The 53476-nt window shown below is 70.0% G+C and carries 54 protein-coding genes (2 of these 54 cut by a window edge); 21 read left to right on the top strand and 33 right to left on the bottom strand.

What is annotated here, in order from left to right; all coding sequences use genetic code 11:
- Positions 1–1010: the 5' portion of an ABC transporter transmembrane domain-containing protein gene (locus ACSQ2F_RS12790; RefSeq protein ID WP_436023329.1), read on the bottom strand. Its footprint begins 808 nt before the window's first position; only the first 1010 of its 1818 coding nucleotides appear in the window; its start codon is at positions 1008–1010; the stop codon falls past the left edge of the window.
- A 95-nt stretch (positions 1011–1105) separates the two neighbouring features.
- Here ACSQ2F_RS12790 and ACSQ2F_RS12785 point away from each other — a divergent pair, with 95 nt between their 5' ends.
- From ACSQ2F_RS12785 to ACSQ2F_RS12770, 4 genes are all read left to right on the top strand, one after another.
- A complete protein-coding gene (locus ACSQ2F_RS12785) occupies positions 1106–1597 on the top strand; it encodes a MarR family winged helix-turn-helix transcriptional regulator (RefSeq protein ID WP_436023327.1) in 492 nt (163 codons plus the stop codon).
- Between the two features lie 81 nt (positions 1598–1678).
- Entirely contained in the window at positions 1679–3139 is a 1461-nt protein-coding gene (locus tag ACSQ2F_RS12780; protein ID WP_436023325.1) for an efflux transporter outer membrane subunit, read from the top strand.
- 45 nt (positions 3140–3184) lie between these two features.
- Entirely contained in the window at positions 3185–4474 is a 1290-nt protein-coding gene (locus tag ACSQ2F_RS12775) for an HlyD family secretion protein (RefSeq protein ID WP_436023323.1), read from the top strand.
- Positions 4475–4492: 18 nt separating this feature from the next.
- On the top strand, positions 4493–6055 hold the full coding sequence (locus tag ACSQ2F_RS12770) for a DHA2 family efflux MFS transporter permease subunit (RefSeq protein ID WP_436023321.1): 1563 nt from the start codon (positions 4493–4495) through the stop codon (positions 6053–6055).
- Positions 6056–6088: 33 nt separating this feature from the next.
- Here the strand turns inward: ACSQ2F_RS12770 and ACSQ2F_RS12765 are convergent, their stop codons facing one another.
- The gene (locus ACSQ2F_RS12765) at positions 6089–6388 is read right to left on the bottom strand and encodes a DUF2917 domain-containing protein (RefSeq protein WP_436023319.1); all 300 of its coding nucleotides are present in this window, start codon (positions 6386–6388) and stop codon (positions 6089–6091) included.
- A gap of 153 nt (positions 6389–6541) precedes the next feature.
- On the opposite strand from ACSQ2F_RS12765, the gene ACSQ2F_RS12760 reads away from it, so the two are divergent.
- Entirely contained in the window at positions 6542–8032 is a 1491-nt protein-coding gene (locus ACSQ2F_RS12760; RefSeq protein ID WP_436023317.1) for a PLP-dependent aminotransferase family protein, read from the top strand.
- Between the two features lie 12 nt (positions 8033–8044).
- Here ACSQ2F_RS12760 and ACSQ2F_RS12755 read toward each other — a convergent pair whose 3' ends face one another.
- From ACSQ2F_RS12755 to ACSQ2F_RS12745, 3 genes are all read right to left on the bottom strand, one after another.
- Positions 8045–8656: an exopolysaccharide biosynthesis protein gene (locus ACSQ2F_RS12755; RefSeq protein ID WP_436023315.1), complete on the bottom strand. Its 612-nt coding sequence runs from the start codon at positions 8654–8656 to the stop codon at positions 8045–8047.
- 65 nt (positions 8657–8721) lie between these two features.
- Positions 8722–9408 (bottom strand): Bax inhibitor-1 family protein, encoded by a 687-nt coding sequence (locus ACSQ2F_RS12750; protein ID WP_436023313.1) that lies wholly within the window; start codon positions 9406–9408, stop codon positions 8722–8724.
- Positions 9409–9512: 104 nt separating this feature from the next.
- Positions 9513–10259 carry a TerC family protein gene (locus ACSQ2F_RS12745; protein WP_436023311.1) on the bottom strand — a complete coding sequence of 249 codons (747 nt, stop codon included), beginning with the start codon at positions 10257–10259 and terminating at the stop codon, positions 9513–9515.
- Positions 10260–10370: 111 nt separating this feature from the next.
- Between ACSQ2F_RS12745 and nhaR the strand changes: the two genes are divergently transcribed.
- The gene (nhaR, locus tag ACSQ2F_RS12740) at positions 10371–11267 is read left to right on the top strand and encodes a transcriptional activator NhaR (protein WP_436023309.1); all 897 of its coding nucleotides are present in this window, start codon (positions 10371–10373) and stop codon (positions 11265–11267) included.
- A 43-nt stretch (positions 11268–11310) separates the two neighbouring features.
- Here nhaR and ACSQ2F_RS12735 read toward each other — a convergent pair whose 3' ends face one another.
- Both ACSQ2F_RS12735 and ACSQ2F_RS12730 read right to left on the bottom strand, forming a co-directional pair.
- Positions 11311–13077 carry a diguanylate cyclase domain-containing protein gene (locus tag ACSQ2F_RS12735; protein ID WP_436023307.1) on the bottom strand — a complete coding sequence of 589 codons (1767 nt, stop codon included), beginning with the start codon at positions 13075–13077 and terminating at the stop codon, positions 11311–11313.
- Between the two features lie 97 nt (positions 13078–13174).
- Positions 13175–14287 (bottom strand): lipocalin-like domain-containing protein, encoded by a 1113-nt coding sequence (locus tag ACSQ2F_RS12730; RefSeq protein WP_436023305.1) that lies wholly within the window; start codon positions 14285–14287, stop codon positions 13175–13177.
- A gap of 6 nt (positions 14288–14293) precedes the next feature.
- Between ACSQ2F_RS12730 and ACSQ2F_RS12725 the strand changes: the two genes are divergently transcribed.
- Complete coding sequence (locus ACSQ2F_RS12725; RefSeq protein ID WP_436023303.1) at positions 14294–17128, top strand: DEAD/DEAH box helicase; 2835 nt, start codon at positions 14294–14296, stop codon at positions 17126–17128.
- An 80-nt stretch (positions 17129–17208) separates the two neighbouring features.
- Here ACSQ2F_RS12725 and ACSQ2F_RS12720 read toward each other — a convergent pair whose 3' ends face one another.
- Entirely contained in the window at positions 17209–18210 is a 1002-nt protein-coding gene (locus ACSQ2F_RS12720) for a hypothetical protein (protein WP_436023301.1), read from the bottom strand.
- Between the two features lie 116 nt (positions 18211–18326).
- On the opposite strand from ACSQ2F_RS12720, the gene ACSQ2F_RS12715 reads away from it, so the two are divergent.
- Positions 18327–19442: an HPP family protein gene (locus ACSQ2F_RS12715; protein WP_436023299.1), complete on the top strand. Its 1116-nt coding sequence runs from the start codon at positions 18327–18329 to the stop codon at positions 19440–19442.
- Positions 19443–19611: 169 nt separating this feature from the next.
- Here ACSQ2F_RS12715 and ACSQ2F_RS12710 read toward each other — a convergent pair whose 3' ends face one another.
- From ACSQ2F_RS12710 to ACSQ2F_RS12695, 4 genes are all read right to left on the bottom strand, one after another.
- On the bottom strand, positions 19612–20160 hold the full coding sequence (locus tag ACSQ2F_RS12710) for a DUF3617 family protein (RefSeq protein ID WP_436023297.1): 549 nt from the start codon (positions 20158–20160) through the stop codon (positions 19612–19614).
- Positions 20161–20303: 143 nt separating this feature from the next.
- The gene (locus tag ACSQ2F_RS12705) at positions 20304–21302 is read right to left on the bottom strand and encodes an extracellular catalytic domain type 1 short-chain-length polyhydroxyalkanoate depolymerase (RefSeq protein ID WP_436023295.1); all 999 of its coding nucleotides are present in this window, start codon (positions 21300–21302) and stop codon (positions 20304–20306) included.
- A gap of 94 nt (positions 21303–21396) precedes the next feature.
- Positions 21397–21858, bottom strand: coding sequence for a CHRD domain-containing protein (locus ACSQ2F_RS12700; protein ID WP_436023293.1), 462 nt, complete (start codon positions 21856–21858; stop codon positions 21397–21399).
- Between the two features lie 330 nt (positions 21859–22188).
- The gene (locus tag ACSQ2F_RS12695) at positions 22189–22374 is read right to left on the bottom strand and encodes a CsbD family protein (RefSeq protein ID WP_436023291.1); all 186 of its coding nucleotides are present in this window, start codon (positions 22372–22374) and stop codon (positions 22189–22191) included.
- Between the two features lie 138 nt (positions 22375–22512).
- Between ACSQ2F_RS12695 and ACSQ2F_RS12690 the strand changes: the two genes are divergently transcribed.
- Positions 22513–22929, top strand: a complete 417-nt coding sequence (locus ACSQ2F_RS12690; RefSeq protein ID WP_436023289.1) for an SH3 domain-containing protein — start codon at positions 22513–22515, stop codon at positions 22927–22929.
- 25 nt (positions 22930–22954) lie between these two features.
- Here ACSQ2F_RS12690 and ACSQ2F_RS12685 read toward each other — a convergent pair whose 3' ends face one another.
- From ACSQ2F_RS12685 to ACSQ2F_RS12675, 3 genes are read right to left on the bottom strand one after another with little or no spacing between them, the layout of a single operon-like run.
- Entirely contained in the window at positions 22955–23566 is a 612-nt protein-coding gene (locus ACSQ2F_RS12685) for a DUF1415 domain-containing protein (protein WP_436023286.1), read from the bottom strand.
- A gap of 9 nt (positions 23567–23575) precedes the next feature.
- Positions 23576–24100 carry a DUF1993 domain-containing protein gene (locus tag ACSQ2F_RS12680; RefSeq protein WP_436023284.1) on the bottom strand — a complete coding sequence of 175 codons (525 nt, stop codon included), beginning with the start codon at positions 24098–24100 and terminating at the stop codon, positions 23576–23578.
- Positions 24101–24102: 2 nt separating this feature from the next.
- A complete protein-coding gene (locus ACSQ2F_RS12675) occupies positions 24103–24741 on the bottom strand; it encodes a LysE family translocator (protein ID WP_436023282.1) in 639 nt (212 codons plus the stop codon).
- Between the two features lie 112 nt (positions 24742–24853).
- Here ACSQ2F_RS12675 and ACSQ2F_RS12670 point away from each other — a divergent pair, with 112 nt between their 5' ends.
- Positions 24854–25351: a YgjP-like metallopeptidase domain-containing protein gene (locus tag ACSQ2F_RS12670; RefSeq protein WP_436026810.1), complete on the top strand. Its 498-nt coding sequence runs from the start codon at positions 24854–24856 to the stop codon at positions 25349–25351.
- A 42-nt stretch (positions 25352–25393) separates the two neighbouring features.
- Here ACSQ2F_RS12670 and ACSQ2F_RS12665 read toward each other — a convergent pair whose 3' ends face one another.
- The 7 genes from ACSQ2F_RS12665 to ACSQ2F_RS12635 form a co-directional block, all read right to left on the bottom strand.
- Positions 25394–26710 carry a type II toxin-antitoxin system HipA family toxin gene (locus ACSQ2F_RS12665; RefSeq protein WP_436023280.1) on the bottom strand — a complete coding sequence of 439 codons (1317 nt, stop codon included), beginning with the start codon at positions 26708–26710 and terminating at the stop codon, positions 25394–25396.
- Position 26711: 1 nt separating this feature from the next.
- A complete protein-coding gene (locus tag ACSQ2F_RS12660) occupies positions 26712–27104 on the bottom strand; it encodes an XRE family transcriptional regulator (RefSeq protein WP_436023278.1) in 393 nt (130 codons plus the stop codon).
- A gap of 149 nt (positions 27105–27253) precedes the next feature.
- A complete protein-coding gene (locus tag ACSQ2F_RS12655) occupies positions 27254–27877 on the bottom strand; it encodes an HD domain-containing protein (protein ID WP_436023276.1) in 624 nt (207 codons plus the stop codon).
- A complete protein-coding gene (locus ACSQ2F_RS12650; RefSeq protein WP_436023272.1) occupies positions 27874–30360 on the bottom strand; it encodes an ABC transporter permease in 2487 nt (828 codons plus the stop codon). The genes ACSQ2F_RS12655 and ACSQ2F_RS12650 overlap by 4 nt, the downstream gene beginning before the upstream one ends.
- Before the next feature lie 3 nt (positions 30361–30363).
- The gene (locus ACSQ2F_RS12645) at positions 30364–31026 is read right to left on the bottom strand and encodes an ABC transporter ATP-binding protein (protein WP_436023269.1); all 663 of its coding nucleotides are present in this window, start codon (positions 31024–31026) and stop codon (positions 30364–30366) included.
- On the bottom strand, positions 31023–31979 hold the full coding sequence (gene miaA / locus ACSQ2F_RS12640; protein ID WP_436023268.1) for a tRNA (adenosine(37)-N6)-dimethylallyltransferase MiaA: 957 nt from the start codon (positions 31977–31979) through the stop codon (positions 31023–31025). Before miaA ends, ACSQ2F_RS12645 begins: the two co-directional genes overlap by 4 nt.
- 93 nt (positions 31980–32072) lie before the next feature.
- Positions 32073–32252 carry a hypothetical protein gene (locus tag ACSQ2F_RS12635; RefSeq protein ID WP_436023267.1) on the bottom strand — a complete coding sequence of 60 codons (180 nt, stop codon included), beginning with the start codon at positions 32250–32252 and terminating at the stop codon, positions 32073–32075.
- Between the two features lie 184 nt (positions 32253–32436).
- Here ACSQ2F_RS12635 and phnC point away from each other — a divergent pair, with 184 nt between their 5' ends.
- From phnC to ACSQ2F_RS12610, 5 genes are all read left to right on the top strand, one after another.
- Positions 32437–33294: a phosphonate ABC transporter ATP-binding protein gene (gene phnC / locus ACSQ2F_RS12630; RefSeq protein ID WP_436023266.1), complete on the top strand. Its 858-nt coding sequence runs from the start codon at positions 32437–32439 to the stop codon at positions 33292–33294.
- Between the two features lie 141 nt (positions 33295–33435).
- On the top strand, positions 33436–34419 hold the full coding sequence (gene phnD, locus ACSQ2F_RS12625) for a phosphonate ABC transporter substrate-binding protein (RefSeq protein WP_436023265.1): 984 nt from the start codon (positions 33436–33438) through the stop codon (positions 34417–34419).
- 54 nt (positions 34420–34473) lie between these two features.
- Positions 34474–35295 carry a phosphonate ABC transporter, permease protein PhnE gene (phnE, locus tag ACSQ2F_RS12620; RefSeq protein WP_436023264.1) on the top strand — a complete coding sequence of 274 codons (822 nt, stop codon included), beginning with the start codon at positions 34474–34476 and terminating at the stop codon, positions 35293–35295.
- Between the two features lie 112 nt (positions 35296–35407).
- A complete protein-coding gene (locus tag ACSQ2F_RS12615) occupies positions 35408–36046 on the top strand; it encodes a hypothetical protein (RefSeq protein ID WP_436023263.1) in 639 nt (212 codons plus the stop codon).
- 215 nt (positions 36047–36261) lie between these two features.
- Positions 36262–36753 (top strand): N-acetyltransferase family protein, encoded by a 492-nt coding sequence (locus ACSQ2F_RS12610; RefSeq protein ID WP_436023262.1) that lies wholly within the window; start codon positions 36262–36264, stop codon positions 36751–36753.
- Positions 36754–36917: 164 nt separating this feature from the next.
- On the opposite strand, the gene ACSQ2F_RS12605 is transcribed toward ACSQ2F_RS12610, so the two are convergent.
- The 8 genes from ACSQ2F_RS12605 to phnG are packed head-to-tail and all read right to left on the bottom strand — an operon-like array spanning position 36918 to position 43177.
- Complete coding sequence (locus ACSQ2F_RS12605; protein WP_436023261.1) at positions 36918–38069, bottom strand: alpha-D-ribose 1-methylphosphonate 5-triphosphate diphosphatase; 1152 nt, start codon at positions 38067–38069, stop codon at positions 36918–36920.
- Entirely contained in the window at positions 38066–38806 is a 741-nt protein-coding gene (gene phnL / locus ACSQ2F_RS12600; RefSeq protein ID WP_436023260.1) for a phosphonate C-P lyase system protein PhnL, read from the bottom strand. The genes ACSQ2F_RS12605 and phnL overlap by 4 nt, the downstream gene beginning before the upstream one ends.
- On the bottom strand, positions 38803–39597 hold the full coding sequence (gene phnK, locus ACSQ2F_RS12595) for a phosphonate C-P lyase system protein PhnK (RefSeq protein ID WP_436023259.1): 795 nt from the start codon (positions 39595–39597) through the stop codon (positions 38803–38805). The genes phnL and phnK overlap by 4 nt, the downstream gene beginning before the upstream one ends.
- Positions 39594–40058 (bottom strand): N-acetyltransferase family protein, encoded by a 465-nt coding sequence (locus ACSQ2F_RS12590; protein WP_436023258.1) that lies wholly within the window; start codon positions 40056–40058, stop codon positions 39594–39596. The genes phnK and ACSQ2F_RS12590 overlap by 4 nt, the downstream gene beginning before the upstream one ends.
- Positions 40055–40930, bottom strand: a complete 876-nt coding sequence (locus tag ACSQ2F_RS12585) for an alpha-D-ribose 1-methylphosphonate 5-phosphate C-P-lyase PhnJ (protein ID WP_436023257.1) — start codon at positions 40928–40930, stop codon at positions 40055–40057. Before ACSQ2F_RS12585 ends, ACSQ2F_RS12590 begins: the two co-directional genes overlap by 4 nt.
- Positions 40927–42057 (bottom strand): carbon-phosphorus lyase complex subunit PhnI, encoded by a 1131-nt coding sequence (locus ACSQ2F_RS12580; RefSeq protein WP_436023256.1) that lies wholly within the window; start codon positions 42055–42057, stop codon positions 40927–40929. The genes ACSQ2F_RS12585 and ACSQ2F_RS12580 overlap by 4 nt, the downstream gene beginning before the upstream one ends.
- Positions 42058–42059: 2 nt before the next feature.
- Positions 42060–42692 (bottom strand): phosphonate C-P lyase system protein PhnH, encoded by a 633-nt coding sequence (gene phnH / locus ACSQ2F_RS12575; RefSeq protein ID WP_436023255.1) that lies wholly within the window; start codon positions 42690–42692, stop codon positions 42060–42062.
- Positions 42689–43177, bottom strand: a complete 489-nt coding sequence (gene phnG, locus ACSQ2F_RS12570; RefSeq protein ID WP_436023254.1) for a phosphonate C-P lyase system protein PhnG — start codon at positions 43175–43177, stop codon at positions 42689–42691. The genes phnH and phnG overlap by 4 nt, the downstream gene beginning before the upstream one ends.
- Before the next feature lie 67 nt (positions 43178–43244).
- Between phnG and phnF the strand changes: the two genes are divergently transcribed.
- From phnF to ACSQ2F_RS12555, 3 genes are all read left to right on the top strand, one after another.
- Complete coding sequence (phnF, locus tag ACSQ2F_RS12565; protein WP_436023253.1) at positions 43245–44006, top strand: phosphonate metabolism transcriptional regulator PhnF; 762 nt, start codon at positions 43245–43247, stop codon at positions 44004–44006.
- On the top strand, positions 44003–45241 hold the full coding sequence (gene phnN, locus ACSQ2F_RS12560; protein ID WP_436023251.1) for a phosphonate metabolism protein/1,5-bisphosphokinase (PRPP-forming) PhnN: 1239 nt from the start codon (positions 44003–44005) through the stop codon (positions 45239–45241). Before phnF ends, phnN begins: the two co-directional genes overlap by 4 nt.
- A gap of 82 nt (positions 45242–45323) precedes the next feature.
- Entirely contained in the window at positions 45324–45686 is a 363-nt protein-coding gene (locus ACSQ2F_RS12555) for a 5-carboxymethyl-2-hydroxymuconate Delta-isomerase (RefSeq protein ID WP_436023249.1), read from the top strand.
- Positions 45687–45696: 10 nt separating this feature from the next.
- Here the strand turns inward: ACSQ2F_RS12555 and ACSQ2F_RS12550 are convergent, their stop codons facing one another.
- The gene (locus ACSQ2F_RS12550) at positions 45697–46341 is read right to left on the bottom strand and encodes a YbhB/YbcL family Raf kinase inhibitor-like protein (protein ID WP_436023247.1); all 645 of its coding nucleotides are present in this window, start codon (positions 46339–46341) and stop codon (positions 45697–45699) included.
- A 97-nt stretch (positions 46342–46438) separates the two neighbouring features.
- Between ACSQ2F_RS12550 and ACSQ2F_RS12545 the strand changes: the two genes are divergently transcribed.
- The 3 genes from ACSQ2F_RS12545 (at position 46439) to ACSQ2F_RS12535 (ending at position 51264) form a co-directional block, all read left to right on the top strand.
- Positions 46439–47659 (top strand): saccharopine dehydrogenase family protein, encoded by a 1221-nt coding sequence (locus tag ACSQ2F_RS12545; RefSeq protein ID WP_436023245.1) that lies wholly within the window; start codon positions 46439–46441, stop codon positions 47657–47659.
- 522 nt (positions 47660–48181) lie between these two features.
- Positions 48182–49759: a DUF1800 domain-containing protein gene (locus ACSQ2F_RS12540; protein ID WP_436023243.1), complete on the top strand. Its 1578-nt coding sequence runs from the start codon at positions 48182–48184 to the stop codon at positions 49757–49759.
- A 5-nt stretch (positions 49760–49764) separates the two neighbouring features.
- Complete coding sequence (locus ACSQ2F_RS12535; RefSeq protein ID WP_436023241.1) at positions 49765–51264, top strand: DUF1501 domain-containing protein; 1500 nt, start codon at positions 49765–49767, stop codon at positions 51262–51264.
- A 57-nt stretch (positions 51265–51321) separates the two neighbouring features.
- Here ACSQ2F_RS12535 and ACSQ2F_RS12530 read toward each other — a convergent pair whose 3' ends face one another.
- Positions 51322–52908, bottom strand: coding sequence for a pseudouridine synthase (locus ACSQ2F_RS12530; protein ID WP_436023239.1), 1587 nt, complete (start codon positions 52906–52908; stop codon positions 51322–51324).
- A gap of 33 nt (positions 52909–52941) precedes the next feature.
- Positions 52942–53476, bottom strand: partial view of a site-specific tyrosine recombinase XerD gene (gene xerD, locus ACSQ2F_RS12525; RefSeq protein WP_436023237.1) — the 3' portion only. 374 nt of this gene lie beyond the right edge of the window; the window shows 535 of its 909 coding nt (coding positions 375–909); its start codon lies off the right edge, out of view; its stop codon occupies positions 52942–52944.

Genomic DNA, 53476 nt, shown 5'->3' with positions numbered 1-53476 from the left:
AGGCGTTCGGTCGCCCCCGCGGCGCGCAGCAGGTCCCCGTACACCTCGGCCAGCACAGCCACCGAGCTCACCAGGATGACGACATACACGACCGTCTGTCCCAGGTGGCCGGCGGAGATCTCACCGGCGATCACCGCCTGGGTGCCCTGGTACAGGCCCCAGAGCAGCGCGCCGAAGGTGGCGGTGATGATGAAGGCGACGAGGCCCGAGCGGACCCGCGTGCGGCGAACCGCGGTGGCGAAGCCGCTCTCGGTGGATGCGGTGAACCGCTCGGATTCGCGGGATTCCGCGGTGTAGCTCTGGATCACCGGAATGGCATTGAGCACCTCGGCCGCGATGGCGCTGGCGTCGGCCACGCGGTCCTGGCTCGCGCGGGACAGCTTGCGCACACGCCGGCCGAAGTACAGGGACGGCAACACCACGAGCACAAGAATGGCGAGCACCTGCGTCATCACCACCGGGTTGGTGATGACGAGCATCACCATGGCGCCGATGCCCATGACGGAGTTGCGCAACCCCATGCTGAGGCTCGAGCCCACGACGGTCTGCACGAGTGTTGTGTCGGTCGTCAGGCGCGACAGCACCTCGCCGGTCTGCGTGGTCTCGAAGAACTCGGGGCTCTGGCGGATGACGTGGCTGTAGACCGCATTGCGAAGGTCGGCCGTCACCCGCTCACCCAGCCAAGTCACCATGTAGAAGCGCGCGGCCGAGAACAGACCGAGGGCGGCGCCCACGGCGAACAGCGCGAGGAAGTGCCCGCGCAGGGCAAGGACGCGCGCGCCGGGATCGGCCGACACCAGGCCCTGGTCGATCAGGGATTTGAGCGCGATCGGAAACACCAGCGTGGTGACCGCCGCCATGACCAGGAAGAACGCGGCCAGGGCGATGCGGCCCCGGTAGGGCCTCAGGAACGGTCCGAGGCCGGAGAGCGACTTGACATTGCGTGCGGGCTTCGGGTCGGTGGCCGTGACGGGAGGGTCGCGCAGGTCGGTGGCGGGGAGGGCAGGCATGCCGCAGTGTAGCCATGGGGAACGGATCGCACGACCCCAAGGCGGCCGGAGTCCACTGCCTTGACAATGTATGCCTAGGCATGTAAATTCGACACATGGTCAAACCTGCCGCGCCTGCCGACTTCTATCGTGCCGAGAACTACACGGCCGAGGCAAGCGTCGGCTACCTGATGCGGCGCGTGCTGCTGAGTCTCACCCAGCACACCGGGCGGCGCCTTGAGCCCGTCGGGCTCACCCATGCGCAGTGGGCGCCTCTCTTCAAGCTGAAGATGGGCAGCGCGTCCACCGTGGCCGAGCTCGCCCGCGAGCTGCACATGGACCCGGGTGCCACGACGCGCCTGCTTGACCGGCTCGAGGCGAAGGGCCTGTGCCGCCGCATCCGCTCGGCCACCGATCGCCGGGTCGTCAACGTCGAGCTCACTCCCCACGGGGAGACAGTCGCCCAATCGATTCCCGAGGCGCTGTCCGAGGTCATGAATGCCCATCTGGCCGGGTTCTCCAAGTCGGAATGGCAGGCCCTGAAGGGGTATCTGCTGCGCATGCTGGAGAACGGCGAGTCGCTGCGCGACCCTCCTGAGCAGGGCTGACGCAACGCTTGCCCCGTTTTTTTAAACCATTAGATGCCTAGGCAACTAAAGCCCTGTCAACCTTTTCGCGAACCGTCCGTCATGCATTGCCCTTCATCGCCCCCGCCACCGGCCCTCGCCGCATGGCTCACTGGCACCGCCCTGCTGGCGGCGCTGGCTTCCGCTGCACTGCTTGTGCTGGCGGGTTGCGCCAGTCCGGCCGGCATTGCGCCGCAGAGCCGCGAACTCGACCCGGCATCGCTGGGTTTGCGCGGGGAGTCGCCCCCGTCCCCTCCTGCGTCGATCGACCATGACTGGTGGCGCGGGTTCGGTGACCCGGCGCTCGACGGCCTGATGGCGCGTGCGCTGGAGGGCAGCCCCACACTCGACGCCGCCGTGGCTCGCCTCGGCCGGGCGCATGCCGGCGTCGAGGGCGCCGATGCGGCAACGGGCCTGCAGGCGAGTGCCAGCGGCGAGGCGATGCGGCAGCGTTACACGGCCAACGGCATGGTGCCCAAGCCCCTGGCAGGATCGACGGCGTCGAGCGGCACCCTGCAACTGACGCTCTCCCATGAGTTCGACTTCTTCGGTCGCCAGCAATCGCAGCTGGAAGCCGCCGTGGGCCTGCGCCAGGCAGCCGAGGCCGACGTTGCGGCCACACGTCTTCTGCTGGCCCACCAGGTGACCCAGGCGTACATGCAGCTCGCGCGTCTCGTCGCGCAGCGTGACGTCAACGTCAGGGCCCTTGCCCAGCGCGAAGAGATGCTCGCGCTCATCCGGCAACGGGTCCGGGCCGGCCTGGACACCCAGGTGGAACTGCGCCAGGGTGAGGGTTCGATCCCGGAGACGCGTCAGCAGGTCGAGGCCGTCGATGAACAGATCGCGCGGGTTCGGCATGCGCTCGCTGCCTTGACCCGGCAAGCGCCCGACGCCCTTGACGCCTTGTCGCCGCGACTGTCTGGCCTGAAGCCGCTCGTGCTGCCAGGCACCTTGCCGGCCGACCTGCTGGCCCGACGAGCAGACGTCACTGCCGCCCGCTGGCGTGCACAGGCAGCGATCGACGACAGCGACGCGGTGCGCGCAGCGTTCTACCCCAATGTGAACCTGCAGGCCTTCGTCGGACTGTCCAGCATCGGGCTCGATCGCCTGCTCGAAGGCGGCAGCCGGCAGTACGGAGCCGGCGCGGCGCTGCACCTTCCGCTGTTCGACCAGGCGCGGCTGCGCGCCAGCCTGCGCGGCAAGACCGCCGACGTCGATGCCGCGGTGGCCGCCTACAACGGCGCGGTGCTGGACGCCGTGCGGGACGTGGCCGACCAGCTCAGCTCCCTGCGCTCCATCGAGCGCCAGCAGCAGCTGCAGGGCGAGGCAGGTGCTGCGGCCGAAGCGGCCTACGACCTGGCCACTCAGCGCTATCGCGCGGGGCTGGGCAGCCACCTCACCGTGCTGCAAGCCGAGTCCTCCCTGCTCGCTCAGCGCCGTTCGGCCGCCGATCTGAAGGCCCGCGTCCTCGACACGCAGGCCGCCCTGGCTCGTTCGGTCGGTGGCGGGTTCACCGCCCCCTGAGCCACCCGACCTCGCGACCAGCGACAACTTCTTCCAGGAAATCCCATGACGACCCCAGCCCAACCCAGCTCCGATCTCCGCTCCAAGCGTCGCCTTGCCCTCACTGCCGTCGCTGCGGCGGTCGTGCTGGCCGGCGTGGCGTACGGGGCCTACTACGCCTTGGTCCTCAGCCACTTCGAACACACCGACAACGCCTACGTGCAGGCGCACGTCGTGCAAGTGACTCCGCAGCTGAGCGGCACCGTCGTCGCCATCGAGGCCGACGACACGGACTTCGTCAAGGCCGGCCAGTCCCTGGTCATGCTCGATCCCGCCGACGCTCGCGTGGCGCTGGATCAGGCCGAAGCGCAGCTCGCCCAGACGGTGCGCGAAGTGCGCACCCTGTTCGCGAACAACGCCGCGCTCAAGGCGCAGGTCGCCCTGCGGGAGGCAGAGCAGTCACGCGTGAAGAGCGAGCTGGCCCGAGCCGAGGACGATGTGCGTCGCCGTGCGCCGCTGGTGACCACCGGTGCCGTCGGCAAGGAAGAGTTCGATCATGCCAATGCCCAGCTCGCAGCCGCTCGCAGTGCGGTCGCTGCCGCGAACTCGGCGGTGCTCGCGGCCCGCGAACAGCTGGCCTCCAACCAGTCCCTGACCGACAACACGTCCGTGGCGGAGCACCCGAACGTGCTCCGTGCGGCGGCCCGTGTGCGTGAGGCGCACCTGGCCCTCGAACGTGTCGCGCTGGTCTCGCCGGTCAACGGCCATGTCGCCCGTCGCAACGTTCAGGTGGGTCAACGCGTGCAGGCCGGCACGCCGTTGCTGTCGGTCATCGCGCTCGACCACGTCTGGGTGGACGCCAACTTCAAGGAAAGCCAGTTGAAGGACCTGCGCATCGGACAACCGGTGACGATGCAGGCCGACCTCTACGGCAAGCAGGTGCAGTACCACGGCCACGTCGAAGGGCTGGGGGCGGGCACCGGTGCGGCCTTCGCGCTGCTGCCAGCCCAGAACGCCACGGGGAACTGGATCAAGGTGGTGCAGCGCGTGCCGGTGCGGGTGTCGCTCGACCCTCGCGAGCTGGCGGCGCATCCCTTGCGGGTGGGTTTGTCGATCGAGGCGCGCGTCGACGTGAGCGACACCTCCGGCAAGATGCTGGCCGACGTCCCGCGCGCCACGATCGGCGCGGCGCCCGCGGCCTCGGCAGCCGTCGACACCGCGGCGGACCAAGCGGTACAGGACATCATCGCGGCCAACCTCGGCCGCCGCCCGGCCCCGGGTGCGAGCGGGTCGGTCGACGGCCGGACGATGGCTCATGCCGCTTCGTCGTCACCCGCATTGGCCCGTGCCCACTGATCCTTCGAAGGCCACACCATGTCATCGCCTTCCGCTGCCGCTCCGGCCGAACTTGCGCCGTTGACCGGCAGCCAACTGGTGCTGGGCACGATCGCCCTGTCGCTCGCGACGTTCATGAACGTGCTCGACAGCTCGATCGCGAACGTCTCCATTCCGGCCATCGCGGGCGACATGGGCGTGAGCCCGGGGCAGGGCACCTGGGTCATCACGTCCTTCGGGGTCGCCAACGCCATCTCGGTGCCGTTGACCGGCTGGCTCACGCAGCGCTTCGGCCAGGTGCGGCTCTTCATTGCGAGCATCCTGCTGTTCGTGCTGGCGTCGTGGCTGTGCGGCCTGGCGCCGAACATCGGCATGCTGATCGCGTTCCGGGTGCTCCAGGGCCTGGTGGCCGGACCCATGATTCCGCTTTCGCAGACCTTGCTGCTGTCGAGCTATCCGCGCGCCAAGGCCGGCACCGCGATGGCGATGTGGGCGATGACCGTGCTCGTGGCCCCGGTAGTGGGTCCGCTGCTCGGGGGGTGGATCACCGACAACATCGCCTGGCCCTGGATCTTCTACATCAACGTGCCGGTGGGCCTGCTCGCGGCCGCGGCTGCCTGGTCCATCTACCGCAAGCGGGATCCGGGACCGCGCCGGGTGCCACTCGACTGGGTGGGCCTGGCATTGCTGGTGCTGTGGGTCGGTGCCCTGCAGATCATGATCGACAAGGGCAAGGAACTCGACTGGTTCGAGTCGGGCGAGATCATCGCGCTGGCGGTGGTGGCCGCGGTGGGCTTCCTCTTCTTCCTGGCATGGGAGCTCACCGAGGAGAACCCGATCGTGGACCTGCGGCTCTTCACCCGGCGCAACTTCACGCTGGCCACCGTGTCGCTGGCCGTGGCTTACGGGCTCTTCTTCGGCAATGTGGTGCTCATGCCGTTGTGGCTGCAGCAGTACATGGGGTACACCGCCACGTGGGCCGGCCTGGCGCTGGCGCCGGTCGGTCTGCTGGCCATCGTGCTCTCACCGTGGGTCGGCAAGAACGTCGGGCGCATCGACCCGCGGCGCCTGGCCACGGTTGCCTTCGTCGGCTTCGCGCTCGTGCTGTGGATGCGATCCCACTTCACCGTGCAGGCCGACTTCGCCACCGTCCTGCTGCCCACGGTACTGCAAGGCGCCGCGATGGCCTTCTTCTTCATCCCGCTGCAGGCCATCGTGTTCTCGGGCTTGACACCCGACCGCATGCCTGCGGCCGCCGGACTGAGCAACTTCGTGCGCATCACGGCCGGCGCGATGGGCACGTCGATCTTCACGACCGCCTGGGAGAATCGAGCGGTGATGCACCACGCTCACCTTGCCGAGGCCGTCAATCCGTCGAACGACGCGGCAACGAGGGCGCTGGGCGGTCTCGGTGCTGCCGGTCACACGCCCGACCAGGCGCTGGCCGTCCTCAACCGCCTGGTGGACCAGCAGGCGTACACGATGGCCGCGACGGACATCTTCTACGTGTCCGCCGTGCTCTTCCTGCTGCTGATCGGCATGGTGTGGACCACGCGGCCGCGTGCGGGCGGCGGCACGGCCGACGCCGGCGGCGCCCACTGACGGACCTCGGGGCCCGGGGCGGCCCCGTTCGGCTCAGCGGTCGGGGACGATGCGCAGCAGGGCGGGGGTCGGCCCCAGGCTTTCCATCACCACCGCCGCGATCCGGCCCATCGAGTGCCGTCCGCCCGGTCCGACGATGTGGTCCTGGGCATCGCCCTCGGCGGTGATCCACAAACGCCCCTCGATCACCTCCACACGCATGTCGCGACCCTGACGCAGCGTCAGCACGGCACCCGGGGCGATCCGGAAGGGCGCGATGGCCGCGCGTGCCGCCGGTGTATCGGGGGTCCGGAGGGCGGCGCAAGCCGGGGAGGGGGCTGTGAGGGTGTTCATGGTGCCTACGTTAGGGCTGCCCGAGCCCTCCCGCCAGACACAGGGCCTGACCAGATCAGTGCACACAGTTGGCGCCCGCGCGGGACCTGTGTCGGTCGCAGTGGTGCGCATCTGTACTGGTCCGCTCCCGATGTGGCAGTACAGAATGGAATCATGTCTTCCGATGGTGCGCTCTACCTCCAGCTGGCCGAGACGATCGCCCGGGCGATCCGGAGCGGCACGCTCGCCGCCGGCGAGCGGGTGCCGTCGGTGCGCGAAATGGCGCGACAGAAGGGCGTCTCGCTGTCGACGGTGATCCAGGCGTACCGCTCGCTGGAGGACGCCCGATTGATCGAGGCCCGCCCGCGCTCCGGCTACTTCGTCGCCACGCGCGGACCGACGCTGCCGCAGCCCGAGACCTCTCACCCGCCCGTCGACAGCCGGGAGGTCGACGTCAGTTCGCTCACCGTGCAGGTGATGCGCCTGGCCAACGATCCGGACTACCTCTCCTTCGGCGCCGCCTGCCCGAGCGCTGAACTGTTCAGCCAGGACCGGGTGCGCCGTGCGGTCACCCGGGCAGCGCAACGGCATCGCCGCAGCCTGTGCCACTACCCGATCGGCGGGGGCGAGGAATCCCTGCGGCGGGCCATCTCGCGGCACGCCCTGCGCATGGGCTGCGAGCTCGACAGCCGCGACATCGTCATCACCAACGGCTGCATCGAGGCGATCACCTTGTGCCTGAGGGCGGTGACGCAGCCCGGGGACATCGTCGCGCTGGAGTCGCCGACCTATTTCGGTTTCCTCACGATCCTCGAGAACCTGCACCTGCGGGCGCTCGAGATCCCGACGCACCCGCAGCACGGGATGTCGCTCGACGCACTCCAGCTGGCGCTCGACACGCAGCCGGTGAAGGCCGTGCTCGTCGTGCCGACCCTGTCGAACCCGATCGGGTCCACCCTGTCGCTCGACGACCGCGCCCGGCTGGCGCGCATGGTGTCGCGACACGACGTGCCGCTCATCGAGGACGTGCTCTACAACGATCTCGCCGAGCACGACCACATGCGGTGCGCCGTGAAGTCCTTCGACACCACCGGCCACGTGATGATGTGCGGCTCGTTCTCCAAGACCGTGGCTCCGGGCATTCGCCTGGGCTGGGTGGAGGCCGGACGATGGCAGGCGAAGGTGGAGGGCCTGAAGGCGGCCACGAGCGGCGCCCAGACGGCCATCCTTGAACTGGCCATGGCCGACCTGCTCACCCAACCGGGCACCGAGGCGGGATTCCGGCAGTTGCGGGCCACCGTGGGCGCACGCGTCGACGAGGCACGCGGCATCATCGCCACGACGTTTCCGACCGGCACGCGGGTGACGGATCCCCCGGGCGGCTTCATCCTCTGGGTGGAGCTGCCCCCGGCCATCGACTCGCTGGCGCTCTTTCGCGCCTGCCGGACCGAGCACATCGTGCTGGCGCCCGGCACCATGTTCAGCGCCACCGACCGCTATCGACATTGCATCCGCCTCGGCGTGGGCGGGCGATGGGACGACGCCTACCGCGCGGGGCTCAAGCGCATTGGCGAGATTGCCTGCCAGATGGTGGCCACCGCCACGGTCGGCGCCCGGCGCCGCCCGCGTGACGACATGTCGGTCGAGCCGGTCCTGGCCGACTGACCCGACACACGCCTAGAACCAGGCGGCGATCAGGAACATCGCCGCCTTCGCCATGCCCGCCAGCACGCCCGCCACGAGCGCCGTGCCGGCGGCCGCGGTGATGAGGCCGGCGATCACCCACAGGCCATCGCGCTCGAGCACGCCCAGCGCCAGCAGACTGATCGCCGCCGCGGGCAACATGTTGCCGAAGGGAATCGGCAGCACGAGTACCACGGCCAGGAACAGGCAGACCGCGCCGATCAGGCGTTCGCCCACGGCGCAGGTGAGCCACAGCAGGCGCGGGCGCAGGAGGCGCTCGGCACGCGCGAGCCACGGCGCCAGCCGCGCCACCACGGCCGAGAAATCGGACCGCGAGACGGAGCGGTTGGCGATGAAGCGCGGCAACCAGGGCGACAGGCCGAGCGTCAGCTGAGCGGTGAGGAAGACGAGGGGGGTGCCCAGCACGGACGAGGTGCCCGGGGGCATGGGAATGGCGTTGGGGAGCGCGAAGATGAGGAGCAGCGCAGCGAGGGCGCGGTCGTCCAGGGCCTGCAGCAGCTCGCCAATGGAGATGCGGGGGCGTGTCGTGTCGGCGGCGATGTCGAACAGGACGTCCGACAGCGCCGCCCCGGAGCGAGGGTGCATGGGGCGACGTTCTCCTGCGCAAAAACAAACGGGGCCCGAAGGCCCCGAGGTCGGTCAGGAAGCGGTTACTCGTCGCGGCCGCCAGCCAGTCCGAACAGCATCAGCAACGACTGGAAGACGTTGTAGAGGCTGAGGTACACACCCAAGGTGGCGCTAATGTAGTTCGTTTCAAGGCCGTCTTGCACTCGCTTGAGGTCGTGCAGGATGAAGGCCGAGAAGATGCCGATCGCCAGCACGGCAATCGTGATCATCAGTGCGCTCGACTGCAGGAAGATGTTCGCGACACCGGCCACCAGCAGCATGATGGCGCCGATGAAGAGCCACTTGCCCATGGCGGTCAGGTCACGCTTGATCACCGACGACAGCGCGGCCATGCCGAAGAAGATGGCGCCCGTGCCGGCAAAGGCCATCATGATCAGGCCGGCGCCGTTGGCCATGCCGAGCACCATGCCGACCATGCGCGACAGCATCAGGCCCATGAAGAACGTGAATGCCAGCAGCACCGGCACGCCGGCGGCCGAGTTCTTCGTGCGCTCGATGGCGAACATGAAGGCGAACGCGCCGCCCAGGAAGACGATGGCGCCGATGCCGCCCGAGAGACCCGAGACGAGACCGGTGGCCAGGCCGATCCAGGCGCCGAGCACCGTCGGCACCATGGACAGCGCGAGCAACCAATAGGTGTTGCGCAGGACGCGGTTGCGGGCTTCGGTGGAAGTGCCGAAACCGTAAGCGGTTTGCAGAGACTGGTTCATGAAGATCCTTTCAGTGAAGGGAAGCGATGAAGCATTCTGAGGCTTCTCAACACTTCGTGTAAATGCGAATTTCCGGTAGCGTCACTTCGAGAAAAGGTGATGTTTCACGCCTTCGCCATCCGCTTGGCACGCGCGCGGATGTTAAGCGACTCCACCGCCAGCGAGAACGCCATCGCCGCGTAGATGTAGCCCTTGGGCATGTGCACCTCGAACGCCTCGGCCGTCAGCGCCATGCCGACCATCACCAGGAAGGCGAGTGCGAGCACCTTGACCGACGGGTGGCGGTCGACGAACTCGCCGATCGGCTTGGCCGCGAACAGCATGACGCCCACGGAGGTGACGACGGCGGCCACCATCACCTCGATCTGGTCGACCATGCCGACGGCGGTGATCACGGAGTCGAGCGAGAACACGATGTCGATGATGGCGATCTGGCCGACGATGCCCCAGAGGAGGCCGCGCTTGGCGCCTTCGCTCACGATGGTGCCGGACTTCGCGTCCGCGTTGTCCTGCTCGCGGGCTTCGACTTCCACGAAGATCTCGTGCGAGGCCTTGTAGAGCAGGAACAGGCCGCCGAGCAGGAGCACGAGGTCACGCCCGCTGATGCCCTGACCCGCGATGCTGAAGAGGTCGTTGGTGAGGCTCATCACCCAGCTGAGCGAGAACAGCAGGCCCAGGCGGGAAAGCATGGCGAAGCCCAGGCCGAGGCGCCGCGCCAGGTCACGTTGTTCGGCAGGCAGGCGCCCGACCAGGATCGAGATGAAGATGATGTTGTCCACGCCGAGAACGATCTCCAGCGCGGTCAGCATTCCGAAGGCGATCCAGACGTTGGGGTCGAGGAGGAAGTCCATGGCAGTTCGAAATCTTGGAAAACCGCGACTGTAGGGGCGGCACACGTTTCGCGTAAATTCGTTCTTTCCGATCGTATAGTCCGAAAAAGCCGAAGCGTCCGAGGCCTGCCGATGAATTTCAAACACCTTCAGTACTTCTGGGCGACCGCCAAGGCGGGAGGCATCGTGCGGGCGGGCGAACAGCTTCACATCAGCCCGCAAACCCTCTCAGGGCAAATCAAGCTCCTGGAGGATCGCCTCGGTTGCAAGCTCTTCCGCAAGAGTGGGCGGCGGCTGGAACTGACGGAGCAAGGGCGGGTCGCGCTCGGCTATGCGGACCAGATCTTTGCCTTGGCCGCCGAAATGGAAACCGCCATCGGCGTGGCTTCCAGCGAGCAGCATGTGGTGGAGTTCCGGGTGGGGATTGCCGATTCGGTGCCCAAGTCCATTGCCTACCGGCTGCTCGAACCCGCGCTTGGCTTGCCCGAGACCGTGCGCCTCATCTGCACCGAGGGCAAGTTCCAGGACCTGCTCGCCCAGATTTCAGTGCACCGGATCGACATCGTGATCGCCGACGAGCCGATGAGCCGCCAACTGAGCGTGAAAGCCTTCAATCACGCACTGGGCACGACGGCGATGAGCTTCTTCGCGGCGCCGGGCCTGATGCGCACGCTCAAGGGCAAATTCCCGGCCAACCTCAACGGCGCGCCGATGCTCATCCAGGGCGCCTCATCCGCCATGCGGCAGCGCCTGGAGCTGTGGCTGACGCAGCATCAGGTGCATCCGCGGGCCATCGGCGAGTTCGACGACGCTGCGCTGATGAAGGCTTTCGGCCGGGAAGGGCGCGGCGTCTTCATGTCGCCGCGGGTGCTGGAGGAGGAAACCTGCGAGCAATACGGCGTGGAGGTGGTGGGGCGCACCGAGGAGCTCGTGGAGGAGTTCTTCGCTATCTCGGTCGAGCGACGCATCACCCACCCCTGCGTCGTTGCGATCACCGAGGCCGCGCGGGGGCGGTTCCTGCGGCTCTGAACGGCGGCCCACGCCGCAGCCAGGCACGCCCACCGGGGGCGTCTCAGGCGCGCAGCCGCGACGCCGCCGATTCGGTGGTGGTCTCGGTCGATGCTGCCGGATCGGTCGGCGCCGGCATGATGCCGGCGTGGTGGCGGAACAAGCCCGGCCCGCTGCGACGGGCCGCCTGCAGCGCCTCGTCGGCGCGCGCCAAGGCGTCGTCGGCCGGCCCCAGCGACGGGCGCCACACGGCGCCGCCCACGCTGGCCGTGACGCGCAGGTTGGTGAGGGTGCGGTAGCTCATGGGGCGCTGGAGCTCATGGAGCACGCGACGGGCGATGTTCCGGGCCAGCGTCGCGCCTTCGCCTTCAGGGCAGCGCAGCATCACGAGGAAGTGGTCACCTTCGAGGCGGAAGACCCAGTCTTCCTCGCGTCCCACGTGGCGCAGGCGGCGTCCCACCTGGGCGAGGACCTGGTCGGCGGCCGCATGGCCGTAGCGTTCATTGACGACCTTGAACTGGTCGAGGTCGATGCTCAGCAGGCAGTATTCCTCGGGTGACGCGGCGGCCGGGGACGGCGTCGTGGCCGTCTCGTCCGGGTCATCGCCGTTTCGTTCATCTTCGATGCCGGGCGACGCCAGGCGCTCGAGCAGTTCGGCGAGCATGGTGCGGTCCCAGAGCCCGGTGAGCGCATCGCGCTGAGCGCTCAGCACCGCAGGGATGGTGCTCGAACCGTCGCGTGGCGGCGCGAAGGTGCGGGCCCGGCCGGTTCCGGAAGGTTGGCTGTCGCTGCGGCGCTGGTGGCGCAGGCCGGTCGAGTGGTTCGTGCCGTCGCCGGGACGGCGCGGCCCCGCAGGCGGTGCCGGCACCAGGTGGCCGGCGGCCCAGCAGACCAGGAGCGCGAACGCCGCACCCGCCCCCAGGGCGATTCCATAAGCCAGGGGCCGGGCCGCCTGCACCGACGTGCTGGCGGCAGCCTGCACATCGCGCGCGACCACGCGCCAGCCGAAGCCGGGGAAGTCGCCGGACGCCCGGCTCCGGGCCACGCTCGTCAACGCCTCTCGGCCATCGTTCCACGTTTCGACGGACCAACGTCCGTCCAGGGCCTCCACGGTCGATGCGGGCAGGCCGGTCGACTCGACGCCCTTCTCGGGTGGCAACAGCAGTTCACCGCGCGCATCCACGACCATGAGCTGCAGGGCACGCGGCGCACCGCGCGGGCGCAGCACCGACTGCCGCAGCAGGTCCGCCCACTGCCAGCTCAAGTGCAAGGCGAGCACGCCCTGCGGCTGGCCGTCCGGCCCGCGGACCGGCGCGGCCACATCGACGAACTTGACGGGCTCGTCGGACGCATGAGGCACCAGACTGGCCAGCAGCTTGGCCTCGTGAACGTCCCCGACCCAGACGGCCTTGATGCCGTTCTGGAACACGGGACGGCTGGCGATCGACTTCCCGACCAGGATGTCATCCGTGGCTGCCACCACCGTGCCCGAGCTGTCCGTGAGTCCGAACCAGGCGAAGACGGGCATGGCTCGGCGGGCGTTCTCGAGCGTGGCTCGAATGTCGTCGGGCGCGTCCATCGCGCGCAATCCGTCGAGCTCCGACAGGGCTTTGACGTCACGCACGCGGTCGGCCATCTCGAGCGACAGGCGCTGGGCCAACTGGCTGACCGTGCCCTGGAGCGCTTCGCCCGCGCTGGCGCGGTCCGTCGCCGAGTGCTGCCGTGCGAGGTATTCGCCGCCTGCCAGCGCGGCCATCGCGATGAGCACGCAGGCTGTCACCCGCACGCGCGTGCGGGCGGGCCACTGGCGGGGGTCACGGGTTGCGCTCATGGTGATTTCAGGCGTATCCCACATTGTGGACTTCGGCCCGGCGAACGGCCCGCGGATAAACGCGGTTTGCCGTGGCCAATTCAACGGAAAGGGCCGCTCACAGCACCAGTCGGCTTGCGTAGCCGGTCATCTCCAGGTAGCCGAGGCCGAGCCGGCGGCCCTGTGCATCGTTCAACTGGCTCAGGCCTTCCCAATACCATGCGCCCGTGCTGCCGCGGCTGTCGAGTTCCTGTGCATCAAGCAGGGTGGCAACATGGAATTGCCCGGCCGGGGTGTCGATCGTCCATTCCACCGGGTAGCGGGCCTGGGAAGCGGGGCTCGTCCAACGCCGGCCCGGCGTGAACACGACCTCGTGCGCGGCGAACGAGCGGGGCGCCTCGCCAGGCGTGCGGATGCTTCCGAGCGCGAACGCGGCACTGCCGTCGGCGCGACGCAACTGCGCGGCGGTCAAGGCGCGTCCGTCGTCCAGGTTCATGCCGATCCAGTCCCAGCCGACCACGCCCGGCTCCATCAGTGCCGTGCTCCATTCATGGTCCAGCCAGGCGCGGCCCGTCACGTTGGTGCGGCGGCCCTGCTGCTCCAAGGTGCCGAGCACGGCCAGCTGCGGCTCGCTGTAGTAGAGGCTGAAGTGGGCGGGGTCGGCGCCCTTGCGCGACCATCCGGCCTCGCCCTGGAGCAGGGGTGGCTGCGTGGTCTCCAGCGTCAGCATCACCTTGAACTCCGGCCCGGCCACCTCGGTGGTGTACCGGCCCCGGTCGACCGGACCTTCGCGCACCAGATGCCAGTCGCGAAGGCGCACATCGGTGCGGCCCTCGGCCGCCGAGGCGATGTCGAACCCGGCCCTCGCCACCCGCTGGGCATGCAGGTGCCGTCCGGCGGCAACGTCCGTCAGCGCCGCATGGCCGAACACGAGCTCGCGGGCAGCGAATCGGCTGGGATGTCCGGCCGCGATGCCCGTGCTCGTGCGGAAGAAGGTCACCTGGAATCCCCAGGTGCGGCCGGCTGCCGCAAGCCAGCCGGTCACGTACCACCACTCCGTGCGTTCGCCGGGGTGGGCACCGAAATCGCCCGGCAGTCGAACCGCCGGGCGGGCTGTCATGGCCTGCGAGAAGCCCCAATTGGGAACGCAAGCCAGCGAAAACATCAGATTGCGCCGATTCAAGCTCAAAAGTGCCTCCGTCCTGCCCGACAATCGAGGGTTGCCGCCCATTTGCTCATGATCGAATTTTCCCTTCCCCCTGACTTTGATTTCGGCCAGCAGTTCGACCGCGTCACCCTGACGCGGGCGATGGCCCTGAACCCCGAACAGGCCGTGCTGTCGATGCACACCCACGGCAGCACGCTGCTCACGCGGATGCAGGGCATCGGCCTTGCCGCCTACGACCAGCGCATCACGCTGCCCGTGGACCGGCTCGGCCTGCGCGTGCAGGGTCACTGCACCTGTCCTGTCGGGCTGAACTGCCCGCACGTGGCGGCCGCGCTCATGGCGTTCGAGGCCCGCGAGATCCGCCGCAAGAAGAACCCGGCGCAGGCGCCCGGCGTGCGGCCCCTGGGCGGCACGCCGCCGCCGCCCCCGCCTCGCGCCGTCGAGCGTCCGGTCGAGAACCTCGGCAGCCTGCCCCTGGTGCCGGTGCTGCGCCTGAGCACGTGCGTCGACGTGGCGTCCGAGGCGCTGCTGCACCATCGCTACGGTTCGAACGCCTCGCGCAACACCACGCTGCGCCAGGCCTCGGCCCAGTTCTTCCTGCGCTACGTGCCGGACACCGGCACCGCCCTCGAGTACCACTACCCCGCCGGCAATGCCGAGCAGACCCTGGCCGAGCGCCCGGATCCTGCGCACCCCGGCGAACGGAGTGTCGTGCGCTTCACCCGCCAGGGCAAGGAAGAGGCCGCGGCGCTGCTGGTGCTGTTCAACGAGCTCGGTTTTCGCCCATGGAGCCTGGCCGCCGGCCTCGCCCACAACCGCCTGACCAAGGTCGGGGCGCGCGCCGCCCACACGGCGCCGCATGCGCTCGAAGGGCAGCCGCTGGTGCTCGTGCCCCAACTGCGCGACCAGTGGCCCATGCTGCTGGCCAAGCAGCTGCCGGAGTTGCAGGCGCGCGGATGGGCCATCGAGCTCGCCGAGGATTTTCCCTACGAGATGCACAACGCCGACGAGTGGGCGGTGGACGTCGAGGAGGCACTCGATGGCAACTGGTTCACCCTCGGACTGAAGGTGACGGTCGAAGGGCAGCCGGTCGACCTGGTGCCGCTGCTGGTGGGCCTCGTGCAGACGGGCTGGCTCAAGCTCGACGCCGCCTTGCGTGACCCCGAGGGCGATGTGCTGGTGCCGTGGCCCGGCAATGAACCCGCCGTGCCGGGCCGGCCGGTGCGCCAGCGCCTGTTGCGCGTGCCGGTCAAGCGCGTTGCACCCCTGATGGACTGGCTGCGCACCGTGTTCGAGTCGAACGGCCGCGAGGCACCGCTGCGCATGTCCCGCTACGACCTGGGCGCGATGGACGACCTGTCCGTCGGTGCCAAGGTCACGGCGCCGACCAGCTTCACGGCGCTCATCGAGCAAGTGCGCGCACTGCGCACCGGCGAAGGCCTGCCGGCCGTGGCGCCGTCGCCTCATGTCAATGCCACGCTGCGCCACTACCAGCAAGACGGCCTGTCGTGGATGGATTTCCTGCGCCGCGCCCAGCTGGGCGGCGTGCTGGCCGACGACATGGGCCTCGGCAAGACGCTGCAGGCCCTCACCCTGATGCAGGGCGAGTTCGATGCCGGTCGCCTCGACCGGCCGTCGCTCGTCATCGTGCCCACCAGCCTGATCGGGAACTGGGCCGCCGAAGCCCACAAGTTCACGCCCAAGCTCAAGGTGCTGGTGCTGCATGGTCCGCAGCGCATGCAGCATTTCGCCAAGATCCCCAACGTGCACCTGGTGATCACGAGCTACCCGCTGGCCGTGCGCGACACCGATACCCTGGCCGCCCAGGAGTGGCACTACCTGATGCTCGACGAGGCGCAGCGCATCAAGAACGCGCGCAGCCAGGCGGCGCTCTCGGTCAAGGGCCTGCGCGCCCGTCATCGCCTTTGCTTGAGCGGCACGCCGCTCGAGAACCACATGGGCGAACTGTGGAGCCTGATCGACTTCGTCTGCCCGGGCCTGCTCGGCAACGAGAAGGAATTCCGCGAGCACTACCGCAACCCGATCGAGAAGCGGCAGGAGTCGGCGCTCGCCGCTCACCTGGCGCGCCGTGTGCGGCCCTTCATCCTGCGGCGCACCAAGCAGCAGGTGGCCAAGGAGCTGCCCGACAAGACCGAAACCCACCTGCGCGTGCAGCTGTCGGGCGCCCAGGCCGACCTGTACGAGACGGTGCGGGCGACGATGGACAGCAAGCTGCGCGAGGCCATCGAGAAGCAGGGCCTGGCTCGCAGCCAGATCATGGTGCTCGATGCACTGCTGAAGCTGCGCCAGGTGTGCTGCGACCCGCGCCTCATCAAGACCGGCGGCGATGCCGCGGTCAAGGTGGCGCCTTCGGCCAAGATGGAGCTGCTGCTCGACCTGCTGCCCACCCTGGTCGAGGATGGCCGGCGCATCCTGCTGTTCTCCCAGTTCACCGAGATGCTGACGCTGATCGAGGCGGAAGTGCAGCGGCTCAAGCTGCCGTACCTGCTGCTCACGGGTGAGACCAAGGACCGCGCGGGCCTCGTCGAGGAATTCCAGACGGGTGACGTGCCGCTCTTCCTCATCAGCTTGAAGGCCGGTGGCGTGGGCTTGAACCTGACGGCGGCCGACACCGTCATCCTCTACGACCCGTGGTGGAACCCCGCCGTGGAGCAGCAGGCCATCGACCGCGCCTACCGCATCGGGCAGGACAAGCCGGTGTTCGTCTACAAGCTGCTGGCCGACGGCACGGTGGAGGACAAGATGCTCGAATTGCAGGCCCGCAAGGCCGGGCTGGCCGACATGCTGCTGTCCGGCGTGGCGAGCGATGCCGCGCTCAATGCGCAGGACTTCGACGAGCTGTTCCGTCCGCTGCCCAAGGCGGGCTCGGTGCAGCCGGGCTGATCACGACCGGCCCGCCGGCGCGGGCCGTCGTTGCGGGACCGTGCGAGGCGCCATGCGGCGCTCGCACGCATCCCCGCGCATCACTGCGTGATGCCGGTTTCCCAGGCGCGACGGATCAGGCGGCCGCAACGCGCCGAGTCGTAGCCGGCGTCCTGGCTGTCCACGCGGGCGATGACGCCGTAGTGCGCCTTGCCGGCCGAGATCCAGGGGTAGAAGCCGAGCGCGCCGCCGCTGCTGAAGGCGTGGTCGCCGTTGACGTCCTCGACCCAGTGGCCGAGGCCGTAGCGCCAGCTTTCGGTGGTCGGAATCGGCGTCGCCAAGGCCGTGGCACACGTCGTGGGATTCGTGCATACCGCCTGGACGCCGAGCAGTTCACCCAGGTAGAGGTCTTCCCGCATCAGCTTGCGCAGGAAGACGGCGTACGAGGCCGCCGTGGTCTGCACGCCACCGGCCAACTGCGGCTGGAGGTAGGCGAGGGCGATGTCGTTGCCCAGCAGGGAGCGCACTTCGCCGGCAAGCGTCGTGTTGTTGTACGCGCCGAGCGCCATCAGCTGATCGGCATGCTGCTGCATGTGCGCACCGCCATAGAAGAACTTCAGGTCGTGGGCCTCGGTGTACTTGCTGTTGGCCGCGTCGGCGGCGCAGGCGCCCACCGTTTCGCCCGCCAGGCAGCGGTCGAAGGTGGTGAAGCCGCTGCGCATCATCAGGTACTCGGCGTCCTCGGCGGTCACCTGGCCGCCGCGGCGCTGGGCGACGTAGGCCGCATAGAGCCACTTGGACGCCGATGCCACCGGCATCGCCGTGGTGGCGGAGTAGGAGACCGTGCTCGTGACAGAGTTCACCGAGCCGCCGGCACGGGCCGCGCTGCGGTCGCCCACCTCCCAGTAGAAGGGGCGGATGAATGCGCAGGCATTGGCGCTGCTCTGCGCAGTGGCGGTGGCGGCCTGGGCGCGGGCGGTGTAGTCGCCGCTGTCTTCATCCGTGTCGCCGGCACCGCCGCAGGCGGCCAGGACGGCGCAGGCAAGGGCGGTCGCCAGCAGGCGCACGGGCCGGCGCAGGGCTTGGGAGTTCGGGAAGGCCAACGGGGTCCTCGGGGGGCAGTTCGTGAGATTCGCGTTGTAGCACTGTCCGGGGCATCCCGTGTTTCCCGCGCGTTAAGCGCTAGGATGCGCGGTTGCTCAAGTTCCGGTCCCGACTCATGCATTCATCGGTCTCCACGTCCTCCGGCCTGCCCTGGTGGAAGGCCTTCTGGCCCGCGCCCCAGGCGGTCGACGCCCGCGAACGCCTGCGCGGCATGGGAGGCGCCGGCATCGGCCTCCTCGTCACCGCCCTGATCTCCCACTTCGCCGGGGCCTCACCGTGGCTCGTGGCCCCGATGGGCGCAAGCGCGGTGCTGGTGTTCGCCGTGCCGGCCAGTCCGCTGGCGCAGCCGTGGGCGGTGGTGGGTGGCAACACCTTGTCGGCCCTGGTGGGCGTGGCCTGCATGCACTGGGGCGGCTCCACCGAATGGGCGGCCGCCCTCGCCGTGGCGCTCGCCATCGGCTTGATGTTCGCCCTGCGCTGCCTGCACCCGCCGGGCGGGGCGTCGGCCCTGCTGATGGTGCTGGCGGGCGTGACGGACCCGGTCTACGTGCTGTTTCCGGTGTTGCTCAATTCGGTGCTGCTGGCGGCGGTCGGGGTGGTCTACAACAACGCCACCGGCCGGCGCTATCCCCACGCGCAGCTTGCCGTGCTGCCGCCCAAGGCCCAGGACGACCTCGATGCCGTGCTGGCCCGCTACAACCAGGTGCTCGACATCAGCCGCGACGATCTGCAGTCCCTTCTGGAGGAAACCCGTTCACAGGCTTACCAGCGCAGGTTGTCGGACGTGCGGTGCAGCGACGTGATGTCGCGCAATCTGGTGACGGTGGAATTCGGCACGCCCCTCGAGGAAGCGTGGGCGCTGCTGCGCGAGCGGCGCATCAAGGCGCTGCCGGTGGTGGACCGGCTGTTTCGCATCGTCGGGATCGTGACCTTGGCCGACTTCATGCGGGCTGCCGAACTGGACTTCCACGAAGGCCTCGGCATGAAGATGCGCCGCCTGGTGCTGGGCAGCGGCCGTACCCACTCGGACAAGCCCGAGGTCGTGGGCCAGATCATGACGCGCACGGTGCGCGTCGCGAGCCAGGACCGCAAACTGGTGGACCTCGTGCCCCTGTTCGGCAGCACGGGTCACCATCACATTCCGATCCTGGGCGAGCGTGAACGCCTGGTCGGAATGATCACGCAATCGGACGTGGTGGCCGCGCTGGTCACGCCGCCACCGGCGTCCTGATCAGGTCAGCCACCAGATCAGCAGGATCACGGGGAGCGGCACGCCCACGGCCATCAACAGCAGCGTCTTCATGGAGCTTCCTTTCAAGGTTGCGACCAGGAAAGGTTAGCCGTCCGCCGTGGGCGCCAGGAGCGGCCGACGCCCCGTGGGACTGTCGGACCGTGCGCCTTCAGGGCGCAGGCCGGCGGATGTGGCCGCAGTCCTCACCCAGCCAGGTGCCCTTCTGCGTCGTGTGCAGGCGATCCGGTCGGCCGTTGACGGTGGTCTCGACGGTGGCCGTCATCTCGTTGGCCGTGGGGCTCACGATGCGGATCTCGCCGGTGCCGCTCGAGGGCGGATCGGTGTCGCACTGGAAGGAGACCTTCATCGTGCTGCCGTCACGCGACACGAGCTTCTGCGTGCAGTCGCCCGCCTGTACCGGAATGTTGCCGCGCTCGAGGTCCGCCGCGCTCAGGCACAGGCGCAGCGTGGTGCTGGTGCCGCCGATGCCCACGCCACGTTCGGCCATCATCTTCTCGATCTGCTGACGCTGCTCGGGGGGCAGCTTGGCGATCTGGGCCTGGGCTTCCGCCATGGCTTTCTCGATCTGGCCGCTGTCGCTGCGGATGGTGGAGACCTGCTCCCACAAACCGGGTTTCAGGGTGCTTTGCGCCTGGGCGGCGCCGAGCATTGACAGGCTCGCCAGGGTGGCGGCCGACAGGAGGTGCAAGGGCTTCATGGTGGTCGGGCGGTGGAACGAAGATTCGATGTTCGCACGGGCGCCGGCGCCCGCAGGCGGTGTGGTCCATCAGGTTGTTGCGCGATGTGACGGCGGCCTCGATCGTTGGACTGAGCGAACGCGACGCTCTGCCACCTACGCTGCTATGGCTTGTCGAACTGCCGCGAGGCGAACGCCCACGCGAGGCGGGAGGCGTCAGGCCCCTTGGCGTCGGTGTAGGCGCTGCGCGCCGCGCCCCCGCTCCACGCGTGCCCGAGGGCATCCACCTCGCACAGCGAAGCCACGGTCTGTCCGCGCAGCTTGTAGTCGGTGACGGTCATCGCGTGCCGTTTCCCGCGCTGCACCTGGCGTGGCGCGGCGGCCCGCGCCCCTGCGGCTTCCGCCCAGAGTCGGGCGGCCGCGCCCGCGTTGTCGGACGACACGATGCGGTCGTTGGCGCCGTGGATCACCAGCAGTGGAGGCCATGGCGCAGCGCCGGGCTCGGGCGTGGCCGCGCTGCGGTGTCCGCGCATCGCGGCAAGTGCGGTCGCGCTCGACGAGGCCATTCCAGGCGGTACGCCCGAGTGCATCACGACGGCCTTGAACCGGGCGGGCTGCTGCGTGGCGAGCAGCGCCGCGAGGCTGGCCCCGGCAGACAGTCCCGCGAGTGCCACCCGTTCCCGGTCGATGGGGTACAGCAGGCACACCTGCTGGACGGCGGCGAGCACGATGCGCGCTTCCGTCTGGGCGCCGCCCGAACGGGTGTCGAACCAGTTCCAGCAGCCGTGGGCGTTGGCGCGCCGGTCCTGCTCGGGATAGAGCACGAAGAAGCCTTCGCGCGCGGCCAGGGCATTCATCCGCGTGCCGACGGCGAAGCTCTTCGCGTCCTGGCCGCAGCCGTGCAGCATCACCATCAGGGGCAGCCGCTCGGTGAACGTGATGCCCGGCGGGCGATACAGCTGGAAGCGGCGCATGCCGCCCGGGACGGTGGCGAGGCCTGCGATCCAGTCGCCCTGCCCGCGCGGAGGCTTGCGTCGGTCCAGTGCTGGCTTGACGGCCGCCTGGACGGCCTTGGTGCTGGCACGCAGGTGTGCACGGGTGAAGGCACCGAGCGTGCGTTGGAGGGCGAGGCCCCAGGGCAGGGCGGCGCGGCGTGGGGCCATGGGTCAGGGCAGCAGAAGGGGTGGCCGTCGCCGAGGGAGGCGGCCTGGAGCGAGCACAGCCATCCGGTCAGTTCGGCCGGACGAGGCTCGCTGTTCAGCGCGTCGGATTGAGTTGCCCGCGAATTTCACCCGACGGATGGGCCGCCGTGTGCAGGTTGATGTACCACTTGCCGGCCATGAGGTCTGCGGTCTGCACCGGGGTGAGCGTCGCTTCGCCTTGCACACTGCCGGTCAGCGGCGGCTTCAGGGGCAAGGCGACTCCGGCATTGATTCCGGCCGTGGCGGGCCCGTGAAAGTGCGCCGCGGTGATGGGGCCGCTCAGTCCGCTGTAGCTGAGCTTCCAGCGCAGCAGCTGGGTTTCCTTGTCGAAGCGTGCTTCCAGCATGCCGGTGCCGGGGGTTTGCACCGGCGGCACCTCCGCCGCGCCGGACAACGTGGCGCTGAAGGTCGGGTCGTTCCCGCCCATGGGATTGACGGCGCAGCCGGTCACCAGGGCGAGGACGCTTGCGGCTGTCGTGGCGGCCAGGGCGTTGCGTACTGCGGCGAGACGGGGCATGAGGATCTCCATCGGGGTGGCAATGGCGTTATGTCATGGAAGCAGACGGCCCATGCCGTACCCGCGTCGAGGGCGGGGCCATCAAAAGCCTGCTGGAGCCGGTGCGCCGGGGTCGCGTACCGGCGATGGCATGCCGCCTGGCCCCAACGGATCGTCGATGGCGGGCGGCGGCGGTGCTTCGGTGGGCGGCGCGGGGGGCGCCACAGGTGGCAGGTCGGGCGTGATCGGATCGGGCGGGATCGAGGAGAGGGATCGCATCGGCATTCCAGGGAAGGGCGAATGACGGCAGGGCGGCCTGCCAAGGCAGGCCGCCCCGTGAATCAAGCGACATCAGATCTTGTCGATCGCGTCCTTGACCTTTTCCTTGGCATCGCCGACGCCGGACTGCACGCGGCCCGCGGTCTTGTCGACCTTGCCTTCGGCCTCCAGGCGGTCATTGCCGACGGCTTTGCCAGCGGTTTCCTTGATGTGGCCCTTGGCCTGTTCAACCCGTCCTTCGACTTGGTCCTTGTTCATGGTGTCCTCCAAAGAGTTGTCAATCGGAACCGGCGTTTGGCCGATATGCTTACTGTGGCGTCAGCCCTCGGTCCGGTATGTCGGTTCGGGCGGCGACGCACCGTAGGACGTGGCGCAGCGTGCGCGCAAGGAGAAGCGATGAGATCGGGTGCCGCCATGACGAGCCTGTGCGCGGGCCTGGCCTGGGGCCTCGCTTTCGCCCTGCCGGCCGAGGATGCCTCGGCACAGAAGGTCTACAGCACCGTTGCACCGGTGCCGGCGCGTGCTCGCGTGGCGATGGACTTGTGGGCAGACCCTGGGTTCACCCGGACCGTGCTGGCCCGGGTGGCACGCGGCAGCCCGCTTCAAGTGCGAGGCTGTGGCGTGCCCGAAGGCTGGTGCGAGGTGGTGCACCAGGGTCGCAGTGCCTGGGCCAGGGCCGAGGGCATCGAGCCTGCCGGCCCGTCCGGCGTGGACACCGGCGTGCCGCCGGCTGCCACGGGACCTGTCGCCCCGAGTGACCCACCCATCGTCATCGTGGTCGAGCCCGGACGGCCGCCGCGCGGCCGACCGTAGGAGCGCCCGCCTGGTCACGTTCGGCTCAGACCACCGGGCCGGGCGAATCTTCCCTGGACGCCGGTGCGGCGGGCGCTTCGGCATCGTGCCGAATCTGCGCCTGCAAGGCGGCCAGTCCCTGCGGGCCCAGCGACGCCATGGTCTGCATGTTCACCTCGTAGATCGCGTCCGCCTCGGGGAAGGTGTCTGTCGCGCGGTCGACGCTTGCCTCGCGCAGCAACTGCAAGGTCGGGTAGGGCGAGCGATTGGTGGCGTTGGTGACGTCGTCGGGCTCGGTGTCGGCGAACTGGTAGGACGGGTGGAAGGTCGCCACCTGCAGCACGCCGGCGTAGCCGAGTTGCTCCACCGCCGCATCGGCCGCGTCGAGGAAATCGTTGAAGTCCTCGAAGTCGTTCAGCACGTGCGGGTGAACGATGACGGTCGTGTCCGTGCGGGCCGGATCGCACTCGGCCAGGTAGTGCAGTTCGCCGCAGAGAGTGTCGAGCAACGCCTGTTCGTCGGCGGCGTCGCTGTAGACATAGCGCACCTGCCCCTTCACCTGCACGGCCTTGGCGAAGGGGCAGAGGTTGAGACCGATCACGGCGCGGTCGACCCAGGCGCGCGTATGCGCCAGAACGAATTCGGGGGTCAGGTCCATGGTGTCGACTCAGCGAGGGGAGGGGTACACATGGTATCCATCGAAGGCGCCCTTGCCCACGGGCACGCCGCGCTGGCGCAGGATGGCATAGGCCATCGAGAGGTGGAAGAAGAAGTTCGGCACGGCGTACTGCAGCAGGAACTCCTCGGCAGGCAGTGACAGGCGGGCTTCGCCGGCGGTGTCCTGCAACTGTTCGGCGGGCGCGGCGAACTCGGCCGAATCGAGCGCCTCGATCAGACCGGTGACATGCACGATGCGCGCGCGCAGGCCCGCAAAGCTGGCCGGGAAGTCGCCGAACGGCGGCACGGGCCGCCCGGTGAGCGGAAAGCAGGTCCGCACGGCGAAGTTGGCCGCGATCTCGACCTGCTTGTCGAAGGGCAGCATGTCGGGCGCCAGCCGGGCCGCCATCAGGTCAGCCTCGGCCGTGGCGGTCCGGGAGGCATGTTGTTCAGCAGCACCCACCAGCAGGGCAAGCCGGCCCAGGTAGCGGCGAAAGACCGGCACCGAGGCGATGTAGAGCGGCGGCTGCACCATGCTCAGGCCTCCCGCGATGCGCGCTTGACGGTGGCGAGCAGCATGGCCGCGCCCACGAAGGCCGCCCCCGAGATGCGGTTGAACAAGCGGGCGCGGCCCCGTTGCACGAGCCAGGGCGCCAGGCGCGCCGCAAAGCTGGCGTAGGTCATGAGCGAGGCCAGCTCGAAGGCGACGAAGGTGGCACCGAGGATCAGGAATTGCGGCAGCTGCGGCCGGGCGGGGTCGAGGAACTGGGGAAAGAACGCGGTGAAGAAAAGCAGCGCTTTCGGGTTGCTGGCCCCGACGAGCAGGCCCTTCACGTACAGCGCACCCGGGCGCGTGCCGGTGCTGCGGGCGGTCGGCAGTTCCAGGCGCGAGGTCGTGTCGCGGAAGGCCGTCACGCCGATGTAGAACAGGTAGCCCACCCCGAACCACTTCACGACGTGGAACAGGCCGTCGGACGCCGCGAGCACCGCGCCGACGCTCAGGGCCGAGCACGCCATGATGCCCACCACCGAGGTGATGCTGCCCAGCGCGGAAAACAGGGTGCGTCGTGCACCGTGGTTCACGCCGTGGGTGACGCACATGAGCACGCTCGGGCCGGGGGTGACGATCAGGACGAGGACGGCAGCTGTATAGAGCAGCCAGGTCTGCAGGGACATGCGAAGGGCTCCGGGTGGGGCGGCGGGAAAGTGCGCCGCCGATGGGTGTGCGACGTGCACGTGGCACGGATCGAATCCTACCTGTGCGAAGGCGCGCTAGCATGATGGCGTGCTGAAGTACCTCACTGCCTATTCCCCCTCGCTGCAGGCGAGCGTCCAGGAGCTGATCGACCAGGGCCGGCTCGCGGCCGTGTTGCGCGATCGGTATGGCGCGCCTCATGAGGTGCGCACGGACGGCGCGCTCTACGACTTCACGCTCGACCTGAAGAACCGCTACCTGCGCAACGCGGCGCCGCTCGCCAAGGTGGCCTACGACAACAAGCTGAAGGTGATCCAGCATGCGTTGGGCACGCACACCACCGTGTCGAGGGTGCAGGGCAATCGGCTCAAGGCCAAGCGGGAGATCCGGGTGGCCAGCCTGTTCAAGCAGACGCCGGCCGAGTTCCTGAAGATGATCGTCGTGCATGAGCTCGCCCACCTGAAGGAACGCGACCACGACAAGGCGTTCTACCAGCTGTGCCTGCACATGGAGCCGCAGTACCACCAGTACGAGTTCGATCTGCGCCTGTACCTGACCCAACTCGACCTGTCTGACGAACCGGTGTTCTGACGCCAGCCCGCTGCGGGGGTGCGACCGGTGGTCCCGGGCCGGTCAGCCGCGTCGGAACGGACCTGGCCGCTTGCGGGGGGTGGGACGGCTGCCATGCGCGGCGGGATCGAAGCCCCGGCGTTCGGCCAGCAGCGTCTCGCCGTCGATGCGCTCGGCGAGCGTCGCGATGTCACGCGGGGTGACGCCGGCCTGCGCGAAGTGCGCCTGCCAGGTGTCGACCACGGCGATGACGTCCGCGATCTCACGCGCGGCCTCGGGCGGCATCAGGCCGAACGCGATGCACTCCGACATGGCGTTGGCCAGGGTCGCGTCCCGTCCCGCCGTGCCGCAGATGAACTCCTGGTAGCCCTGACCGGAGTTGGTCGGCAGGACGTCGTAGGCCGGCGCCAGGCGCAGCCGACCATTGGCCAGCGGGTCGACCACCAGCAGCGAGTGGTTCTTCTCATGATCGTCCGTGTTGTCGACCAGGATGTTGAACACCATGCGGCGAAAGAGCTCGCGAGCGTCCTGCTGGTTCAGTCCGTCCTGGGCCATGCCGACACGGCGGAGGATGCGGGCGAGTTCCGGGTAGCCGAGTTCGGGTTCGGCGCCCGCGGGCGTGGCGGCCCGGATGGCGGTGCCCGCCGAGATCGCGTGAATGCGCCGGCCCGGCAGGCGGTCGAACCGGCGCACGGCGATGGCGTTCGTGCCCTGCAGGCGGACGAGCTGCGTTTCGGCGACGGTGATGCCGGCCTTGGCGGCGAGCGTGAGGGTGGCGTGCTCGATGAGCGGCGAGTCGACGGGTTCGTTGTTGAAGAACTTGATGACCCACTGCTCGCCGTCGATGTCGATCAGCGCCTTGGGCTTGGCGCCACCGAGCGGGCTGCCGCCGCCGGCGATGATGCGGGCCTCGACGGCGGTGATGGGCTCGGCCGCCTCGATCTTGGCCGCCACGTCGCTCAGCTGCTGCGCATCCGCCAGGCGCGGCAAGGGGCCCGCGGCCCGGGGCTCGTAGCGGACAGATGACACCGAGACGCCCAGTGCGCCGAAGCGGTCGTCTCCGGCGTAGTACAGGTACTCCATCAAGGACAGGCGCTTGGGCTTGTCGACGAAGCGGATGACCTTCTCGCCCCAGCGATCGGGCCGTGCGTCGTCCACCGCGCCCACCGCGCGGGCGCCGTCACCCCCCAGGCGGCCCGGGGGCAGGAACTCGGTGTCCACCAGGGGAAGGTCCTCGCTGAGCGGGAAGCCGTGTGCGAGCCACTCCGCGGCGTAGCGCAGCGACACCCCCTTGCCGGAAGCCACCAGCCTGAGCGCGCCCACATGGCGCGGCGCTGCCGGATCGCCCAGGTACCAGAGGGACAACTCGTCCAGGCGCATGTCAGGCCTTCGGCTTGCGCGCGCGGGGCGGCGATGCGCCCTCGCTGCGCAAGCGCGCCTCTGCCGCCACCTGAGCGCGGGCACGGCCGAGCTGCACGGCTTCGCGCACGTCCATCTCGAGGGCACCCTGATCGTGCTCGGGGGCGGCCAGGTGGCGGAGTTCGCCATCGCGTTGCATCAGCCACAGCGCGGTGGCCACGATGCCGATGCTCACGGACGGGTCGCCCGCCTCCAGCCGCTGCAGGGTGGACACCGTGACACCCATGCGTTGGGCCCAGGAACGCAGGGATTCCTTGCGGCGCAGCCGGGCCACGGCCAGGTCGGCGCCGAGTTTCTCAAGGGCAGCCGTGGTGGCGGGGGGCAGTTGAAGGAGTGCCCGAGCGGTCTTTGGCATGCCGATAGAATATTACAAGAAGCGCTGTTTTGTCTCTATATATCATGACAAACACGTTCTGTGCGCGGCGGGCTTGCAACCGAGCCGCGCACCGCCCATGCCCTCGCCGCCCGCCTTTTGGCTCGAGCTGATGACCCGGAACGGCCGCCTCAGCGGCGCAGCCACTGCAACTCGCGGGCAAGATTGCCGCGCGCGGGCGCTTCCCATGCCGCCTGCAAGGCGGGCGTGCGGTAGATGGCGTCACGCTCGAGGAAGCCGCGCAACACGGCGGCACGCCCCTCGAGGTAGCGTTCCTCCGGCACCCAGGCGTACTCGGCGCGGATGGCATCGCGATAGTGATCGTAGGCGTCCGCCGGAGCGCCCAGAATGGCAAGGTCCAGGTCGAGGAACAGCCAGCCGTCGCGATCGCCATCGGCGACCGCGTGGTGTCGGGTCGCCTCCACGAGGCCGGCGACCCGTTCCACGTCGACCCCGAGCCAGCCGATGGACATGAGCTCGAAGCGGGCGATGTCGGCCGACGCGATCTCGTTGTCCTGCAGGCGAGGGTCGTAGACGACGTCGTGGTACCAGATGGCGGCCTCGATGATCTCGGGCCGCTCGGCGAGGTGGCGCCACTCGTGCAGGTGCTTGAGCAGCGACTCCACATGGGAGAGCGTGTGGTAGTGGCGATGCGGCTCGGCCAGGCGAACCTTGAGGTTGTCGATGAGCGGGGAGGGGAGCGGCGGCAAGGTCATGGGCATCGGCATGGGCTCTCGTGCGTCGTGGTCGGTCACCAGTCCTCCTTGACGGCCAAGGCCATCTGGCGGGAGGCGGCGCTGCGGGCGGAAGCCCAGGCGGTCAGTGTGCCAGCCAGCAGCACGGCCAGGCACAGGGCCAGCAGCCGATCCCATGGCAGCAGCAGGTCCATCGTCCAGTGGAAGCTCTGGGGATTCACCACCTTGACCAGCACCACGCTCACCGCGATGCCCAGCAGCAGGCCGAGTGCCGCCCCCACCGCCGTCCACACGCCGCCTTCCATCGCCACCACGGCGAGGATCTGGCGGCGCGTGAGGCCGAGGTGGCTCAGCAGGCCGAACTCCTTGCGCCGGGCCAGCACTTGCGCCGAGCCGCTGGCGGCGATGCCGAAGAGCCCGATGCCGATGGCCACCGCCTGAAGCCAGTACGTGACGGCGAAGCTGCGGTCGAAGATGCGCAGCGAGGTCTGGCGGATTTCACCCGGGGAGGCAAACTCCAGCGGCGCGTCGGGCGGTGCGAGCGAACGCAGCGCCTGCTGCACGGCGGCGGCTTCGGTGCCGGGATGCAGCCACAACGCCAGGTCGCTCGCCCGGCGGTCACCGGTGAGCCGCACGTAGTCGACGGCACGCAACATGACCGCGCCATGCTGGCGGGCATAGTCGCGCCAAACGCCGCGCACGTACACGGTGGCACGCGAACCATCGGGCAGGGGCAGCTCCAGCTGGCGGCCGGGCGCGGCGCCATAGAGGTCCACCATGGCCTCGCTCACGAAGGCTGGCGTCGCACCGTCCGGCAGCCGCAGCAACTCGCCGACGATCGGCAGTTCACGCGCCGGGTCGGACAAGGGGCGGACGACCACGGCCACCGGCGGCTGCCGAGGGTCCAGCGTCACCTGCACCACCTGCTGCGGCTCGGCGCGGCTCACACCTGGGACGGTGGCCGCACCCGTCAACAGGGCGGGCGGCAGGGCCGCGCCATCGACACCGCCGCCGGCGCGCACGTAGAGGTCCGCGGGCAACACGGTATCGAGCCAGGCGGTGACCGCCTCGCGGAAACTCGCCACCATGACCGTCAATGCCACGGCCAGGCTGAGGCTTGCCACCACGCCGGCCACCGCCACCGTGGCCGTGTGGCGCTCATGCCGTGCCCGCTCGACGGCCAGCAGGGCAAGCGGGTGCCGCGGCGCGCGTGTCAGCGAGAGCACCAGTCCCAGGCCCGCAGGCACCCAGGCGATGCCCCCCAGGAGCAGGCAGGCGACCGACGCGTAGGCCGCAAGCGGCACGCCGGCGATCGGCGGCAGCAGCGCCAGGCCCGCACCAGCGGCGATCAACAGGGGGCCGAGCCAGGGGCGCGTGGCCCCGCTGCCGGTGCCGAGGCCTTTCAAGGCCAGCGCGGGGGCCAGTCGCTGCGCCGCGCGCGCGGGCAGCCAGCCGCCCAGGACCGCGGCCACGATGCCGAGCGCGCCGTACGCGAGGGCGGCGGACCCACTGAACTGCAGGCGGGGCGCGACGCCCGGAAAGTAGCCACCGCCGAGGTCACCGGCCAGCCACTTCAACGCCAGGGCGGCGAGGCCGGTGCCGAGCACCAGTCCGAGCAGGCTGCCGACGGCGCCGAGCAGGGCCGACTCCGCCACCACGAGGCCCAGTCGCTCGCGGGCCGTCAGGCCGAGCACGCCGAGCAGGGCGAACTGCCCCTGCCGCTTGGCCACCGAGAGCGACAGGATCGAGAAAACGAGGAAGGCCCCGGTGAAGAGGGCCACCAGAGCGAGCACCGTCAGGTTGACCCGATAGGCGCGCGACACGTTGGAGACCCGCTGTGCCGCTTCATCGGGCGCCGCGGCCCGTACGCCGGCCGGCAGGTCGAGCGCCCTCAGGACGGCCTCACGGTCCGCCCCCGCGACGAGCCGCACGTCGATGCGGCTCAAGCGCCCTAGCCAGCCGAACCGCTCCTGAGCGCCCGCGATGTCCATCACCGCCAGCGGGCCGCCCGGAGCGGTGACGGTGCCGGCCACCGCAAGCGATACGGGCCCGGCCGGGGTCTGGAGCACGACGCGTGCGGGACTGCCCAGCGCCTGGCGAGCCGCTGCGTTGAGGAACACCGCGTCCGGGGCCAGCGTGGCGAGGCGGTCGGCGCCGGCCTCGGGCCGGGGCAGCAGCGCAGGGGACACGGTCGGCGCCACCAGCGCGTCGATGCCCAGCAGCTTCAGGGGAATGCTGCCGCTTGCTCCCTGTGCCCGCGTCTCGACCTCGACCACCGGGCTCGCCACGGCGACCTGCCGGTGCAAAGCGACCCGACCGTACAGGCCTTCCTCGAACCCGCCGCGTTGCGCGCGCAGCTCGAAGTCCGGGTCCCCGTTGACCGAACGCACGGCCGCGCTGAATTCGCTGAGCGCCGAAGCGTTGATGAGGTGCACTGAAAAGGCCAGTGCGACGCCGAGCATCACGGCCAGCAGGGCGGCGAGGTTGCGCCACGGGTGGTGCCGCAGTTCGGGCCAGGAGAGCTGGCGCAGCAGGCCGAGCATGGGTCAGGCCACGAGGCCGGTGGGCGTGAGCGTGAGCACCCGGTCCGCCCGTGCGGCCGCCGTGCGCGAGTGGGTCACCAGCACGCAGGCCGCACCTTGCTCGCGCACCTGGTCCACCAGCACGTCCATGACCCGGGTGGCGGTGGAGGGGTCGAGGTTGCCGGTGGGTTCGTCCGCGAGGATCAGGGCTGGCCGGTGCACCAGCGCGCGGGCGATGGCCACCCGTTGCAGCTGTCCGCCCGACAGGGTTTGCGGCAGCCGCGCGCCCATGTCGCCCAGGCCGACCGCGTCGAGCAGTTCGGCCACGCGCGCGTCGTCAGGGCGCCGCTGCAGCAGCAGGGGCAGCGCCACGTTGTGCGCCACGCTCAGGTGCGGCAGCACGTGGAAGGCCTGGAAGACAAAGCCGAGGTGGGCCCGGCGAAAGAGCGCTTGCTGGGTGTCGTCGAGCGCCGTCACCTCGGTCCCGGCCACGCGCACCTCGCCTGCGTCCACCGCATCCAGGCCCGCCAGGCAGTTCAGGAAGGTCGACTTGCCGACGCCCGACTCGCCGAGGATGGCCACGAACTCGCCGCGCGCCAGGCGCAGGTCCACGCCACTGAAGAGCGGCTGGGCGGGGTAGGCCTTGGCCAGCCCGCGCACTTCGACCAACGCGGTGGCGTCGTTCATCGCACGGTGTCCGCCAGTTGCAGGGCCAGCGCCACGGCCTGCGCCGTGGCGTCGGGCGCATCGCACGCGACGACGTGACGCTGCGGCATGCTGCGCAGCCAGGTGATCTGGCGCTTGGCCAGCTGCCGCGTGGCGGCGGCGCCCCGCTCGCCGAGGCCGTCCAGGTCACCGGTGTCCAGCGCCTCCCAGGCCTGACGGTAGCCCACGCAGCGCATGGACGGCATCTGCGGGTCCAGGTCGCCGCGCCCCTTCAATGCGCGCACTTCATCGAGCAGGCCGTCGCGCAGCATCGCCTCGAAGCGCTCACCGATGCGCCGGTGCAGCCAGGCGCGGTCGGTCGGCTCGAGCGCGATGAGCGGCGGTGTTTCGCCCGCCGGCCGGGTGGTGTGGAAGGACGAGAGCGGTCGGCCGCTGATCCGGTGCACTTCCAGCGCCCGCTGGATGCGCTGGGCATCCGTCGGCGGCAGGCGCGCGGCGGTGACCGGGTCGACCGCGGCCAGCTCGGCATGCAGCGCCGGCCAGCCCCGTGCCGCCGCCTCGGCATCCAGGGCGGCGCGCACGGCGGGATCGGAGGCCGGCATGTCGTCCAGGCCATCGAACAAGGCCTTGAAGTACAGCATGGTCCCGCCCACGAGCAGGGGGAGGGCGCCTCGGCCGCGGATCTCGTCGGCCAGCCGGTGCGCATCGGCCACGAACCGGGCGGCCGAGTAGGCGCCGGTGGGCTCGATGATGTCGATCAGGTGGTGGGGCACCTGGGCCCGCTCGGCGGGCGTCGGCTTGGCGGTGCCGATGTCCATGCCGCGGTAGACCAGGGCGGAGTCGACGCTGATGATCTCGACGGGGCGCCGACCGCACAGGGCATCGGCAATGGCCAGGGCGCAGGCGGTCTTGCCGGAGGCGGTGGGGCCGGCCAGGCACAGCCCCTTGAGCGGAACGCGGGATGCGGAAGTCACGGGCCAAAGCGTATCAGGGCCCGCGCGCCGTCGCCGGCGCGTGGCCGGCCACCCTCGCGGCAAGCCGGCCGATCGCGCAGGTCGCGCGGTGGGTCAGCCCGCGGCGTCGGGTGGGGGCGCGTCGGCCTGCTGCAGGCGCAGCATCAGGCGCATGTACTCGAGCTTCGCGTGCAGGGCGGACATCTCCGCGAGCAGCTCGGCCCACTGGCCGAGGCGGGCGTCGGTCGCTGGCGGACGGGAGGAGGGAATCCCATCGGGTGGGGCGGCATTCATGCTGGCAGTGTGACGACGTTCGAGCCCCCATGTTCCCCGCTCCTGGCGCCGACCGCAACCCCGTGATCGGGCGGCCGGGCCGGTGGGCGTCCCGCCCCGTCATGCGACCGTCACGTGCGATTCACGCCGCGGTCACGAGTCATCTAGATGATTTGACTTGTTGACACTGTCTCCGAGGTCCGCAATGGCTGAACTGGCAATCGAGGTGAAGGGGCTGCGCAAGCACTTTGGCGGCAAGGCTGCCCTGCGGGGCGTGGACCTGCGCGTGCAGCGCGGCGAGATGGTCGCGCTGCTGGGTGCATCCGGGTCGGGCAAGTCGACGCTGCTTCGCCACCTGTGCGGCCTGCACCGCGGCGACGCCGGCAGCCAGTCGGAAGTCCGCGTGCAGGGGCGCGCCCTGCAGCAGGGCGGCCGGCTGTCGCCCGAGGTGCGTGCGCTGCGCGCCGACATCGCCACCATCTTCCAGCAGTTCAACCTCGTCGAGCGCCTTCCCGTGATGACCAACGTGCTGGCCGGCGCCTTGCACCGCCTGCCGATGTGGCGCACGCTGCTGCGGCGCTTTCCCGCCGCGGAGTTGGCGCGGGCGCACGAGGCGCTGCAGCATGTCGGCATCGAAGCCTGCGCCTGGCAGCGCGCCTCCACCCTGTCGGGCGGCCAGCAGCAGCGGGCCGCCATTTCGCGCGCCATGGTCCAGGGCGCGAAGGTGGTGCTGGCCGACGAGCCCATCGCCTCGCTCGACCCGTCCTCCAGCCGCCGGGTGATGGAGCTGCTGGCCTCGGTCAACCGCAGCTCGGGCGCCACCGTGCTGGTGTCGCTTCACCAGGTCGACTACGCCTTCGCCTACTGCCCACGCACCGTGGCGTTGCGTGCGGGGGAAGTGGTCTTCGACGGCCCGACCCACGAACTCACCCTCGACCGGCTGCAGGCGCTCTACGGGGCGCAGGCCGACGAGCTGTTCCCCGAGATGGCACTGCGCCGTCCGGCGGGCCGCACGGAGGCGCCCGCCGGCTCGGCGGCGTTGCCCCTCATGCAGGCCGCCTGAGTACGCCGTTGATGTCGTCGTGATCGAGATGCGGCGGCGCCGGCTTGGTCGTGCCGCATCAGTCCGTTCTGGCCGTACATCCTCGCGTACGGCTCGCTTCGCCCCTTCCCATTGTTCCTTCCCATTCCGCTGGAGTCCGCCATGAAACGCCGTTCCCACCTCGCCGCCCTCGCGGGCATCGCCGCCGCCGTGCTGGGCCTGGTGCAGCCCGCCCAAGTGGCCGCCCAGGCTCGTGAACTCAACATCGGGTTCATCTCGACCGAATCGTCGAGCAACCTCAAGGCGGCCTGGCAGCCGGTGATCGAGGACCTGCAGAAGGCCGTCGGCATGAAGGTCAACACCTTCTTCGCACCCGACTACGCCGGTGTCATCGAGGCCATGCGGTTCAACAAGGTGCAGATCGCCTGGATGGGCAACAAGTCCGCGATGGAGGCGGTCGACCGCGCCAGCGGCGAGGTGTTCGCACGCGTGGTGAACGTCGACGGCACCCAGGGCTACTGGAGCCTGATGATCGTGCACAAGGACAGCCCGCACAAGACGCTGGACGACGTGCTGCGCAACCGCCAGAACCTGACCCTCGGCTTCGGCGACCCGAACTCCACCAGCGGCTCGCTGGTGCCGGGCTTCTACGCCTTCGCGGCCAACAAGGTCGACCCGACGCGCGACTTCAAGCGCGCCGTGCGCAGCAACCACGAGACGAACATCCTCGCCGTGGCCGGCCGCCAGATCGATGTGGCCACCGTCGCGAGCGACGGCGTCGAGCGCATGAAGATCAAGATGCCGGAGAAGGCGGCGGAACTGCGCGAGGTGTGGCGTTCGCCGCTGATCGCGAGCGATCCGCTCGTGTGGCGCCGTGACCTCGATGCCGACACCAAGGCCCGCGTACGCGCCTTCTTCGAGGGCTACGGCCGTGATGCCCGCGAGAAGGGCCACCTCGCCAAGCTCACCCTGAGCGGCTTCGTCGCCTCGGACAACCTGCAGCTCACCCCCATCCGCCAGCTGGAACTGGCCCGCGAGCGCGGCAAGGTCGAGGCCGACACCGCCCTCGCCGCCGACGACCGCAGCCGCAAGCTGAAGGACATCGACGCCCGCCTGGCAGAGCTGGCCCGACCGACAACCCCTTGAGCGCTCGCGCGCCCTTGATGCCGCGATGACGTGCCAGCCCCCGAGGACTCGCCCATGACCACCCTGCTTGCCGCCACTCCCTCAGTCTCCACCGCAGGGCGCAGCCCCGTGCCGCGGCCGCCGCGCCCTTCCTGGTTCCAGCTGCTGCTGTGGGCCGGTGTGCTGGCGCTGCTGGCCGGCTCGTGGAAGGGCGCCGACATGCGCCCACTCGACCTGTTCCGAGATGCCGGCAACATGGGCGAGTACCTGAGTGGCTTCCTGCCGCCCGACTTCAGCGAGTGGCGCATGTACCTCGACGAGCTCATCGTCACGCTGCAGATCGCCCTCTGGGGCACGGTGCTCGCCATCGTCTGCTCCGTGCCGCTGGCCCTGCTGGCCGCCGGCAACATCACACCCTGGTGGGTGCATCAGCCGGCGCGTCGTCTGCTCGATGCCTTCCGGTCCATCAACGAGATGGTGTTCGCGCTGCTGTTCGTCGTCGCCGTGGGCTTGGGCCCCTTCGCCGGCGTGCTCGCCCTGTGGGTGCACACCACGGGCACCCTCGCCAAGCTGTTCTCCGAGGCGGTCGAGGCGATCGACCCGCAGCCGGTGGAAGGCATCCGCGCCACCGGCGCCCATCCCATCGAGGAGATCCTCTACGGCGTGCTGCCCCAGGTCATGCCCCTGTGGATCTCCTACACCCTCTACCGCTTCGAGGCCAACGTCCGCTCCGCCTCGGTCGTTGGCATGGTCGGCGCCGGCGGCATCGGCATGGTGCTGTGGGAAGTGATCCGCGGCTTCCAGTACGCCCAGACCGCCGCGGTGCTGCTGATGCTGATGGCGAGTGTCTCGCTGATCGATCTGCTGTCCGCACGGTTGCGAGCCAGGTTGATCTGATCTCCCAGCTCGCTAGCTCGCCATTCCACGCTTTGCGGTCAGCTTCTTGAGCCAGAGCAGTAGACAATCGTCCCGTTCTGAAAAACTTGCCAAGAGGCTTATGAACGTATCAATGACCGATCGTTGGAGTGTCTTCACTGCGGCGCTTTGCACGCTGGCACTGGCGGGGTGCGCTACAACCGTTCCAACCGATTCGCTGCGTCGTGCAAGTGAGACGCGCAACATCACGTTCGACCAGGATTTCGTTTACGACATCTCGGCTGAGTCCGACTTGCCGAGGCCCGAAGCTGGGGCGGTGCGAGGACTCCTTGCCGGAACCTATGTCCCGGAGTTCGAAGACGACCGGGGCACCTATTACAGGGGGCAAGGAGATTGTGTGATCGTCAATTCGAACCCCGTGACGGCAGGCAAGCGTTTCGTGCAAGCAGGGGGTGTCTGGATCGAGCGCGGCAGCACCGTGCCTTCGTTCCGACTCTACCGCGACCTCAATGTCAACACGATGGTCGTGCAGCCGTTCAACCCGTCGTCAAGGGACGAATCCTGTAGCACTTTCAAACCGGTCCTCTCATTAGCGAGCCCCAGTGTGGAACTGCCACCGGACGGTGCGCCGTTTGAGCCTGGCGTAGGTACAGCGCTGGGTATGGGCGTCGTGCGGATGATCATTTCCCTCGACAAGGGCAAGCTCTTGCTCCTGCCTCAACCGTCTTCCGGCGTTCGGATCGACCAGCGCTTCTCGCAAACGAACCGTTGAGTCGCGAACTCGCAGGAGCGCGATTGCAAATCCGAGCCGTGAGCACGAATGCCTATGCAAGGAGAGAGACCCTTGCGCCTGTCTACCGCGATCTGCCCGAGTTTTCGGCGCGTGACCGACGGAAGGTTGCGCCAAGCTGGCGAGAATGCTCAGTCCAGGCGTCCGCTTGTTCCGGGATGCTAGGCTGCGCTCCCCATGTTTCAGTTCACCACGCCATGGACCTCCACGTAGTTCCCACCGAAGAGCGTCATTTGCCCGAGGTCTACCGTGTGATTGACGCGGTCGCCTCGGAGGGGAAGTACTTGGCGTTCGTTCGCGCTCCAGCTTGGGAGTCGTCCCTTGCGTTCTACAGAAGCTTGCTTGCGCAGGATTGCCCCTACGTGGTTGCCGTCGCTGAGTCGCGAGTGGTCGGGTGGTGCGATGTCGCGCCGCAGATGGGAGAGTCTCGTTCCCACATCGGCACGTTAGGCATCGGTCTTTTGAGCGAGTGGCGAGGACAAGGCCTTGGCCGACGCCTCATGGAGGCGGCCGTCGCCAAGAGCTGGACGCGTGGCTTTACCCGCATCGAACTCTCAGTGCGTGACGACAACGTTCGGGCAAAAGCGCTCTACGAGAAACTTGGCTTCGAGGTAGAGGGGCTTCGCCGGCGTGCCAGCGTCGTGAAAGAGGAGGTGCATGACGTGTGGGCCATGGCACTTCTCAAATGAGCCCGTGGCGCTCGAGGTTGGCGGGTCGACGCGACTGATCCAGCGGTTGGAAGAGGTGCCGCCCGGGCTCGCGCTCTGATCGGCGCCCAGTCGAGATGAAGGTGGTCTGAGCGCGGCTTGGAAGGTTCGCCAAGCCGGCGATCGACGCGCGAGCGACGGGGCCTTCAGGCCACCCGCCGCCCATCCCGATACACCTCCCGCACCCCCGGCATCCCATCGATCTCGATGACCCGCACCAGGTCCGCCTTGAGCCCGACCGCGATCTCGCCGCGGTCGTCGAGGCCGCAGGCGCGGGCGGGGGCGCGGGTGACGACGGCGACGGCTTCGGGGAGGGAGAAGCCGGCTTCGTCGCGCAGGCGCCATGCGGCTTGCAGGAGGCTTGAGGGGACGTAGTCGGAGGAGAGGGCGTCGAGCACGCCGGCGCGGGCGAGGTCCATCGCGGCGACGTTGCCGGAGTGGGAGCCGCCGCGCACGACGTTGGGCGCGCCCATGACGGTGCACAGGCCGCGGGCGCGGGCGTGGCGCGCGGCGTCGAGGGTGGTGGGGAACTCGCTCATGGAGGCGCCGAGCGAGACGGCTTCGTCGACATGGGCCAGCGTCGTGTCGTCGTGGGTGGCGAGCGCCACGCCGTGTTCGCGGGCGAAGGCGGTGAACCAGGCGCGGTTGGGCGTGGCGTACTGCGCCTGGCGTTCGGGCGCCACGCGCACTTCCTCCTCGAAGCGGGCGTCGCTCCAGCCCTTCTTGCCCGTGTAGTAGATGCGGGCGTGCTCGATGTCGGTCCACTGGCGCTGGCCGGGCGTGTGGTCCATCAGCGAGATGAGGCGCAGGCGGCGGTGCCGGGAGAACGGCTCGAAGAGGGCCTGGGCGTTGGGGGCCGGCAGCTCGCAGCGCACGTGGATGAGGTGGTCGGCGCGCAGGGCGCCTGCAGCCTCCAGGCGGTCGAGCACGTCCAGCAAGGCGCTCTGGTCGCGCGCCCGGAAGCCGTCGCCATAGGGGTCGCCCACGCCGATGGCGTCGAGCACCGTGGTGATGCCGGCGGAGGCCACTTCGGCATCGTGCGACTGGACGGCGGACTGCATGGGGAAGTAGACGCGCGGCCGCGGCATCACGTGCCGTTCGAGGTTGTCGGTGTGCATCTCGACCAGGCCGGGCAGCAGCAGGTCGCCGCCCAGGTCGACCGCGCCGGGGACGCCGGCCGGGCCGCTGCCGATGGCGGCGATGCGGCCGTTGCGCACGACCACGTGGCCGTGGCAGGTCTCATGGCCGAGCACCAGGCGGGCGTTGTCGAGGATCAGTTCGTCGGTCGATGCGTTCATGCCAGGTGCCTCACGTTCACGCTGCGGGTGGCGACGGCGTCGCGCACCTCTTCATCATGGAAGATGCCGACCACGGCGGCGCCGCGGGCCTTGGCCTCCTCGATCAATTCCACCACGACGCGCCGGCGGGCGCTGTCGAGCGAGGCCGTCGGCTCGTCCAGCAACAGCAGGGAGGCCGGCTCGATGAAGCCGCGGGCGATGTTCACGCGCTGTTGTTCACCTCCGGAGAACGTCGCGGGGGGCAGGTCCCACAGGCCCGAGGGCAGTTCGAGCCGGGCCAGCAGGGCCCGGGCCGCCTCGCGCGCTTCGACCAGCGCGGCATCCGCCGCGGCGCTGTCGGCCAGGTCGGCGCGGGCGTGCAGGCGGCGCTCGGCCACCACGTCGAGCGCGGGCACGCGGGGCACCACGCGAAGGAACTGGCTCACGTAGGCCATCTCGCGCCGACGCACCTGCAGCACCTGCTGCGGGGTGGCGTTGCACAGGTCAAGCGTGCTGCCGTCATCACGCTGCAGCAGCACCTCGCCGCCATCGGCGCCGTAGCTGCCGTGCAGGCATTTCATCAGGGTGGACTTTCCCTGGCCGGACGGGCCGACCAGCGCGACGCACTCGCCGGCCGCCACGTCGAGCGAGACGCCTTGCAGCACGGGCAGGCGCAGCCCGTCGCGCAGGTGCAGGGTGAAGGTCTTGTGCAGGCCGCGCACTTGCAGGCGAGCAGGGGTCGAGGCAGGCGCGGTCATGGCATCACCACCGAGGAAACAAGCAGTTGGGTGTAGGGATGTTGCGGGTCGTCGAGCACCCGATCGGTGAGGCCCTGCTCCACGATGCGGCCTTCACGCATGACGACCGTGCGGTGGGCCAGCAGGCGCGCCACGCCCAGGTCATGCGTCACGATGAGCGCGCACAGCTGCATGCGCGACACGAGCACGCGCACCAGGTCGAGCAGTCGCGCCTGCACCGAGACGTCGAGGCCCGAGGTCGGTTCGTCCATCAGGACGAGGCGCGGCCCCGTCACCAGGTTGCGGGCGATCTGCAGCCGCTGGCGCATGCCGCCGGAGAAGTCGCGCGGGTTGTCGTCCACGCGGGCCGGATCGAGCTCGACCCGCTGCATCCAGTCGCAGGCGCTCTGCCGCAGCGTGCCGTGGTGTCGCTCCCCGAGGGCCATCAGGCGCTCACCCACGTTGGCCCCCGCACTGACATTCATGCGCAGCCCCTCGGCCGCGTGCTGCTCGACGAAGCCCCACTCGGTGCGGGCCAGCGTGCGGCGTTCCCGCTCGGGGAGCGCGTGCACGTCCAGCCAGCGGCCGTCGGCCGCGCGGTAGTGCACGCGGCCGGCGGTGGGCGTGATGCGACCGGCGATGCAGTTGAGCAGCGTGCTCTTGCCCGAGCCCGATTCACCCACGATGGCCACCACCTCGCCGGCATGCAAGGCGAGCTGCGCGTCGCGCACGGCCCAGCGTTCGCTGACGCCGGGGTGCGGAAATCGATGCCCGAGCCCGTCAACCTGCAGCAGCGGTTCGGCGGCGCTCATCGCGTGCCTCCGAGCGGCACGACGAAGCTGAAGCCGTGGCGCTGGAAGCCGAGGCTGTCGTAGAAGGCATGCGCGGCCTCACGGCGTTCGTTGGACGACAGCGCCAGCTTGTAGCAACCGGCCGCCTGGGCCCGGTCCATGGCCTCGTGCACGAGGAGGCGGCCGACGCCCTTGCCCTGCATCGCGGGATGGACGGCGACGTCCTCCACCAGCGCCGCCGGCGCGGCGCGATGAGCGAGCAGCGGCAGCACGAACAGGGTGAGGGTGCCCACGGCCTGGCCTTGCGGGTCGACGGCGAGCAGCACCTGCGCGCCCGCCTTGCGCAGCGCAGACCAGTAGGTGGCGGCAGCCGCCGGATCGTTGTCGCCCGGGCGGTCAAGGCCGGCGGCTTCGTACAGCATCAGGAGGTCCGGGACGTCGCGTGCGGTGGCGTCGCGCAGATGGATGTCGGTGATGTTCATCGGGGAGCGTGTCCTTGCAAGTCCTGGGTCTCGCGGCAGTGGTCGGTGTCGGAGCAGGTCCACAGCGATTCACCCGAAGCGAGGGGCACTTCGTCGAGCCAGCTGCCGGTGCTGCCGCACAGCGCGCAGGCATGGGGTTGGGCGGCGACCTGGAACGGGTGGTCCTCGAAGTCGAGGCTGCGCACATCGGTGTAGGGCGGCACCGCGTACAGACGCTTCTCGCGGCCCGCGCCGAACAGCTGCAGCGCCGGCATGCGGTGCATCTTCGGGTTGTCGAAGCTCGGGATGGGCGAGGGCGACATCACGTAGCGGCCGTTCACCAGCACCGGGTGGTCATAACTGCCGTCGATGCGCCCCCAGTGGGTGACGTCCTCGTACAGCTTCACATGCATCAGGCCGTACTCGCGGTAGGCATGCAGGCGCGTGGCTTCCGCCCGGCGCGGTTCCAGCCGGTACAGCGGCTCCGGTTGGGGCACCTGGAACACGAGCACCTGGCCTTCGCGCAGCGGCGCCTCGGGGATGCGATGGCGCGTCTGGATGACCGTGGCGTCGCGGGTGCGCTCGGTGGTGGCCACGCCGGTGGTGCGGGCGAAGAAGTGGCGGATGTTCACCGCATTCGTGGTGTCGTCGGAGCCCTGGTCGATGACCTTCAGCACGTCGCCCTGGCCGAGCACGGCCGCCGTCACCTGGATGCCGCCCGTGCCCCAGCCATAGGCGAGCGGCATCTCGCGCGAGCCGAAGGGCACCTGGCAGCCCGGCACGGCCACCGCCTTCAGCAGCGCGCGGCGGATCATGCGCTTCGTGCCTTCGTCCAGGTAGGCGAAGTTGTAGCCGGCGGCGAGCGCCGGCTGGGAGGTGGTGTGGGCGTTCATGTGTCGGCGTCCTCGTCGACGGAAAGGGAAGCGGCGGGCAGGGGGCGCCCCTCGCGCAGCGCCCGCACCATCTGCAACTCCGACTCGAAGGTGACGTAGTGGGGCAGCTTCAGGTGCTGCACGAACCCGGAGGCCTCGATGTTGTCGCCGTGCGGCAGCGCGAACTCCTGTTGCTGTGCGGGGCTCGTGCGCTCCTCGTCGAACTCGTCCGCCCGCAGCACGCGATCGACGAGCGACATTGCCATGGCGCGCCGCTCTGCGTGCCCGAAGGCGATGCCCTGGCCGCGGGTGAACTGGGGCGGTGCACTGGCGCTGCCCACGAACTGGTTCACCATCTGGCATTCGGTCAGCTCGATCTCGCCGATCTCGATCGGAAAGCCGAGCTCGTCGGGCACGAGGCTCACCGGCACCGCACCATGGCGCACCTCGCCCACGAAGGGATGGGTGTTGGCATAGCCGCGCTGCGTGGAATAGGCGAGACCCAGCAACCAGCCTTCGTCCGCACGCGACAGCATCTGCAGCCGCGCGCTGCGGGGCAGCGGGTAGGCCGGCGGATCGCGGGTGATATCGGGCGGCTCGGGGTCACCGGCCGACGGCAGCGCCGGCTCGACCAGGCCCTCGGCCACGAGACGGCTCAGGGCCGGCTCGGCCTGGGCGTCCTCCTCCGGTGCGGCGACGGTCGGCGATGTCGCCGGCCCATGCCTGGGCGCGGTCGCCGCTGCATCCAGCAGGTTGAGGTCGAGCAGGCGCTGGGTGTAGTCGAAGGTGGGCCCGAGCAGCTGCCCACCCGGCAGGTCCTTGAAGATGGCCGACACCCGGCGTTGCACCCGCATGGCGGCGGTGTCGACCGGTTCGGTGAACCCGAAGCGGGGCAGGGTGGTGCGGTAGGCACGCAGCAGGAAGGCCGCCTCGATGGCATCGCCGCGCGCCTGCTTGAGGGCAAGCGCCGCCAGCTCGGGATCATGCAGAGAGCCCTCGGCCATGACCCGGTCGACCAGCAGGCCGAGCTGCTCGCGCACCTGCGCCACTTCCAGTTCGCGCAGGGCCGGGTCGCCCCGGCGGGCCTCCGCCAGCAAGTGCCAGGAGGCGGCGATGGCGGCTTCGCCCCCTTTGACGGCGATGTACATGATCAGTCCTCCAGCGTGAGGCGGGTCGAGCGGGGCAGGGCGACGACGCGCTCGCCGCAGGCGAGCACCAGGTCGGCGCCGCGGGGAAAATCGACTTCGCTGTTGATGCGGGCCTGCCAGAAGGGTGAGGCGATGCCGCAGCGGTCGAGCGTGTGAACCGTCTCGATCCCGGGGCCGCGCAGCGAGAGGCCTGCTCCGGCGCCCAGGGATGGCACGTCGATGAGCAGGGTGGCCGAGCGGTGCGGGGCCTCGTCCGTGCCGATGCGGGCCTCGGCCCAGAGCTGGGGCGTTGCGCTGGCCGCGGCCAGCATCAGCCAGTCGGCCTCGGCCGCGCGCTCCACCAGCTGGGCGCCGGCATGGAAGCGCAGCCATTGGGCGAGGCGTGGCGAACGCAGGCTGTCGTCGAGCCACAGCCGCACCTCGGCATCCACCACCGTGAGCAGTACGGCGGCGGCCGCGGGACTGATGCCGAGCCGGCCGAGGGTGCCGCAGGCCGTGGCGTCGATCGCCTCGATCCGGCCCGGCCTCGCCATGGCCTCCAGCAGGCGGCGGAACACCGACTGGGCGTCGTGGACCGGGTTCGCGAAGGCAGTCGGCAGGTCGGCCAGGGCCGCAGCGGCGTGCAGGTCATTCATCGCGTGCCTTCCGGTTGCAAGGTGTAGAACTGGACGCGACTGGTGTGCGCCCGTGCGGCATCGGCGGCACGCCGCTCGGCCAGCGCCCGTGCCAGCGGTGCGAGCACGGCCTGCGCCAGTTCGGGGTGCAGGGCCGGCCGCTGGAGCAGGGCGTCGAGCGAGGCGATCCACTCGGCCCGCTCGGCGTCTCGTCCCAGCACGTAGCCGACGCCGGCCGTCGCCTCACCATCGCGACCCGGGTGGCGCACGGCACAGCGGGTCACGGTGGCCTCGCCCACGTTGAAGCGGTCGCCGGTGTTGCCGATGCGGGCGCGTACCATGGCCAGACCGATCTCGGGCCGGCGTAGCCATTCGAAGCGGTGGTCCGCCAGCACGGGCGGGGCGTGGGCGGCCATGACCTGTCGAGGCGCTTGCGCCAGCAGCTGGAGCCAGGCCTGTCGAGGCCCGCCCGGGCTGAGCAGAGGGAGCGGAGAAGTGGTGTTCATCGCGATGTCATCTAGATGACTTTAGGATGCTGCCAGTATCAACTCGGTCCATGACACTTTATTGACCATGCAGCCATCGCTGGAGATGCCCGAAGACGCCGCCCTGGAACGGGTGCGTGCGCGACGCTGGGAGGCCATTGCGCAGGCCTTGCGCGAGGAGATCGTGACCGGGCGCTTCGCCCCGGGCGAACGCCTGCCCAACGAGACGGCGCTGGCCCAGCGCTTCGAGGTGAACCGGCACACCTTGCGCCAGGCCGTCCAGGCGCTGGTGCGCGAGGGGCACCTGCGGGTGGTGCATGGCAGCGGCACGTATGTGCGCGAGCTGGTGCTCGACTACGCGCTGCAGCGCCGCACCCGCATGAGCGAGAACGTGGCCCAGGCCGGCGAACGGGCGCAACGCGAACTGCTGGCCCACGAGCGCGCCTCTGCCGGCGAGTGGAGCGGCCCGCTCAAGGTGACGGCGACCAGCGAGGTCGAGTTGCTGTACACGCGTGCCTCGGTGCGTGGCCGACCGATCGGCATCAGCACCTCGGCCTTCCCGTGTCCGCGGCTGGCCGGCATGGGCGAGGCCTTCGTGGTCCACGGCGCCATCACGGCAGCGCTGCGGGCGCTCGGCATCGCCGACTATGTCCGCGTGCGCAGCACCATCTCCACCCGGCTGCCCACCGCTGCCGAGGCCGATGCGCTGGCCAGGCCGGTGACGCAACCGGTGCTGGTGGTGCAGTACATGAACGCCGACCTGAGCGGCGTGCCGGTCGAGGCGGGCACCACCCTCTTCGCCGCCGACGCGGTGCAGCTCACGGTGGACGCCGAGGGAGACCTCCGATGACCGCCCGCCACGCCGTCTACTGGGTGCCGGCCGAAGGTCACCCGCTCTGGCGCGCCGGCTGCAACTGGCTGGGCCGTGACCCGGCGGCGGGCACCCCGCCGGGCCGGGCCCCCTCGCACCGTGAAGAACCGTGGCGCTATGGTTTCCACGCCACCGTCAAGGCGCCCATGGCTTGGCGCGATGGCGCCGACGAGACCGCATGGATGGACGCGCTGGCCGCGCTCGCCGCTCGCCATGGCGACGCGACCATGCCGACGCTGTCGGTCACCTGGCTTCGCGACTTCATGGCCTTGTGTCCTGCCCCACCGCTTCCCGCACCGCTGATGGCGATGGCCGCCGACGCGGTGACCCGCCTCGACGTGTTCCGCGCGCCCGTCAGCCCCGAGGAGCGTTCGCGCCGCATCCGGGGGCTGGACGCCGAGGGCATTCGATTGTTCGACGAATGGGGCTACGCGCATGTGCTGTCCCGCTGGCAACCGCATCTCACCTTGAGCGACTCGATGCCCTACGCGGATGCGGCGCTGAAAGCCTCGCTGCAGGCCGAGGCGCAGCAGCACTTTGCCAGCGCACTGGCGGTGCCTCTCGGCCTCGGGGAGCTCGCGTGGTTCCGCGAACCCGCACCAGGCCGGCCTTTCGAACTGGTCCGGCGCTTCCCGCTCGGTGGCCCGGCGCCGTCGATTCAAGGCAGCGAGCGGCTCATCGTGGTGGTGGGGCCCTCAGGCGCCGGCAAGGACAGCCTGCTCAAGGCCTGGCGCGCCGGCCTGCCGCCCGGCACCGCACCGCTGCAGGTGCGCCGGGTGATCACGCGGCCGGCCGACCCCGGCGGCGAAGACCACGAGGCCGTCGATGTCGCCGCATTCGAGCGGCTCCGGCGTGCGGGCCAGCTGGCCTTCTGGTGGTCGGCGCACGGCTTGCACTACGGCGTGCGGCACACCGACCTTGCGCCGCTGGCCCAGGGCCGCTGGGTGGTGATGAACGGCTCGCGCGCGCACCTTACGGAGCTGAAAGACAGTGCGCCGGGCGCCCACGTCGTCCAGGTCACCGCACCGGCCGACGTGCTGGCAGCGCGGCTGGCGGCGCGGCAGCGTGAGAGCGCCGAGGCCGTGGCGGGTCGGCTCGGTCGCGAGGTGCAGACCGTGCCAGCCTCCCTAGTGGTGCCCAACCACGGCGACCTGGCCGAGGCGGTGGCTTGCCTGCACCGTTGGTGGGAGGGGCTCGTGCGCCGCGCGGCTTGACGAAGGGCGGGTGGGTCTGCCATCGTGCGGGCCTTTCCTGCCTCCCGCTTTCCCCTTCCGGTCCTTCGCACCCCTTCCCGCCATGCCGCATCTCACCGTCGAATACTCCGCCAACCTGACTGCCCTTGCACCGCGCGCACTGCTGTTGCGGCTCCACCAGGCGCTGGTCGACACCGGCCATGCCAAGGAACTCGACATCAAGGGCCGGGCCATCGCGTTCGACGACTTCCAGATCGGGACCGAGCCCGGGAACCGTGCCTTCGTGCACGTGAAGCTCTTGCTCCTCAGCGGTCGCACACCGGAGGTCAAGCGCGAGATCGTCGATCGGCTGCTGCAGGTGCTCCAGCAGGAGACCGACTGGCCAGAGGGCATGCTGGTGCAATGCGCGGTGGAACTGCGCGACATCGACCGCGCCGCATTCGCGTCGGGCCGCATCGGCGCCTGAGCGCCGCCTGCTACACCTGTTGGCGCTGCGTTACCGTCGCGGCGTCGGCCAAGGGGATGCTGCCGTCCGGACGTTCGTAGACCCCGATCATGTAGCCGCCGGCGAGCCCGTGATCACGCAGGGCTTCGAGCACCGCGCCCCGTCCCGGTGTGCCGCTGAGCGCCGCCCCTTCCTCCAGCGCAAACACCTGGAAGACATAGCGGTGCGGCCCGTGTCCGGGCGGTGGATCGGGCGGCAGCCAGCGTGCACGCAGCATGGAGTTGCGCCCTGGCGTGATGTCCGCCTGGGCATCGTGTCCCGGGCTGGGCAGCGCGCCGGCTGCGAGCGCGCCGTCGGCGCCCTCCAGGTCGACGACGATGGCGTGCACCAGCGGCTGTGGCGTTGGCGCGTCCGCGTCCTCGACGATGAGCACCACGGACGCCGCCTGCGCCGGAACGCCCGTCCACTGCAACGGCGGTGACAGGCCGACGCCATCGGCGGTGTAGTCGCTCGGGATCGGGCCGTGGTCGGTGAAGGCCAGGCTGCCGACCTGCAAGGCGCCCGCGCCCTGGCAAAGGTCCACCTGGTTGAAGGCGATCTTGTCGAGGCCGGCGCGTTGCTCTCGCAGCGCGTGGCCGACGGTGTCGGGAAGGTGTTCCAGCATGGCGGTGTTCATCCGTGGCAGACCTCCCATTAGCCGACATTGCGACGGTGCGCGTCATCCCGCATCGTCGCGACGGGATGTGGGAATGCTCCGACGGCACAATCGCGCCATGACGTTTCGTTCGCATGACCTCATCCTCTACGGCGCCACCGGCTTCGTGGGCCGCCAGACCGTCGCCTACCTGGCGCGCCACGGCGCCGGCCTGCGCTGGGCGCTTGCCGGTCGCGATGCCAAGCGGCTCGAAGCCGTGCGCGCCGCCGCCGGCCCCGGTGCCGCGCAGGCCGGCATCGTGGTCGCCGATGCGGCCGACGCGGCGGCGCTCGATGCACTGGCGAGCCAGGCGCGGGTCGTGCTCAGCACGGCCGGCCCGTTCGCCCTGTACGGCACGGCACTGGTGGACGCCTGCGTGCGCCATCGCACGCACTATGTCGACATCACCGGCGAGACACCCTGGGTGCGTTCGCTCATCGACCGCCACGACGCGCAGGCCCGCGAAGACGGCACCCGCATCATTCCCTGCTGCGGCTTCGATTCGGTGCCCTCCGACCTCGGCACCTGGCTGCTCACCCAAGGCATGCGCGACCGGTTCGCCGAGCCGTGCGCCGAAGTCAACGCCGCCTTCTCCATGCGGGGCGGCTTCAACGGCGGCACGGTGGCCTCCATGCTCAACCTCATGGACGCTGGCGAAGGCGAGCGGCTGGCCGACCCCTTCCTGCTGAACCCGGCCGGTACCTCCCCGGCAGACCCGGCACTGCATCGTGATCCGGCGCGCCCCCGCGTGCATACCGACTTCCGCGCCTGGGTCGGCCCCTTCCTCATGGGCCCCGTCAACACGCGGGTCGTCCGGCGCAGCGTCGCGCTGTTGCAGGCGCGCGGCGACACCGCCTGCGCACCGGGCTTTCGCTACCAGGAGTACCAGCGCTTCGGCCCGGGCCCCGCGGCCGGTGCCATGGCTTACGCGCTGGGCGGTGCCTTCGGGCTGATGCAGAGCCTGATGCGCCACCCCGCGGGCAGGCGCTTGGCCGCCCGCCTCGCGCCCAAGCCGGGCGAGGGGCCGAGCGAGGCGCAGATGGACAACGGCGGCTTCCGCTGTGAGCTGGTCGGCCACAGCCAGTCCGGGCGCCTGCTGCGGGCCCGTGTCGCGATGAAGGGCGATCCGGGCAACCGGGCCACCACGGTGTTCGTCTGCGAGTCGGCCCTGGCGCTCGCCCGCGACATCGACCAGTTGCCGCCCGACGGAGGGGTGCTCACGCCGGCCAGCGGCCTCGGACCCGTGCTGCTGCGCCGCCTGCGCGCGGCCGGCGCGACCATGGAGCTGTCGGCGGTCTGACTGGCTGCGGCCCGCTGCAGCAGCGCGGCGACGCGCGAATAAGCGGCCGCGCACACCGTCTGTTCCTTCCTTTGGCCCGACCGGCCCCGCCTGACAATTCCAGAGGGCCAGCACGCCGGCCACCTGCACGATGGGTGGATCAGAGCGACCTGCGGCCCGCCGGGGGGACAGGAGTCAGCGGTGGTTACGCGTGGAAATGGTTGGATGGCCGGAGCCCGTTCGGGTCTCGGCGTGTTGTGGTTGAGCGTGCTCGTGGCGTGCGGGGGAGGCGGAGGTGGCGGAGGTGGCAGTGATGTCGCCGCGCCAGCGCCGGTCGACACCGCGCCCGGGACGGACCCGGGTCGGGGGCCGTCAACGACGCCGAACCCTCCGGCGGACGGCTCTGCTCCTGCGCCTGCTCCTACTCCGGCTCCTGCTCCCGCGCCGGGACCTGCACCTGCGCCGGCGCCCGGGCCCGCACCGGCCCCGGACCCCGGCCCGGCACCCGCTCCCGCTCCCGCCGAACCGGGGCCGGTGTCGCCGGTGGACGCTGCCCGCTTCCTGGCCCAGGCCAGCTACGGCCCGACGGCCGCCGACATCCCTCGGGTGAGCGCCAGCGGCCCGGCCGTGTGGCTCGACGAACAGTTCGCCCAGCCGCAACAGCTCCATCGGCAGTACATGGACACGATGGCCGCCAACCTGGCCGCCAACGGGTCGACCGTGACGCCGAGCCATTTCCGCGAAAGCTATTGGCAGCAGGCCATCAACGGCCCTGACCAGTTGCGCCAGCGGGCGGCCTTCGCCTTGTCGCAGATCTTCGTCGTGTCCTTCGTCGAGCCGTCGCTCACCGCGCGTCCGCGCGGCGTGGCGTCGTACTACGACATGCTGGGCGAGCGTGCTTTCGGCAATTTCCGCGACCTGCTGGAAGGCGTGACGCTGCACCCGATGATGGGCGTGTACCTGAGCACCCTGCGCAACCAGAAGGAAGACCCGGTCACCGGCCGCAATGCCGACCAGAACTATGCCCGCGAGGTGATGCAGCTGTTCACGATCGGTCTGCATGAACTGAACGCGGACGGTACCCCCAAGCCCGGCCCGGTGGACACCTACAGCGATGCCGACATCGAAGGCCTCGCCAAGGTCTTCACCGGCTGGAGCTGGTACGCCGGCGCCAACCTCGCGGACCGCACCGACCGCCGTTTCCAGGGCCTCGACGGCCACCTGGAGCGCGACTGGCGGCCGATGCAGTCCTACGCGAAGTTCCATTCCACCAGCGAGAAGCGCTTCCTGGGCACGGTCATTTCGGCCAGTGGCACCTCGAACCCGGAGGCCGATCTGAAGGTGGCGCTCGACCGGCTGTTCCAGCACCCGAACGTCGGGCCGTTCATCGGTCGCCAGCTCATCCAGCGCATGGTCACGAGCAATCCGAGCCCGGCCTATGTGGCCCGCGTCGCGACGGCCTTTGCGGACAACGGACGCGGCGTGCGCGGCGACATGAAGGCCGTGTGGCGCGCCATCCTGCTCGATCCGGAGGCCCGCACCTACCAAAGTGGCAGCACGATATTCGGCAAGCCGCGCGAGCCGATCCTGCGCCTGTCGCACTTCCTGCGTGCCTTTGCGGCCAAGTCGACCAGCGGCCGCTTCACCGGCATCGGCGACACCGACCTGCAGTCGAGGTTGAGCCAGTCGGTGCTGCAGGCGCCGTCGGTCTTCAACTTCTACCGGCCGGGCTACACGCCGCCCAACAGCGCCGCGGCGGCCGCCGGTCTGGTGGCGCCCGAATGGCAGTTGGCCAACGAGGTGACCCTGGCCGGCTATGTGAACTACCTGCGTGCGGCCTGGCTCGTCGCCAACAGCAGCCGCGACGTGCAGCCGGACTTCAGCGCCGAGCTCGCCCTGGCACACGACGCCGGCGCGCTGGTCGACCGGCTCAACCTGGTGTTGATGTCCGGGCAGATGAGCGCCTCGCAGCGCCAGTTGATCGTCGGCGCCGTGAACGGCCGCAGCCTGCCTGCGCCGACGTCCACCAACCAGGCGTCGGTCGACGCCGCCCGGCGCGACCGAGTGTGCATCGCCATCCTGCTGACCATGGCCTCTCCCGAGTACATCATCCAGAAGTGAGCCCCATGACCTCCCACTCCGCATTCTCCGGCGCCTCGCGGCGCGAGTTCCTGCGCCGGGCCGCCGTCCTGTCGGGCTCGGTGGGGACGGGCGCATTGCCCTTCGCCATGAACCTGGCGGCGATGAACGCCGCGGCCGCCCAGTCCGGCGACTACAAGGCAATCGTCTGCCTGTTCCTGCATGGCGGCAACGACTCCGCCAACATGGTGCTGCCGACCGACACCGCGTCCTGGCAGGCCTACACCACGGTGCGTTCCACCGGCGCCGATCCGATCGCGCTCAAGGCGGTGGGCACGCCCCAGGACCTCACCGCACCCTGGGCCAGTCCGGCCGCGCTGGGTGGCGTGCTGCCCATCGAGCCGGGCTTCACCGCCTCACCCGAGAACGCATCGCGCAGCTTCGCGCTGCATCCGCAGATGAGTGCGGTGCAGTCGTTGTTCCGCGAGGGGCGGCTGGCCGTGGTGGCCAACGCCGGCCCGTTGATCCAGCCCGTCACCAAGGCGGAGGTGCGGGCCAAGTCCAAGCCGCTGCCGGCCAAGCTCGGTTCCCACAACGATCAGCAAAGCACCTGGCAGACCCTGGCCCCGGAAGGCGCCAAGTTCGGCTGGGGCGGGCGGCTGGGCGACATGCTGGCGTCGTCCAACAGCAGCACGGTGTTCACCAGCATCTCGGTCTCGGGGAACGTGCAGTTCCTCGCCGGACAGCAGGTGTACCAGTACCAGGTGGGCAGTGCCGGAGCGCTTCCGATCGAAGGCGTGGTGAACACCCTCTTCAATTCGCCGGCGGCGACGGCGGCGTACCGGTCGCTGCTGACCCAGGGCAATTCGCCGGATGCGCAACCGCACCTGCTGGCCCGCGAACATGCGGTGCTCGCCAAGCGCAGCATCGACGCGCAGGCCGCGTTCAATGCCGCCTTCGGCAACTCCACGGTGGCCGCGCCGTCTTCGTATTTCAGTCCCGCCACCCGCGGCTATGCCGCCAACCCGCTGGCCGCCCAGATGCGCACCGTGGCGCGCATCATCGGCGCGCGGGGCGGGCTGGGCGTGCGTCGCCAGGTGTTCTTCGTGAGCCTGGGCGGCTTCGACACGCACGACCTGCAGAACCGCTCGCACGCCGAGCGCATGACGCAGGTGTCGCATGCGCTCGCGTATTTCGACGGTGTGCTGGGCACGCTCGGCGTGCGCGACCAGGTGACGCTCTTCACCGCATCCGACTTCGGCCGCACCTTCGCCAGCAACGGCGACGGCACCGACCACGGCTGGGGTGCGCACCACTTCGTGTACGGCGGGGCGGTCAAGGGCGGCGAGATCTACGGGCGCTTCCCGCAGGTCGGCCTCAACCACGACGATGAAGTCGGCTCGGGCACCTTCCTGCCGGGCGTGTCGGTCGACCAGATCGGCGGCACCCTCGGCAGGTGGTTCGGGGCCAACGACAGCCAGCTCGACCTGGTGTTCCCCAACCTGCGCAACTTCCAGCGCGACCTGGGCTTCATGCGACCCGCCTGATCCCTGCGCGCGCCGAGCCGTCAGCGCGGCCGCGGCGCGTTCAGGCCGTCGGCGAGGTCAGCCGAAGCGCTCGTCCAGGCGCAGGTAGCGCCATTGTCCGGGCGGCAGGTCACCCAGCATCACCGAACCGATGCGCACCCGCTTGAGGCCGAGCACGTCCAGGCCCACGGCTTCGCACATGCGGCGGATCTGGCGCTTGCGGCCTTCGCGCAGCACGAAGCGCAGCTGGTCGTCGTTGACCCACTCGACCTGCGCCGGGCGCAGCTGCACGCCGTCGAGTTCCAGCCCATGGTTGAGCAGGGCCAGCGACTGCTGGGACAGCGGTTCGCCGTCGCGGCTCTTCACCCGAACGAGGTATTCCTTCTCGATCTCGCTGTCCTCGCCGATCAGCTGCTTGGCCACACGGCCGTCCTGCGTCAGCACGAGCAGGCCGGTGGAGTCGATGTCCAGGCGGCCGGCAGGTGCCAGGCTGCGCAGGTGCGAGAGCAGGAAGCGGATGCCCGATTGGTCCTCGCGCCACTGGTTCTCCGGCTTGACCAGCACATAGGCGGGCTCATAGCCATCCTCGGCCTGGCCGCTCACGTAGCCGACGGGCTTGTGGATGAGCACCGTCACGCGCTGGGCCTGCACGTGGCGCGCCTTCGCATCGATCGTGATCTGCTGGTCGGGCATGACCCGGGAGCCGAGTTCGGTGACCACCCGGCCGTCCACGCGCACCCAGCCCTTGGGGATCCACTCGTCGGCCTCGCGACGGGACGCAATGCCCATCTCGCTCATGCGCTTGGACAGGCGCATGCTGCCCGGAATCTCCGGATGCACCTGCTCGTCGTCGTCCTCGTCGTCATCGCGCCGCGAGCGCGCAGGCCCGTGCTGGCGCGGAGGCGGCGCGTGCCGATCGTCGCGCCCGAACGCGCTGTTGCGTCCGGACGGGCGCGGGCCGTGAGGCGCCGGCGCTTCGCGTCGCACCGGCGGCCGGCGCTCATCGCGCGCGGTCATCGGGCGGTCGTCGCGTCCGCTCATCGGGCGGTCATCGCGTCCGCGGGACGCGCGCTCGTCCGACCCGGGGCGGCGGTCGTCACGCCCACCGCGGGGCCCATCGCCCGACGGACCGAAGGCGCTGTTGCCACCCGCCGGGCGACCGGTGGGCCGGCCCATGGGGGCATCGCGACGCGCGGGCGGGCGGCGGTCCTCGTCGCGCGGGCCGTACCCGCTGGGACGTGAACGGGGGTCGTCTCGCATGTCCTGCCGCGGCCCGGCACTGCGAGCGCGGGCGGGATCGTCGGCTTGGCGACGCGGGCGCGGGGGGTCGTCGAAGCCGCGCGCGCGGGCGCGTTCATCGGGCCGCCCCTGTCCACGCGGGGCCTCCTCGCGTCCGCGGGGTGCGCCGGGCCGGTCGTTGCGCGGGCCGCGCCCGGGCGGGCCGTCCTCGCGGCTCATGAACCGGGGGGGCGGGTTGTCGCCGAACCGCTGGCGCAGCTGCTCCTGGTAGCGGGCCTCGCGCTCGGCGCGCTGGGCCTCCGCTTCGGCCAGGGTCGGGCGCGGCTTGCGCACTCCCGAGCCCGTGCCCCGCACCGGAGGGCGGTCGAGCGGGCGGTCGGAAGGGCGGCCCGCGGTGGCGGGCTTCTTGAGTTTGATCGTGGCCATGCGAGATTGGAACACGCGGCGCCGGGCGTGTGTTCAGCCGCGGGGATGGTGTGCCGCGTGCAAGGACTTCAGGCGCTCGCGGGCGACGTGGGTGTAGATCGTCGTGGTGGAGATGTCGGCGTGACCGAGCAGCATCTGTACCGCGCGCAGGTCGGCGCCGTGGTTGAGCAGGTGGGTGGCGAACGCATGGCGCAGGGTGTGCGGCGACAGCGGCACGAGCACGTGGGCCTGCAGTGCGTACTTCTTGACCAGCTGCCAGAACATCTGGCGCGTCATCGGGCCGCCGCGCGCCGTCACGAACAGCGCGTCGGTCGCCTGGCCCTTCAGGATCTCGGCCCGGGCCTCGGCGAGGTAGCGCTGCAGCCAGGCATGTGCCTCCTCGCCGAACGGCACGAGCCGTTCCTTGCTGCCTTTGCCCGTCACGCGCAGCACGCCTTCGTCGAGGCCGAGGTGAACCGACTTGAGCGTCACCAGTTCGCTCACGCGCAGGCCGCTCGCGTACATGAGTTCGAGCATGGTGCGGTCGCGCAGGCCCAGGGGCTGCGACACGTCGGGCGCATCGAGAAGT

The sequence above is a fragment of the Rhizobacter sp. LjRoot28 genome (assembly GCF_964253025.1).
Taxonomy (GTDB): domain Bacteria; phylum Pseudomonadota; class Gammaproteobacteria; order Burkholderiales; family Burkholderiaceae_C; genus Rhizobacter.
The sequence above is the reverse complement of the archived record's forward strand: the minus strand, read 5'-3'. Positions and strand labels throughout refer to the sequence as shown.

What these genes read in the sequence shown, in the direction of transcription:
- ACSQ2F_RS12665 (WP_436023280.1), bottom strand. Translation starts at nt 26,710, where the DNA reads ATGCGCCTGGACGAGTTGTCCCTCTGGTACCTGGGCGATCCGGCAGCG.
- ACSQ2F_RS12735 (WP_436023307.1), bottom strand. Translation starts at nt 13,077, where the DNA reads ATGAGCGCAACCCGTGACCCCCGCCAGTGGCCCGCCCGCACGCGCGTG.
- ACSQ2F_RS12785 (WP_436023327.1), top strand. Translation starts at nt 1,106, where the DNA reads ATGGTCAAACCTGCCGCGCCTGCCGACTTCTATCGTGCCGAGAACTAC.
- ACSQ2F_RS12605 (WP_436023261.1), bottom strand. Translation starts at nt 38,069, where the DNA reads ATGAACGCATCGACCGACGAACTGATCCTCGACAACGCCCGCCTGGTG.
- ACSQ2F_RS12750 (WP_436023313.1), bottom strand. Translation starts at nt 9,408, where the DNA reads ATGAACCAGTCTCTGCAAACCGCTTACGGTTTCGGCACTTCCACCGAA.
- nhaR (WP_436023309.1), top strand. Translation starts at nt 10,371, where the DNA reads ATGAATTTCAAACACCTTCAGTACTTCTGGGCGACCGCCAAGGCGGGA.
- ACSQ2F_RS12635 (WP_436023267.1), bottom strand. Translation starts at nt 32,252, where the DNA reads ATGAATGCCGCCCCACCCGATGGGATTCCCTCCTCCCGTCCGCCAGCG.
- phnE (WP_436023264.1), top strand. Translation starts at nt 34,474, where the DNA reads ATGACCACCCTGCTTGCCGCCACTCCCTCAGTCTCCACCGCAGGGCGC.
- ACSQ2F_RS12780 (WP_436023325.1), top strand. Translation starts at nt 1,679, where the DNA reads ATGCATTGCCCTTCATCGCCCCCGCCACCGGCCCTCGCCGCATGGCTC.
- phnD (WP_436023265.1), top strand. Translation starts at nt 33,436, where the DNA reads ATGAAACGCCGTTCCCACCTCGCCGCCCTCGCGGGCATCGCCGCCGCC.
- ACSQ2F_RS12770 (WP_436023321.1), top strand. Translation starts at nt 4,493, where the DNA reads ATGTCATCGCCTTCCGCTGCCGCTCCGGCCGAACTTGCGCCGTTGACC.
- ACSQ2F_RS12685 (WP_436023286.1), bottom strand. Translation starts at nt 23,566, where the DNA reads ATGGACCTGACCCCCGAATTCGTTCTGGCGCATACGCGCGCCTGGGTC.
- ACSQ2F_RS12555 (WP_436023249.1), top strand. Translation starts at nt 45,324, where the DNA reads ATGCCGCATCTCACCGTCGAATACTCCGCCAACCTGACTGCCCTTGCA.
- ACSQ2F_RS12535 (WP_436023241.1), top strand. Translation starts at nt 49,765, where the DNA reads ATGACCTCCCACTCCGCATTCTCCGGCGCCTCGCGGCGCGAGTTCCTG.
- ACSQ2F_RS12730 (WP_436023305.1), bottom strand. Translation starts at nt 14,287, where the DNA reads ATGGGCGGCAACCCTCGATTGTCGGGCAGGACGGAGGCACTTTTGAGC.
- phnC (WP_436023266.1), top strand. Translation starts at nt 32,437, where the DNA reads ATGGCTGAACTGGCAATCGAGGTGAAGGGGCTGCGCAAGCACTTTGGC.
- ACSQ2F_RS12650 (WP_436023272.1), bottom strand. Translation starts at nt 30,360, where the DNA reads ATGCTCGGCCTGCTGCGCCAGCTCTCCTGGCCCGAACTGCGGCACCAC.
- ACSQ2F_RS12700 (WP_436023293.1), bottom strand. Translation starts at nt 21,858, where the DNA reads ATGCCCCGTCTCGCCGCAGTACGCAACGCCCTGGCCGCCACGACAGCC.
- phnN (WP_436023251.1), top strand. Translation starts at nt 44,003, where the DNA reads ATGACCGCCCGCCACGCCGTCTACTGGGTGCCGGCCGAAGGTCACCCG.
- ACSQ2F_RS12695 (WP_436023291.1), bottom strand. Translation starts at nt 22,374, where the DNA reads ATGAACAAGGACCAAGTCGAAGGACGGGTTGAACAGGCCAAGGGCCAC.
- ACSQ2F_RS12585 (WP_436023257.1), bottom strand. Translation starts at nt 40,930, where the DNA reads ATGAACGCCCACACCACCTCCCAGCCGGCGCTCGCCGCCGGCTACAAC.
- ACSQ2F_RS12580 (WP_436023256.1), bottom strand. Translation starts at nt 42,057, where the DNA reads ATGTACATCGCCGTCAAAGGGGGCGAAGCCGCCATCGCCGCCTCCTGG.
- ACSQ2F_RS12675 (WP_436023282.1), bottom strand. Translation starts at nt 24,741, where the DNA reads ATGTCCCTGCAGACCTGGCTGCTCTATACAGCTGCCGTCCTCGTCCTG.
- ACSQ2F_RS12660 (WP_436023278.1), bottom strand. Translation starts at nt 27,104, where the DNA reads ATGCCAAAGACCGCTCGGGCACTCCTTCAACTGCCCCCCGCCACCACG.
- ACSQ2F_RS12610 (WP_436023262.1), top strand. Translation starts at nt 36,262, where the DNA reads ATGGACCTCCACGTAGTTCCCACCGAAGAGCGTCATTTGCCCGAGGTC.
- ACSQ2F_RS12775 (WP_436023323.1), top strand. Translation starts at nt 3,185, where the DNA reads ATGACGACCCCAGCCCAACCCAGCTCCGATCTCCGCTCCAAGCGTCGC.
- phnH (WP_436023255.1), bottom strand. Translation starts at nt 42,692, where the DNA reads ATGAATGACCTGCACGCCGCTGCGGCCCTGGCCGACCTGCCGACTGCC.
- ACSQ2F_RS12645 (WP_436023269.1), bottom strand. Translation starts at nt 31,026, where the DNA reads ATGAACGACGCCACCGCGTTGGTCGAAGTGCGCGGGCTGGCCAAGGCC.
- ACSQ2F_RS12705 (WP_436023295.1), bottom strand. Translation starts at nt 21,302, where the DNA reads ATGGCCCCACGCCGCGCCGCCCTGCCCTGGGGCCTCGCCCTCCAACGC.
- ACSQ2F_RS12710 (WP_436023297.1), bottom strand. Translation starts at nt 20,160, where the DNA reads ATGAAGCCCTTGCACCTCCTGTCGGCCGCCACCCTGGCGAGCCTGTCA.
- ACSQ2F_RS12755 (WP_436023315.1), bottom strand. Translation starts at nt 8,656, where the DNA reads ATGCACCCTCGCTCCGGGGCGGCGCTGTCGGACGTCCTGTTCGACATC.
- ACSQ2F_RS12765 (WP_436023319.1), bottom strand. Translation starts at nt 6,388, where the DNA reads ATGAACACCCTCACAGCCCCCTCCCCGGCTTGCGCCGCCCTCCGGACC.
- ACSQ2F_RS12715 (WP_436023299.1), top strand. Translation starts at nt 18,327, where the DNA reads ATGCATTCATCGGTCTCCACGTCCTCCGGCCTGCCCTGGTGGAAGGCC.
- phnL (WP_436023260.1), bottom strand. Translation starts at nt 38,806, where the DNA reads ATGACCGCGCCTGCCTCGACCCCTGCTCGCCTGCAAGTGCGCGGCCTG.
- ACSQ2F_RS12680 (WP_436023284.1), bottom strand. Translation starts at nt 24,100, where the DNA reads ATGGTGCAGCCGCCGCTCTACATCGCCTCGGTGCCGGTCTTTCGCCGC.
- ACSQ2F_RS12725 (WP_436023303.1), top strand. Translation starts at nt 14,294, where the DNA reads ATGATCGAATTTTCCCTTCCCCCTGACTTTGATTTCGGCCAGCAGTTC.
- phnK (WP_436023259.1), bottom strand. Translation starts at nt 39,597, where the DNA reads ATGAGCGCCGCCGAACCGCTGCTGCAGGTTGACGGGCTCGGGCATCGA.
- ACSQ2F_RS12690 (WP_436023289.1), top strand. Translation starts at nt 22,513, where the DNA reads ATGAGATCGGGTGCCGCCATGACGAGCCTGTGCGCGGGCCTGGCCTGG.
- ACSQ2F_RS12550 (WP_436023247.1), bottom strand. Translation starts at nt 46,341, where the DNA reads ATGAACACCGCCATGCTGGAACACCTTCCCGACACCGTCGGCCACGCG.
- phnG (WP_436023254.1), bottom strand. Translation starts at nt 43,177, where the DNA reads ATGAACACCACTTCTCCGCTCCCTCTGCTCAGCCCGGGCGGGCCTCGA.
- ACSQ2F_RS12530 (WP_436023239.1), bottom strand. Translation starts at nt 52,908, where the DNA reads ATGGCCACGATCAAACTCAAGAAGCCCGCCACCGCGGGCCGCCCTTCC.
- ACSQ2F_RS12590 (WP_436023258.1), bottom strand. Translation starts at nt 40,058, where the DNA reads ATGAACATCACCGACATCCATCTGCGCGACGCCACCGCACGCGACGTC.
- ACSQ2F_RS12745 (WP_436023311.1), bottom strand. Translation starts at nt 10,259, where the DNA reads ATGGACTTCCTCCTCGACCCCAACGTCTGGATCGCCTTCGGAATGCTG.
- ACSQ2F_RS12760 (WP_436023317.1), top strand. Translation starts at nt 6,542, where the DNA reads ATGTCTTCCGATGGTGCGCTCTACCTCCAGCTGGCCGAGACGATCGCC.
- ACSQ2F_RS12545 (WP_436023245.1), top strand. Translation starts at nt 46,439, where the DNA reads ATGACGTTTCGTTCGCATGACCTCATCCTCTACGGCGCCACCGGCTTC.
- ACSQ2F_RS12615 (WP_436023263.1), top strand. Translation starts at nt 35,408, where the DNA reads ATGACCGATCGTTGGAGTGTCTTCACTGCGGCGCTTTGCACGCTGGCA.
- phnF (WP_436023253.1), top strand. Translation starts at nt 43,245, where the DNA reads ATGCAGCCATCGCTGGAGATGCCCGAAGACGCCGCCCTGGAACGGGTG.